We start from the raw sequence: 54953 nt of genomic DNA on the forward strand, positions 1-54953 counted from the left end.
CACATCCGATCTACGGTATCGTTCCGGTTTCGTTCGACCTTAGCGTACGATTTCGGACTGCTCTTGTTCCGACCCCAGTTTGGCAACGCTGTTGCGAACAGATGGTCCCCAGCGTGTGGCGATGCGACCGTCTTTCACCCAGGCCTGTGCCCTGCCTTGAACGAGCAGTAGGACCTGTGCTGCCACATCGCGATCGAGATTGGCGAGCGGCCTGGCCCCTTGCGGTGAAGCAATACCGGCGCCCCGATTGTTCATGTCCGACAACGCCATTTCAAGGAACTGGCGCTGCAGTTTCGAAAGAGATTCTGCTGTTTTTGCACGCAACTCGTCGCGTCGCTTGGTGTCGAGTTCCTCGCGGAAAGCAACCAGGGCCGGTCGACGTGGTCGCTGCCCGGATTGCATGCGAGCCCAATAGCCTCGAGGTGGCTTTGGGACCTGCAGCTTGGTGCAGAGTTTGCCGATCGCCACGTCCGAAAGGCCAAGTTCCTTAGCGATCTCGCTGGTCGGTTTCTCCCATACGAGAGCAAAGAGTTCTTCTCTGGACAGTTTCCGCCGTGGCATCTTCAGGCATCTTTTTCATGCGAGCGCCTTCACCAAGGCGACACCTGTGGTTTGGAGCGGGACATTTCGGATAGGCCGCCGCGATCTCATTGGCGGCCGAGCCTAGCCGTTGGGCTTCGGCCTTGCCTTCCCCTTCATGCGCACCGTGACAATCTTCGGGCTGTCGCCACTTCTCTCCACGTCGATGATGCCGGAAGCCTCGACGAGGTCGGTGAGGCGGGCAAAGCCGTAGTTGCGTGCATCGAAGTCTGGCGATTGTTTCGCCAAATGGGCGCCGACCCGCGCCAGATTGGCACGGCCGTCTTCATCGGCCGACGCGGTCACAGCGTTTTCGAGCATCTTCAATGCGGCAGCGTCAAGCTTCGGTTTTGCCGGCGCCTTGGCGGGGGATGCCTTGGCCTCCTTCGCTTTCGATACAGCGGCCGGTTGCGGATCGTGGCGCGGCGCCTCCGGCTCGACCGAGTTGGCGTTAAGCACGTCGAAATAGACGAACTTGTCGCAAGCAGTAATGAAGGGGCGCGGGGTTTTGCGTTCGCCGAAGCCGTAGACGGTCACGCCCTGTTCGCGGATACGCGACGCTAGCCTTGCGAAATCGCTATCGCTGGAAACGATGCAAAATGCAGAAAAGCGGCCGGTATAGAGCAGATCCATCGCGTCGATGATCATCGCGCCGTCCGTGGCATTCTTTCCCGTCGTGTAGGCAAATTGCTGGACCGGTTGAATGGAGTGCTCCAGCAGGCACTCCTTCCAGCCGTTGAGGTTGGGCTTGGTCCAGTCTCCATAGATGCGCTTGACACTGGCGGTGCCATAGGTGGCGATCTCGGCCAGGAGCCCACTGACAATTTTCGGGGAGGCGTTGTCACCGTCGATGAGGAGAGCCAATGTGTCGGATGTGCCGGTCATCTGTCGCGCCTTTGTTCCAGACAATCTTTGTGCCTTAATCCAGCACACTACTCCAGCCGACTTGAGAACCGTTTTAGAGATTTTTTAGTCGGCAGATTGCCGTTCTTTTCGCATCGAAAACGGGAGTATCTCAATGAGCTTGAACACCATTGGTTGCTCGGTGGGCCAACAGTTCGATTCCCATCAAGGCGAAGATGTTATTTTTCGGTGGCCAATTCGCTGAAATTCTTGATGCTGACTGAGGCGTCGGGGAACTTTGCTGTGATCTCCAGCGTCCCGCCAAGAGCTTCGATGTAGCGTCGCAGGTTGCTGACATAAATATCGGCACGCTGCTCCAGCTTTGCGACAGCCGGCTGCTTCACGTGGAGTGCGCGTGCTACATCCTGCTGGGTCTTTTCACGCGCTTGACGTAGCTCATGCAACGCCATTTCCTCGAGAATTGCCTTGGTTGCTTCATCATTGCGGGCGCGACGTTCAGGCGCCATACTCTTGCGCAGGTCGTTAAAGGAGCGATGTCCAGTCATATCAACCCTTCCTTCCCGATCTCGATCAGGTAATTGTCATATAGGCGATCAGCGACCGGAATCATGATTTCGTAAAAGCGGTCGTCGCCGGTTTTATTTCCACCGACCAGCAAAATAGCGGTGCGACGCGGATCGAAAGCGTAGAATACCCGGTAGGGTTCACCGCCGCTCTGAATCCGCAATTCCCGCATATGTTCGTGCCTGGAGCCTTCGATGCCGGATGAGTACGGGAAGGGGAGTTGTGGTCCTTTGGCTTAGAGAAGCCCGACCACCCTTACAATATCGTCCTGAATGGCTTCGACCAACGTCGCGTACCACTCACCAAACTCATCGGTATATTCAACGCTCCAACTCATCGATACTCCAAATGTATTCCATCTGTGGAATATTTCAAGCGATATTCCGTAGATGGAATAACTCGACCGCTGTCCACTGGCAAGTGGCGACGATACCAGGGTGCAAGCGGCTGCGATCTCAATTGATTCCAGCGAGTTTGTTATCTGTACCCGCTTGGGAACTAGATGGATTCTCGATGCGGCTTCCACAAGTCGGCCGACTACCAGGCAAAAAAATAGGGCCACCGGAAAACCGAGGCCCTTGAAGTGTGAAGGTTAAAACCTCCAGAGGGGAACAGCTGATGCGATGGCACTGGGAGGAGGGCCGTCGCGTGCATCAGCTATGGGCTTTATGCCTAGAATATATGCGATGCGCAAACAAAAATTGCGCAATGCACCTATGCGCAAACCGACGGGACAATCGAGCGCCCGGAAGTTCGCGGTTTCACGTCTCATGGAACCCGTCTCCACCAGTCGTGTCGACCCCAAACTGATGTCCGGAGTGGAAGGAACCAAGCAGCGAAAACGTCGGGGGCAGCGAGGACCGCATCACCACGATCATTGTCGGTCGGAGGCGGGGCCCATAGGAGGCGTCCCATTCCCGCTCTTGATGGATGGCTTCCTGGTCCGGCCCCGGATCTCCGTCGATCAACCCGCTGACGGGGTCCGTGAGCCAAGCTGCGGCCGCTGCGGCTGCGCCTTCGCGGTGATCGCGACCGGTTCCGGACACTGACGGGAGCCATCGAGCGGGAATGGCCCGCTCCAAAGATGGAGCCCTCAGATGAACACCGATCTTTCCCTTGCGCAGAACCACGCCTTCCAGCTTTCCCGCACCCTGATGGTTCCAGTTACGCTCTTTCGGCGCGGCGACGAGTTCGGCGTTCTGCCGAGCGACGAACTCGATGACGAAGGCGATCTGGAGATCGTGCATGAATATGTTCCGGGTGGGTCTCATTGAGACCCTTTCCTGTCTCAGGTGCCGCTTGCGAGCGGCAGGCCGCAAGGGAAGCTTCGCCACGGCTGGCCTTTTGGCATCAGCGCCGAGCTGCAGTTCTGCATGTTGCCAGCCGCGCCCTTGCCTCCTTTGCTCTTCGCGGACAGCCGAATGCCGTCCCGCAAACTGCGGGAACACGAGAATCAAGGAGAAAGGCGGACGCAAGAGCGCCGGCAAAAGAATGGAAAAAAGAAGACTGGAAGATCTGCGAGACCGCGTCCCATGCGCTGTCCTCCTGGAGCAGGCGGGATTCGCAGTCGATGTGAAGGAGAGCACCCGCCGGGCGCTCAAATATCGGCGCAACACGGAGATCGTCATCGTCATTCATGAGGGTAGGGGTTGGTTCGATCCCCTGTCCGATATGAAGGGCGACGTGTTCAGCCTTGCGGAGCATTTGGAGGGCATATCCTTTGTCGAAGCCCTGGACCAGGTTGCGGCATTGGTCGGGATCGTCGCAGACGAACCCCGCTGGACCCGACCCGTCCGAAACCGCGCTCCCGCTGACGTTGCTCCGGAGCGCTGGGCAAAGCGCCGCATACCGTGGCGAGGGTCGATGACCTGGCGGTATCTTCGGGACCAGCGCTGCCTGCCTGAGTCTGTCATCCGCGCCGCTGTCCAGGCCGACCTGCTTCGGGAAGGTCCGCACGGCAGCATGTGGGCAGCGCATCTTGATGATCGTGGGCTCGTCACCGGTTGGGAAGAACGCGGCCCCGACTGGCGCGGGTTTTCGAAGGGAGGTTCGAAGGTCCTCTTTCGGCTCGGAGCCGCTGACGCCCTGCGTCTCTGCGTCACCGAGGCCGCGATCGATGCCATGAGCCTTGCCGCGTTCGAGGGTTTGCGGGAGGGCAGTGTCTATCTCAGCACCGGCGGAGGGTGGTCACCGACGACGGATGCCGCGATGCGCAGGCTGGCCGCCCGTCCCGGCGCTCATCTGGTCGCTGCGACGGATGCAAACGGCCAGGGCGAGGCCTTTGCCGGCCGACTGCGCGACATCGCCGATGAAGCCGGCTGCGACTGGTTGCGCCTGACACCGCCAGCCGACGACTGGAATGATGCGCTACGCGCCCGAGAAGCGGAAAAGAAGCAAAGGGAAAATGTGGGGACACGGGGCCTGCCGCATGCCCGCCGGTCGCGTCAAGGGTGAAGCTTCGCCCGGCTCCGCCGGCCCTTGACCCGCCCGGACGGAGAGGCGGCCTGAGGGGAGGGGTCAGGAAGGGCTGAAGAGAAGATGGCGACCACGAGGATCCGCCGCGCTCCAGTCCGGACGAGGCTGAAGGAGCCTGATCATGACCCTTTCCACCATCCGCAAAGTCTTCGAAGGTGTCGCCGATCGTCGGCAGATGTTCCGCATGTTCGACCGTCATGCGCAGCGCCCGAACCGATGGCAGGGCGACGACAGCGCCCCCTACTGCGGCGAATGGTTCGAAATCCATGAACGCGAGCACAACTACATGTCCGAGATCCTGCCACCGCTCTGGATGCGCGGCGACATGTTCGCCATGCGCGAATTTCTGACGGGATCGATCACCAGCATCTTTTTCACCCTGTCAGTCGACGGGCACGTCCGCCACTTCCATGGCTATTGCGACCTGGCTGACAAAGGCTCGTCCGAGCGCCTGCGCAGCGCCATCGTCGAGCGCGAAACCCGCCCCGTCCGGGCGATGACGCGCGGCGAGCGTCTTGAACATATCTGGTCGAGCACGGCGGATGACTATCGCGGCTATGCCGGAGAGCGCTGGCCTTTGAGCGATCGCGGCAAGCGCACGGTCCTGCTCTATGGCGGCAAGGAGGGCACGTTTCTGAAGCGGCTCGATCAGCTCACGGATGCCGAGATTTCCGCCAAACTGCCGGTGCATCTTCGCTATCTGCCCGACGCGATCGCAGCATGAGTGGAGGAGGCAATGTTCACCTTTTCCCTGACGGATGTCCGCATCGTCATGATGCGCGGACGGATCGACGCCTATCTCAACGGCGGTTTCCGCAATCCCCACTATGGGCTTTATCCCGGCCGCGATGAACAGCCAGGTGTCTGGCTGGTTGGCGACGCGGGCGTGTACATCATGTCCAATGGCAAGCTTGCCGAGGGACAGCGTCCATGCGTCGTCTATGCCGAGGAGTGCGATCCGAAGACCAACCCGGACTACTGGCACTACAAGCGCCGGCATTTCGGGGGCGATGACGGCGTGGAGTTCCTAGAAGGCGGCATGCTCGTGAAGCTGATCGCGACAAGTCCCGGCTGCACGCATCTGCAGATCGCCATGGGCGACACATCCATGTCCATCACGCCGATCCGCCACTGATACCGGCCTCACGGCCAAGCTTCCGTCCATGTTGCGATCATCGCTCTTGCCGGTATTCCCGGCGAGACGATGGCGCACGCTTCCTTTCAAGGAGAACAGTCCATGTCCAACGATCCCTTTACCCTCGACATGTTCGGCAGCAGCGCGCTGTCATCCGGGCTTGGTCTCGGTGTTACCGCCTTTGGCAGCTTTGCGCTGGAGCCTGCCAACGATGACGATCCTGATCCCACCCCGCCGGCGCCCGCACCGGCCTTAACTGCTTCCCGAAAGCCTGCTGCGCGCAAACAGGGCGACCGCACGAACTTCTATCTCGATGATGGCGAGGATCGCGGTCTTGCTGCCAGCTGGAAGGAGAGGGCGCAGATGAATGTCGCCGCCATTCTGACCGCCAACGAGATCGAGCGAAACAGGGTTCCCGCCACGCGCGAGCATCAGCAACGGTTGATCCGCTTTAGCGGATTTGGTGCATCGGAACTGGCGAACGGCATGTTCCGCCGACCGGGCGAGGTCGAATTTCGGGCGGGCTGGGACGATCTGGGTTCGGCACTCGAAAGCGCGGTGTCCGAGACTGATTATTCAAGCCTCGCGCGCTGCACCCAGTATGCGCACTTCACGCCCGAGTTCATCATCCGGGCCATCTGGTCGGGACTGAAGCGCATGGGCTGGCGCGGCGGACGTGTGCTGGAGCCGGGGATCGGTACGGGCCTGTTTCCCGCGCTGATGCCGGAAGTCTTTCGGGATAAGAGCTATGTCACCGGTGTCGAACTCGATCCGGTCACCGCGCGGATCGTCAGGCTCCTTCAGCCGAAGGCGCGGATCATCGAAGGCGATTTTGCCCGAACGGATCTTTCGGCGATTTACGATCTGGCCATAGGCAATCCGCCCTTCTCGGACCGCACCGTGCGCTCGGACCGGCAATACCGTTCGCTTGGGCTGCGCCTGCACGACTACTTTATTGCCCGCTCGATCGACCTCCTCAAGCCCGGCGCTCTTGCCGCCTTCGTCACCAGTTCCGGCACGATGGACAAGGCCGATACGTCGGCGCGCGAACATATGGCAAAGTCGGCCGACCTCATCGCTGCCATCCGTCTGCCCGAAGGCAGCTTCCGCCGGGACGCCGGCACGGACGTTGTCGTCGATCTGCTGTTTTTCCGCAAACGCAAGGCCGGCGAACCGGAGGGCGACCAGAGCTGGATCGATGTCGATGAGGTCCGTGCTGCAACGGCAGACGAAGGCGATATCCGCATCAATCGCTGGTTTGCACGTCATCCTGACTTCGTGCTTGGCGACCACGCGCTGACCTCCGGCCCCTTCGGCGAAACATACACATGCCGTCCCCGTTCTGACGTCGATCTCGAAACCGCGCTGAACGCCGCCATCTCCCTCTTCCCGGAAGATCTATTTGACGGCGTACCGACAGAAATCGACATCGATCTGGAAGACGAGCTTGGAGAGATGGTCGATCTGCCCCCAGAAGGTTCGAAGGTCCGCGAGGGCAGCTTCTTCATCGACACCAGACACGGCCTAATGCAGATGATCGATGGCGCGCCAGTCGAAATCAAGGTTCGCAAGGGACGATCAGGCGAAGGCCGACCAGCCGAACGGATGTCGGAAAAGCATGTCCGGATCATCAAGAAATTGATCCCGGTCCGCGACGCGGTGCGCGCGGTTCTGAAAGCACAGGAACAGGACCGGCCATGGCGCGACAGCCAGGTACGTTTGCGCATCGCCTGGTCGACCTTCGTGCGCGACTTCGGGCCGATCAACCACACGACGGTGTCGATATCGGAAGATGCCGGGACCGGCGAGGTGAGGGAAACACACCGCCGCCCGAACCTGCAGCCTTTTCTCGATGACCCTGATTGCTGGCTGGTTGCCTCGATCGAGGATTACGATCTAGAAACCGACACGGCCCGTCCCGGCCCGATCTTTTCGGAGCGGGTGATCTCGCCGCCGGCCGCACCTGTCATCACCAGTGCGGCGGATGCGCTGGCCGTTGTCCTCAACGAGCGCGGCCGTGTCGATATCGATCATATCGCCGAACTGCTGCATCGTGACACGGACACCGTGATTACCGATCTCGGCGATGCCATCTTCCGCGATCCGATCGATGGCTCCTGGCAGACATCGGACGCCTATCTCTCCGGCCCGGTTCGCACCAGGCTCGCTGTGGCTGAGGCGGCCGCCGAACTCGATCCAGCGTTCCAGCGCAATGTCCGCGCGTTGCAGGAGGTACAGCCCGCCGATCTGCGTCCCTCGGATATCACCGCCCGCCTCGGTGCACCTTGGATCCCGGCTTCTGACGTCGTCGCCTTTGTTCGCGAGATGATGGGAACGGAGATCCGCATCCATCATCTGCCGGAACTGGGCTCCTGGACTGTCGAGGCACGGCAGCTCGGCTACAGTGGCGCGGGTACGTCCGAATGGGGCACCAGCCGCCGTCATGCCGGCGAACTGCTCTCCGACGCCCTGAACAGCCGCGTGCCGCAGATCTTCGACACAATCAGGGATGCCGATGGCGAGCGACGGGTGCTGAATGTCATTGATACCGAAGCTGCCCGCGACAAACTGCAGAAGATCAAGCAATCGTTCCAGGAGTGGGTCTGGACCGACCCGGATCGGGCCGACCGGCTGGCGCGCGATTACAACGACCGCTTCAACAATATCGCGCCACGAGCCTTCGACGGCTCTCATCTGCAACTTCCGGGCGCCTCAGGTGCCTTTACTTTGTACGGGCACCAGAAACGCGGGATCTGGCGGATTATCTCGGCGGGTTCGACCTATCTCGCCCATGCGGTCGGCGCCGGCAAGACCATGACGATGGCTGCGGCCATCATGGAGCAGAAGCGGCTTGGACTGATCGCCAAGGCGATGCTCGTCGTTCCCGGCCATTGCCTGGCGCAGGCGGCACGTGAGTTTCTCGCGCTCTATCCCGCCGCCAACATTCTCGTTGCCGACGAAACGAACTTCACCAAAGACAAACGCGCCCGTTTCCTCAGCCGCGCCGCCACCGCCACCTGGGATGCGATCATCATCACGCATTCGGCATTCAGGTTCATAGGCGTGCCCTCGGCCTTCGAGCAACAGATGATCCACGACGAGCTGCAGCTCTATGAGGATCTTGTGGCGAAGGTCGAAAGTGATGACCGGGTGTCGCGCAAGCGGCTTGAGCGGCTGAAGGAGGGATTGCAGGAACGGCTGGAAGCGCTTGCTACCCGCAAGGACGATCTCCTGACCATCTCGGAAATCGGGGTCGACCAGATCGTTATTGATGAGGCGCAGGAGTTCCGCAAGCTTTCCTTTGCCACCAACATGAGCACCTTGAAGGGCATCGATCCAAACGGGTCCCAGAAGGCGTGGGACCTTTATGTGAAGTCCCGCTATATCGAGACGAAGAATCCAGGTCGCGCGCTGGTTCTGGCCTCCGGCACGCCGATCACCAATACGCTCGGCGAGATGTTCTCGATCCAGCGGCTGCTGGGCCACGAGGCCCTGCGCGAGCGCGCTTTGCATGAGTTCGACGCCTGGGCCTCGAACTTCGGTGACGAGAAGACGGAGCTCGAACTTCAGCCGTCGGGCAAATACAAACCGGTCAGCCGCTTCTCGTCCTTCGTCAATGTGCCGGAACTGATCGCCATGTTTCGCGCCTTTGCCGATGTGGTGATGCCGGAGGATTTGAGGCAATACGTCAGGGTGCCTGAGATCGCGACGGGCAAGCGGCAGATACTCACCGCCGCGCCGACGCCGGCGTTCAAAACCTACCAGCGGATCCTTGAAACACGCATCAAGGCGATCGAGCAGCGCGAGGGGCCGGCGCAGCCCGGAGACGACATTCTGCTGTCGGTCATCACCGATGGCCGCCATGCGGCAATCGACCTTCGTCTGGTGATGCCCGCGATGGATGACGAGCCGGACAACAAGCTCAATATTCTCGTACGCAACGCCTACCGGATCTGGAAAGAGACGTCGCAGAACGAGTATGTTCGTCCCGATGGCAAGCCCTATGATCTGCCGGGTGCGGCACAGATGATCTTCTCGGATCTCGGCACGATCAATGTCGAGAAGAGCAGAGGGTTTTCCGCCTATCGATGGATCCGCGACGAGCTGATCCGCATGGGCGTTCCGGCTTCGGAAATCGCCTTTATGCAGGACTTCAAAAAGACGGAGGCCAAGCAGCGGCTATTTGGGGATGTTCGCGCCGGAAAGGTCCGTTTTCTGATCGGATCGTCGGAAACCATGGGCACCGGCGTCAATGCGCAGCTTCGCCTGAAAGCGCTCCACCATCTCGACGTGCCGTGGCTACCCTCGCAGATCGAGCAGCGGGAGGGGCGCATCGTCCGTCAGGGCAACCAGCACGACGAGGTCGAGATCTACGCCTATGCCACGCAAGGCTCGCTCGACGCCACCATGTGGCAGAACAACGAACGCAAGGCGCGGTTTATCGCGGCGGCGCTTTCAGGCGATACGTCGATCCGTCGGCTGGAGGACCTGAACGAAGGTCAGGCCAATCAGTTCGCCATGGCCAAGGCGATTGCCTCTGGTGATGAGCGCCTGATGCAGAAGGCGGGGCTGGAGGCTGACATTGCCCGGCTGGAACGGCTGCGTGCCGCCCATGACGACGATCTCTTCGCTGTGCGCCGGCAGATCCGCGACGCCGAGCGCGAGATCGAAACCGCCAGCCGGCGCCTTGGCGAGATCGCGTTGGATATCGAGCGGCTTGTGCCGACCGCAGGCGATGCCTTTGCGATCGACGTGACGGGCGAGACCTATACGGAGCGCAAAGATGCGGGGAGGGCGCTGATGAAGGAAATCCTCACCCTCGTCCAGCTGCAGAGCCAGGGGGAAACCGTCATCGCCACGATCGGTGGCTTCGATCTCGTCTACGATGGTGAGACATTCGGGCGCGGTGAGAATTACCAGTACCAGACGCTGCTTCAGCGCACCGGCGCCGACTACGAGATCGAGTTGCCAGTGACTGTCACGCCGCTTGGCGCTATCTCGCGGCTCGAGCACGCACTGGCAGGCTTCGACGAGGAGCGGGAGCGCTATCGCCAGCGGCTGGAGGAATATCGCCGCAGGTTGGCCTCGTACCAGTCACGGCAGGGAGGCACTTTTGCATTCACGGATGAACTGACAGAGAAGCGCCGGGCGTTGCGGGAGGTTGAGGAGGCGCTTGCGAAATCGGCCCGTGAAGATGCAGAGACGGGCGAGCTCGCCGGATAGCGGATCACTTCCGTGATGAAATGACGGCCCCCTGCGGCAAAAAACACTGCAATGAGACAAACCGGGACTACGACACGGTTTGTCGCCGGGATGGCTGTAGAAGCTTCCCAAATGCCACGTTTCCGCTAAAAAGCGTGTCATGATTAAATCCGAGCTTGTTGATCTCCTCGCCGCGAGAAACCCATACCTGCATCGTCGCGATGCGGAGAATGCCGTCGACGCCGTCCTCGATGAAATCACCGGTACTCTCGAAAGGGGAGAGCGCGTTGAGATCAGGGGTTTCGGCACCTTTGTCGTGCGGCATCGCCCTTCACGTTCGGGTCGAAATCCCCTCAACGGCAGGGCCGTATTCGTCGAGGAGAAATGGGTGCCGTTCTTTCGTGCCGGCAAGGAGATCAAGGATCGTCTGAACACGGCAGAAAAGCCGGGCGACAAGGAGTGAACTTTGATCGAATATTCGAAACACGTGTTCTGTGAAGCCCTTCCCGAGGACGTTCGTGAGACGGTCGAAATGATGGCGCTGGAATTTCTGCCCGAAACCTGGCCCGTCCGGTTTGTCGCGCTGCTGTCGATGCTGGAGGACATGGCAAGCAAGGTCGAAAAGGTGCACCGGCCCTATGTGGTCAACAACTGGGTGGCCATCGTCAGCGGTCTGCTCGAACACCTGCCACGTGATCTGGCGTCGCCGGAGTGCCTTGCCCTGATGCGTCACAGTGTGCTTGACCGTTTCCGACAAAGCGCCATTCGACAATCGCCGGACGTGGAGCGGCAGAACGAATTCCTGCTCCGCGAATACCCGCAATGGTCGATCGCCGAAGACCTGCTCCGCGATTATGAAATGTGGGCAGCGAAACAATCGCAGATAAAGCCCAACTAGCAGGGAGAAAGATATGCCGACAGGCAAGGTCAGGTGGTTCAATGCCACCAAACGGTTTGGCTTCATTGCGCCGGAAGATGGAGGTCCGGACATCTTTCTCCATCTGAGCAGCATCACCGACCCTGCGTGTCCCACGCTTCAGCCCGGATTGCGGCTTCATTACGTTATCGGGGAAAAGGGTGGCAAGGTCACGGCGAAAGACGTGCGCCCCGCGCCGGTTGAAAAGGCGGTGCACCATCCGCCCGTCACACCGCATCACGGCGAGGAGGCGTTCAGCGATGCGTTTGAGCGTGAGTGGGGCCTGCGGCGGGGATGACCCAGGTCTGAAGCGCACTCCGCCAGTCGCGAGTGATCTTCAAAAGTCCTGATTTGCAACGTTGCGCGAATGACTGGCATAAACGGGTTCAGTCGGGAATTGGGCATGGAGGTAGAGCGCGTGGGTGTCGAAATAGCAGTCAGAGACGCGACGCCAGATGATCGGGAAGCAATAATCTCGCTCCATGTTCGGGTCAGCCAACGGGCATATGCGGGCATGCTCCCGGCAGATTATCTGGCGGATATAATGCCTGATGAAAAAGCTCGCCTCTGGGAGAAGCGCCTTTCGGGGGGCGTAGACCCTGAGAGATTGCGTGTGACCCTGGCGCATTTTGACACGGAACTGGCGGGCTTTTCGTGCTTCCTGTTTGATCAGGAAACGCAGTTCGGAACATATCTCCATAATCTGTATGTCGATCATGCATATCAGGGAAAAGGCATCGCTCGCAGCCTGCTGGTGGCCGGTATTCAGCGGTTTTCACCGCAACAGAGAAACCGGCCCGTTCATCTGCTGACGCTGGCCGATAATCATACGGCGCGCCGGTTCTATGAGAAATTAAATGGCCGGATAATAGAGGAAAAACGGAGCGTGATGGCCAGCAACCCGGAGGTGCTTTTCGTCCGATACCAGTGGCGCAGTGCTCACGAGCTGGACGCCAGAAACTTCAATCCGGTGCGGTATTCCTGAAGTCCTGGCGATGCAAAAGTCAGCTCATAAAGTTCGAGCAAAGGCTTTACGACGGACCACGAAAGACAGGATCATGCGTTTATTCCAGTTTCGTTTGGCCCTGAGAAAGTCAGTCCACCGCGTCTATGGCTGCGCAGTTCGGAGGACCTGAAAATACTCTTTCAAACCCCTTCATCGCAAAAAGCGCTGAGGCCAGGACTGCCGTGAACAATGCGATTGCCAGCAGGTGTTTTCCTCGGGGAAATTTTGATGCAGGTCGCAGAACGTCCCTCCTCTACGCCAGGCAACCGAGCTGCTAGAAATCGTTTTTGGCTTCGCCATTGGCTTTGTCGAGCATCTGGTTCTGCATTTTTTGAGCGCCGAAAAGATCCATGGAGAGGTATCTGCTCCCTGCGCCGCACTTGGCTTCAATAGACACGGTTTCATCCAGCTTGCGCTCGCTAAAGCCGTTCTTCTTTTCTAGGGGCCGATCGATCCACTCACCAGCGTACTCAATACCTACCCCGTACTTTTGCTGAGCTGCGCTTTTGAATGCCGGGCAATCAGCCTGAGTGATGTTCGGACGGTAGAAAACTCTCGTAACCTTCTCACCGTCCGGCCACGCCGTAAACATGATGCTGATTTTGTCGGAGTCTCTGCGGTAGGTGATTTCCTTGACCGCGCCTTTTGCACTGCCGAAGTCAATTTTGTTGCGCCGGAGCGCGACCTGTTCATCGAATGTCGGTCCACGCAGCTCCTCATCTTTGGAGAAGCCTTTTTCCGTGAGAGCACGGGTAACAGCCTCTGGCCCATCTCCGACCCGAACTCCGAAGACATCAAATTTTATGACCTGAGCAGCAGCGGGGCCAGTCAGCGAAACCAGCACTGCACCACAAAGAAATCCTAGCTTCATCAGGCGATATCTCCTTAGTTTGTTAACCCAGTGTACCCAACCTCTACTAATCTGTGCAACCTTGCCGGCGTTTAGCACCTGTATTCTCCGCATAGGATCTGAATTGAAGCCGACCCGATCGGGATGCCGGGGGATGGCCTTGCCCGTTTCAAAGGAAAGTTGCTAGCGGGAATAACGGAAGAAGAAAGAAAAAAACCCTTCTCGCACACCGGCCGTCTCGCCGCCGCTGTCGCTCAACCGCTCCCTCCTCAACCCTGCCCCTCGTTCTCGCAAGGCTTCGCCCCGCTCGCCCTGACGGGCAGGGCCGCTCGGGCGCAGTTGCGTCGGTCCGTCCGATCCGCGGTCCGGAAGATGTCTTCGCAAATAAGTGAAGGCAGGAAGGGGCGCGATCCGCCCCGAAACCCGGAAGGAGCAAAACCCATGCAGATCCTCAAACTCGATCCCCGTGCACTGAAGAACAATCCCGACGACGCCCGTCGGTCGAAATCCTCGACCCAGGCCGACGCGCTGCTGCTGGCGACGGTCAAGGCCGTTGGCATTATCCAGCCGCCGATCGTCGCGCCAGAAACCGATGGCGGAAACGGTTACATCATTCAGGCAGGCCACCGCCGTGTCGCCCAGGCGATTGCTGCGGGCCTTGAGGAAATCGACATCATTATCGTCGATGCCGCAGACGACAATGGCGCCATGCGCTCGATGATCGAAAACGTGGCCCGCGAGCCCCTTAACCCCGTTGACCAGTGGCGGGGCATCGAACGGCTTGTCGCTCTCGGCTGGACCGAGGAAGCGATCGGCGTGGCGCTCACCCTGCCGGTCCGCCAGATCCGCAAACTCCGGCTTCTGGCCAACGTTCTGCCGGCCATGCTCGACCATATGGCGCTGGGCGACATGCCGAACGAACAGCAGCTCCGCACCATCGCGTCCGCCTCGCTGGACGAGCAGAAGCAGGTCTGGAAGGCCAACAAGCCGAAAAAGGCCGAGCGTGCCGACTGGTACGACATCTCGCGAGCGCTTTCGAAGACGCGGATGTTCGCCAGGGATGCGAGCTTCGGCGACGACCTCGCAGCCGCCTATGGCATCGAATGGGTCGAGGACCTGTTCGCGCCGGCCGATCAGGACAGCCGCTATACCACCAATGTCGAGGCTTTCCTCGGCGCCCAGCAGGAATGGATGACGAACAACCTTCCGAAGAAAGGCGCGATTGTCGAGGTCAACACCTGGGGTCAGCCGGAACTGCCGAAGAAGGCCGAGCGCATCTACGGCAAGCCGTCGAAGTCCGATCATGTCGCCATGTATCTCGACCGCGACGGCAAAGTGCAGTCCGTTGCCTTCCGCATGCCCGAAGACAAAAAGAAGGGCAAGAGTGGCGCTCCCGCCGGGAACGATGCGGCAGGATCAGTCGATGATTCGATCATCGACGCACCGAAGCTTCGCCCGGACGTCACCCTGAAGGGCCAGGACATGATCGGCGATTTCCGCACCGATGCCCTGCACGAGGCGCTCGGTCGCGCGCCGATCGAGGACGACATGCTGATGGCGCTGCTCGTCCTTGCCTTCGCGGGACAGAACGTCCGCGTCGATTCCGGAGCCAGCGACAGCGTTTACGGGCCGAAGCGCTTCCGGCGTCATGCCGCCCGGCTGCTCTCCGAAGATGGCAAGCTCGCCTTCGACATGGAGACGGTGCGTGTCGCTGCCCGCTCTATGCTGATCGACGTGCTGTCATGCCGGCGCGGCATGTCGAACAGCGGCTTGGTTTCGCGTATCGCCGGAGACGCCATCGGTGCCGACAGCTTCCTGCCAAACATGGGCTCGGAAGATTTTCTGTTGTGCCTGTCGCGGCAGGCGCTCGAGGCGGCTGCGAAGGAAGCGAACGTGCTACCCCGCCAGAAAGTACGGGAGACCCGTGCGGCTCTGGTCGAACACTTCAGCCAGGAACGCTTCATCCACGCTTCCGCGCTCTTTGCACCCGACCGGCAGGACGTCGTCGATCTGATCAAACACGGCGAGGCTGTGGACGATGAGGAAGAGGCCGAAACCGAGACGGCGGACGTCGAGGAGCAGCAGATGGAGGAAGAGGGTGCCGGTTCCTTCGAGGATGAGGACGATCTCCCCGGTACATTCGATGAAGAATCCGAAGCCGACGAGCCGGACGAGGAACAGGACGCTTACGGGATCGCGGCGGAATAGCCGATTCCATTTTTTCTCCGAATGAAGTCCCGCCGCCGATGGTCTCTATCGGCGGCGGTTTCGTTTCCAATACCCCTCAAAATTCAGGGAGAATTTGCATGTCCGCCCATCTCGCATTTCTGTCGCCGATCGGCTCTATCCTTAAATGGTCCGACGGCACACCTCGTCCGCCTGAACGGCATCGAAAAAAACTGTTCGTCTGGAAGGCCAGCAACAGCTCCGGCCGGCTGATCCGCAAGCAGGACGAGCGCGCTGCCGGCAACATCATTCTGCCAGCAAACATCACGCTGCATGAAGGTGACTATGGCGGCGGCGGTGTCATCACCATTCGCATCCACCGCACGTTCTCGCTGGAAACTGAATTGACGTTCAGCCTTGTCGAGCGTCCGGTTATCGGCAGTTGCCGTGTGTTCGACCGTGCCGGCGATCATGCCGAACTCGTGCATCTGGCGGCCAGTCGTGAGGCTGCCGACGATTGGTTGTCCGGACACGGTTACCCGTCCGCTGTCCTTGAGGAGGTGACGGCTGACGAGATTGCAGCCGAAGTCGTCGAAGGGAGGGTCGCAGCATGAAGGATCCCACTCCTGAAGCGATCGGTCCGTCCACCCCGCGGATCGTCAAAGTCGGGAAGACTAACAGCCAAAGATGGCGTCGATGGTGGAGGAAACGGTCAAGGCTCTTTCTGTCCTTTATTTGATCACTCGCCAGTAATGCGGTGTGGCATTCACCCAGCGGCGTCTGCCGAACGACCGCGAGAAAAGTCCAGTCAAAAACTTCTCTTTTGACTCAGGTATTTAGAGCCAAACCGATAAATGACCTGAATATATGCATTCACAAATTGTATAAACTGTGATTTTCTCGCTTCTGCGCGCAAAATGCCATTTCCAAGTGTATCGCCTGAGTTTGAAATCTCTCAACACGGAGAAATACTATGGTTCGCGTAAAGTTTATGCCGCTCACCCGTATTGCTTTTGCCTTAGCCACATCGCTGGCTTTCGCCACCCCGTCAGCAGCGCAGACGAATGGTTCCCCGAACCCCTTGATCGCTGACAAGTCGATCCAATGGGAAAAGAATCAGTTCCTTTCGACATTGGACGAGCAAAAAGAATACGCTTTCCTCGATGTGAATGACCAATTTCTCATCAAATCAGTCCCACAGGATAATATGACGACGGTGCGACTAGCGGTGCTAGATGGAACGCGCTCAGAATACGCCTCCTGCGGAACGATAGGGAAAAAATGGGAAGAGGGACTGCCAGGAACGTCATGGCTTATGATCTCATATTCCAAGCCGAATCCGACCGGCCACCGCGAGTTCACGGTTCAACGGACATTGGACCTCTACGGAACCCTTCGGACATATCGTTTTCAGACGGATGGAAAACGGGAGATCAGTCTCGATGAGGGGATAACCTTAAGCCTAAGCAACAACATTCTTACCTACACCCAGATCGGCGGTCCTATAGGTTTCTCCGGCGAAATATCAGCGCTGAGGGTAAAATACGGCCTGACTGACGACTATCGTGACCTGAATTTGACGACCGAGTTGGGCAAGAAAATGTGGCTCGTCGATACGCAAAATGATGGCGGCGTGATTTCCTATAGCGTCAACAACCTGAAACAACTGCCTCACGTGCCGGGAACTCAATTGGCAATACCGAGAGAGAAAATGATTGCGTCACCTTTGAAGGGACCCGGCATTTTGGGCACTTCGGGATCGTTGGTCCACAATGTGGCGGAGCGCTCAGATGATTCGTCTGACGTTGATGTTCAACGGGAAGACGAAGACATGCCGAGAGCGATGGCATTGTGCCCGCAAGGCCAACCCTGCCACTGGTCTATTAATTGTGGCATGACCGTCGATTGCTTTTGTGTTCCCAGTGGTGGGCCATATGGAAACGTTTGCTTGTTTTGAGTGCTGAATTGCAGGAGCGAACCGTGCAAGCTACCCGTCTTCTGCCGAAGGATCAGGCTCCGCCGCTAAGAGTAAGTGGCCCCGCAGCCATTCCGACAAAATTCGATCGATTGAGCTTCGTAGTTTTGTGGAATCTTGACTGCGGCGGATGCCTTCCTATCGTCCAGGAACTCGCTGAGATCGGTGCTGAACATAACGTGCCGTGTTATGGCGTAGCGGTGATGGTACGGGATTCGAAGGTTTGCGCTTTGGCTATCGAGCAAGGAGCGTCAAAGGCGATGCTCGCCTTGGAACAATCCGGCTCGCTGAATTCAGCACTATTCCGCGGGTCAGTCACGAGGATGTGGCTGGAGGCGAGTGGACAAGGCAGCCTGCCCGCGGGCTTTGTGATCGACAGCTCGAACTCGATTATCTGGATGGGAGACCCGAACGATCTAAAAGCGGATCTTCCATCCATCTTCGACGGACGTTGGAATGTCGATGCCGCGCGGGAACGATGGGCGTCACGGGTGGCGACCAGCGATGTCCGCAAGCTCCAGTTAGGCAGAGATGTGTTTGACAGACTTGCCTTCGGAGACTTTAACGAGGCGCTTGAAATCATCAAAATTGTGGAACGTGAGTTGCCATCAGTCTCGGATGAAACTGATTTTTGTATTTTCAAACTGACGGCATTGATCGGATTGGACCACGATACCGCAACAGAATTCTACGAGGATTGTTCGGCACAGCTTATCGGAAACGTCCAAGCTCAGGCCGGGTTGGCGAGTTGCATTTTCGCCCGGATGCCATTCAATAAAAAAGTTCTCTCCATTGCGATTTCGCGACTGAAGGCCACAGAGGCCATTTTGCAAAAAAACACCAATGGCCGTCTCGAAACGGATTATCTTCACATCACGCTCAGTTTGATGCTGGCAGACGCGCATAAACGGTATGGTTCGAATGAAGCGGAGGATTACTTCGACCGCGCGTTGGTTATGTCGCAGACTGAAAAGGTCCCGGAGCGCGTACGTCTGAGGATCGCGAATGAAATAGAGAGAATTCGGAATATCAATGTTTGATGTTTGGGCTTATTATCCGAACCAAAAGTCAAACTGTTTTTTGAGCACGTAAATTCGACGCGAAAACTTTATTCAAGCCGGTGGCGCGCGCAAGAAGATCCGCAACTACTTGCCGGACGCATGGGAGGCGATCTTCAGCCGGGTTCTCGCTCCCGGTGAATCGATGGAAAAGGATCGCCGGGCCTTCGAGCAGCAACATGCCAACGACTGGATCGTGATCTCCGCCCGTCGCTCGGACGATCACCCCGGTATGACTGAGGTCATCGCCACGCGTGTTGGCAGGCGCGATCCCAGTGTCCGGGAGCGCCGCTTTCTGGTGCTGCCCGTAGATTATCAGCCTGGCGTTCGGCTTCGTCATCGACGAGGCCCGGCATGCGGCTTACGAAGGCCCATCGAGCTTCGCGTCACGGACGGGGAGGGTTGCGGCATGACCTCGCTCGACCATCATGTGGCATTGCGGCGCATGGAAGATGCCTGCCGGCAGACGCGGCATCAGATCGACATGATCGAACGTCAGATCATCCGCAAGATGACCGCCCTGATACCGTCGCTCGGCCGGCGCAAGCCCGGGTATCGCCGCGGCAGGCCGCCTGAGCGGCACGCGTTCCTCAATCGCTATCGTACCAGTCTTGCTGCCATCACCGCCGAGCGCCAGCCGGAGATCGATGCACTTTCGCGAAAGCTCGCGCGGCACGAGGCGGCGATCGCGTCATTGCGTGCCCGAGCACCTCTGCCCGGCAGCGTTGGTCAAACGGGTGCGCCAGCCGACGGTGATGTCCGGCGCTTGTGATGAGTGGGCAAGCTGCGGCAAGGAAGGGTGGGGCGGTTGGGCCTGGCACAGGCATTTCCTGGTTTCCTCTCCTCTTCGGCATCCGGGATCTGTCCCCGTGGCCGTTCTGTCCTTCGGTTTCGTGGCGGTCTGCACCAGCGCCCGTTCGGTTCAAGGCCGCTGTCGCGCCGCGGGGCGGCCGGTCATGCCGCTCTCGACAAAGCAGGCACGCGGGCTTCGCAAGGGCTTGGGCAGCCCTGCTTGACCGCACGCCTGCTTCGCTCGATCTGGCCTGCCCGGACCCTGATCCGCCCGGATTGCGCCGGTTCCTTTCGACCGCACCGAAGGACAGAACGGCCAGGGGGCCGACGCTTCGGCGAAGCAAAAAGGGAGACCCATCATGGCAAAGTCCGCAACCCAGTCCCGTCAATCAACCCGCCCATCCGCCCGCGTCGTGCCGCTGCGCAAAGGCACCACCCTCGAAATGGTCCGCCTCACATGCCCCGACGAAACCCAGGCGCTCCGGATCGCCGAGAGCTTCGGGACCGCCATTCTTGACAGCGACGGCATCCGTGATATGCACGAGCGCCTGATCGTCGAGACCGCCACCGCTCTTTCCGAGGGGCTTGGCGAGCGGGCAATGCAGATCCATCTGCAGCGCATCGTCGGCGCCTATGTCGGATCGGCCCATGGCGCCGGCCAGTTCTACTCCCGCGCCGTCACCGAAGCGCGTGACGCCACCGCCAAGAGCGCTGCGGATGCCCGCGACGAGGATCTCGACGGTCCGGTCGGCTATGACAGCGCCGCGCAGCGCAAGCGCGAGTTCGCAGCCGACATGGGTATTCAGGCCCATGCGCTCAGAATGGCGGCCGTCGGCGCTGTCGCTGCCTATCAGCAAGTGGTCGGCGAAACCTGGAAGCCCTTCGACCGGCCGGTCGAGAATCCCGGCCAGACGCTCGACCGCAAGGCGGCCGCAGCCCAGATGTCGGCCTTCGAATAACAATCTCAGGGCGGGGCTTCGGCCCCGCCAATCCTTCACGTTGACGGGGTGTCCTGTTCTCGTCAGCACTGCATGCTTATATGCGAGGGGACCGATTTCGAAAGGACATCCATGGAGAACACCTCAGCCCCGAAAACCAGACCCTGGTCGAAGTCACAGGGACCCGTGCTGGCCAATGCCGTGGATCTCAGAAAGGCTGCAGCGATCAATGCGCTTCTTTCCGCGCCCGCGCCTGTTCTTCCTGTAAAAGAGGGCGATGCCATCCTTCCGTTCGTCATCGGCATATTCGAGACGTTCCGCGCCGCTTTGCAACAGGATGTCCCGGCCGTGCACCTGCGCCGGGCGATTGCCGCCTATGCGCGCTCGAAGAACTATCTGCTGGCAAGCGCTCAGCCGGACGCCATGCGTCATGATGCAACCGGTACGCCTGTCAGCCCGGTCGATGAAGCGGACCGCCTGTCGGCGCAGCTGCGCGTCGAGGAAATCCGCCGGGAGAGACAGGCGTCGGCAGAGCTTGCGCGGACCGAAGAGGTTGCAACCGGTCCAAGCCCCGACAAGTAGTTTCAAAGTCGGGGAAACTTTCCATTCGATCATGCGCATATCAGAATACGGTCTTGCAACGGATGTAGCCGGCGCGTCATTCTGCAACCCCCACAGGCGCAAGGAGGCAGATAATTGAGTGATGCAGGGAAAGCCCCGAACACGATCGACGTTGAAGTCGGCGCCCGTATCAGGCTGAAGCGGAAGCTTATAGGTATGTCCCAGCAGTCATTGGCGGGCAAGCTTGGCGTGACCTTCCAGCAGGTCCAGAAATACGAGAAGGGCGCCAATCGCGTTGGCGCCAGCCGCCTCAGCCAGATCGCGACAGCGCTGGATGTTCCGATGTCCTATTTCTTCGACGGAAACCAGGGTGAGCGGCAAGATGACGATAATCCCAATATCTCCCGCGAGACCGATGAGGTCGCGCTGTTCCTGTCTTCGACGGAAGGCTTCAATCTCAACCGTGCCTTCATGCAGATCCCTTCGGCTGCCGTGCGGCAGAAAATTGTCCTGCTCGTGAAGTCCGTCGCCCGCGCCGAAGAAGAGGCGCAACAATAGATCTCATCGCAGCCCGTCCCGCCTCCGGTCCTGCCGGGGTGAGGGTTTCGCGCAAGGGCTTCCGCCCTCCTTCACGTTCGTTGCGGCGCGTTCCGCGTGCGCTCATCCCTGATCTCCCCGGCTTTTGGACCGCCGTGACGGGGTCGCGATGGTCGCGACCTCCGAAAACGGAGGTTGAAGGATATGAAAAGAAAAGAGCCGGGTGAACGCGCCGATCTCTATGCGCGGATCACGGACAGGATTGTCGCTGACCTGGAAAAAGGCGTGCGTCCATGGATGAAGCCATGGTCGGCCGCAAACACGACCGGACGGATCAGCCGGCCGCTGCGCCACAATGGCGAAGCCTATAGCGGCCTCAACGTGCTGCTGTTGTGGTCGGAGAGCACGGCGAGGGGTTATGTCTCGCCGACATGGATGACGTTCAAGCAGGCCTTGCAGCTGAACGGCGCTGTTCGCAAAGGCGAGACCGGAACGACGGTTATCTATGCAAGTCGCTTCACCAAGTCGGAATCCGATGGCAATGGCGGCGAGGTGGAGCGCGATATTCCGTTTCTGAAATCGTACACGGTGTTCAACGTGGCGCAAATCGACGGCCTGCCTGACCACTATCATGGCGCACCCGAACCGGTCCTGAGCTCGTTCAAGCGCATCGGTCATGCCGACGCGTTCTTCCGCAATACCGGCGCGGTCATCCGGCATGGCGGTAATCAGGCCTTCTATTCGCCGGGCAGCGATATCATCCAGATGCCGCCGATCGAGAGCTTCAGTGATCCTGCGGCATACGTTGGAACCCTCAGTCACGAAAGTTGCCACTGGACGGCGCATCCCGCCCGGGTCAGTCGCGATCTCAGCCGATACGCGAAGGACAAAACCGAACGCGCCCGGGAAGAATTGGTCGCGGAGCTCGGCAGTTGCTTCTTGTGCGCCGATCTCGGGATCGTGCCCGAACTTGAGCCACGTCCTGAGCATGCAAGCTACCTTGCATCTTGGTTAGGTCTACTCGCCAACGACAAGCGGGCGATCTTCCAGGCAGCTGCGCATGCGCAGCGTGCTGTCAATTATCTGCACAGCTTGCAGCCGGTGGCAGCTGAACACAGGGAGGCAGCCTAGGGGACGCGAATTCTCCCTCCTGGTTGCTGATCCTCGCCTGCTCGGCCACGAAACGCGATGGCCTGATATACATGCCCAGCGTTACGATGGTCCGCCATGGCGGACCCTTCGTGCAGTCGATCCTCGAAGGAAGAAGGCGCATGTTGTCTTTCTCTCCGCCCATCTCGGTTTCCGGGCCGCAGACATGACGATCGAGAGGTAAGATGCCCGCATGACGGCAGCAATGGCAACCGCAATGCAGCGCGCCGATCTCGGAACACACTGGCTGCGACCGACGTCTCGTGCCCGCGTCATGCCCTTCGGCGAACATCCCGGACGGCACATCGCATCGCTCACCGAACCTCGAAAATTCGGCTTTTGCGATGTCGCGCTCGTCGGGGGGCAGCTCTATCTCGACGTCATGCGGTACTTTGCCGATTTGTTTCGCAAAGGAGCAATGTCGACGGTGCCCGGATCATGGAGATCAGTGGATCCGTCGGCTTCATCCGGCGCGACCTGCGCTGCCAAACGAAGTTGGCAACAGAACAAGGCGCCAATGGCGGTCTACTGGAAAGCCGTTGCTCTACGCCACTCCTATCGGCTTGCGCGGCTGACAGGAGCTTCGGTGGTCGGACGTGTCCCGTTCCGTGGCGGAGGTCGGCAATCGGGCCGCCGGACATTACACCCCCCGTTCTGATCGGAGGTAAAACGGTCAAGGCCGTCTTGTCCCTTCGGCGAGCTGCTGCCGGCAGAAATCCGGCGCAGGCGCTGGCACGGGACACGAATGGGGAGAGCGGACAGTGCGTCGGTGAAGTCCACCGGTCCAGTCGCTTCAAACGCCAGAGCGAGAGGAGGCGGGAAATCCGACGTCCCGGTAAAAAGCATCGCCAGGCGGAAGCGCCAGAATGCGGCCGATCCCGAAAGTCCGTGCCAACGACAGCGTCTGTTCGAAGCGGGGACCGCCAAGATCCAGCGCCCTGCAAGGTTCCTCCGCCCTGGACACCGCTGCACCCATGCAGACCTCGATGGGACTGGTGTGACCGTAAGACGCCTGCGGCTCGACCGGCTGACCGCAACGGCCGGCCCTGGCTATTTTCCGCCGCCCGGCAGGCCGGGCTTTGCATCGCGAAGCAAAATAGCCCGGGCCGGCCGCCCTCCACTGCGTTCCGGCCCCTGAATGGTGCGGTGCCGATCGCTCCCGGTCCTTACACCGTCATCGAGGCAGCGATGGGCGCAGCCCGATCACACGAAAGGAACAAAGTCATGGCAGTCATCGGCGAATTCTCCACCAACGGCAATTCCATCGTCGGCAACGTTCGCACTCTTACGGTCGCAATGAAGGCACGCCTCAATCCCATCGAGCGCGTGTCCCGCGACGCCCCGGACTTCCGCGTCACCTCCGGCGCTGCCGAAGTGGGAGCTGGCTGGAACTCGGTCTCGGCCAACGGCGAGCCCTACATCTCCCTCAAGCTCGACGATCCGAGTTTCAACGCCCCGATCAACGCCGCTCTGTGGCCGGCCGAAAAGGAAGGCGACTACGTCCTCGTCTGGTCCCGCCCGAACCGCGAGGCCGCATGACCGGGATCCCCGAATGGCCCCGCCTCAGGGCGGGGTTGTTCACCCAAAAACAACAAAGCCGGCCCCGGGCAGTGCGCACGGATCCGGCTTTGCCCTTGTCATGAGGATAGCTCAGGCGTTGAGTGCGTCCTTCACTGCCTTGCCCGGCGCAAACGTCAGCTTCTTCGCAGCCGCGATCTTGATCGTCGCGCCGGTCGCCGGGTTGCGGCCTTCGCGCTCCGGGGTTTCCTTGAGCTTGAATTTGCCAAAGCTTGGAATGGACGTTTCCGCGCCGGCAAGCGCCGCCTCGGTGATCTGCCGGAACACGCTCTCCACAATCGCCTTGGCCTGCGCCTTGCTCAGGTTCTGCTCGGATGCGATCTTGTCCGCGATTTCAATGGTCGTGGTCATAATATAGTAGCTCCTCGTGTTTACCCCATCCGTTATGAGGTTGAAGATGCGGCGACGATAGAGGCGATATACCGCATCCGCCCGAAAAGACGCGAAAACCACAGGAAATATGCGGTCTCCAGGCGTTTCTGACATCTAACGCGATCCCGCCATGCCCGGTGGTACAATGCCGGCGAACACGTCCGTCTCTCCCAATACGGTGAAGATGCAAGCGGGCATCGAACCCGCCTGCATCTTGCCGGTACCATACGGAAAGGTGGGGGGTCTGCTCAGATCGTCCCATTGTGCCGTTCGGAAATGACAGCCTCAAGGACTCATGGTTCCCCCAATTTTCAGCCCCGTCCCGCCGGGCCGGGTCAGAAAATCGGCTCCCCCACACGCCGGCTCCGCCGGTCGCTGCGCGATCCTTGACCCCGCCATCCCCTCACGCCGCTGGTCCTTGTCTTTCACAAACGTCAAGGAGACGACGATGACCTATGCCCTTGAAATCCAGGTTGCCGAACTGCGCGCCGAGCTTGTCAACGCAGTCGACCGCAGCGAGCGCCGCCAGATCCAGGCCGAGCTCGAACTCGCTCAGGCCGAACTGGCCGCCGCGCTTGCCGAACAGGATGGCAGCCATTCCTCGGAGCCTCCGTTCTGACGGAGGCTTTTGCCGCTGTTCCTGGCCAAGCCCGCCGGATCGACCGGCGGCCAAGGCCGAAGCTTCGCTTCGGCTGCGAGCACATCGATCGTCGCAGCCTGCTCTCGTCCGGAAGGATCCGGGAGGTTGTCGCGTCCTTCCTTTCGATCCCCTGTCATCGGCATCGGGGATGTTGCAGCCTCGTCGTCGCACCGCAACCTGCCGCCGTCGGCAGGTCCTTTGCATTCGCTACCGCCCTTTCGGGTGCAGCACTCCTTTCCGGGCCGCGGTCTATCCCCGCAAATACACGTTATCGAAAGGAGTAAACATCATGCGCCAACTCTCCCAATTCCTCACATTCACCGGGCGACGGCTCCGCGCACTCGGCAAAGTCGCCGGCCACCTCTTCCGCAAAGGAAAGCTCGGTCTCAAGGTCGCGATCAAGATCCCGTTTTTCGTCGAGATCGAGATCGCCTTCGAGACCGATTGGGGCTGGGGCCGATAAGACGCCTGTCGGGGTCCTCGCGAGCGGGCCTCGTTCCGCCTGCCGCGCAGCCGGGCGGTAGCCGCGTGTGCGCTTCTGGCGGACGAGATCGAGAAACAGCTGCACGGCTTCCTCTTCACGCAGGAAGATATGGGCCTTCGACTGGCCGTGCGCACCGATGCGTCCCCAGCGGCGGGTCAGCCGGGTTTCTCCAAACAAGGTCGCCGAAATATCCATGGCATAGTAACGCGCCATGTTCATCGAGGCGTCCTTGCGTTCGATATAAAGCTGATAGGGCTGCGTAATCATGCCGGGAGGATCGTCGATCACTGAACGCAGGTCCAACGAGAGATTTGAATCGGTCATGCCCGACCGATTCATTTGCGTGATGTGTTGGCAATCCCCGAACAGATGATCGGGCGAGCCGGCCTTGCCGGGCGGCTCTACTCGCGCCCTGGGGCGCTCACGGAGCCCGCAAGCGGTCTCCGCGCGGCCGCGTGACGATCCTCTCGCGGTGTGGCACCGCCGCGGCATCGCAACCGTTGCGGCGCGGAGATGGTGGAGGACCGGCTGGCCGCCGGAAATGGTCACGCCCGCTGCCGCGGGCGTGGTTCTCTCTATCTCTATGACGCCGCATTCTACGATCCCCTTCTCCCGCCTCAAGGACATCGCGGTTCCCCCAATTTTGTCGCCGGCCGCTGACGCGTCCGTCGACAAAATCGGCTCCCCCGCTCGCTCGCCGCCGCTGGCGGTCGCGATCCGCGATCCTTGACCCGGTCGGCGGCGCTCTGTGGCTCTCTTTCGTCATAGACACGAAAGGATACGATCATGACCAGAGTTTACAGCGGCTGCGTGGAGCCGGGTGGTTTCGACCTTGATGACGATCTCGAAATTATCGCATGCCCCGAATGCGCCGGGGAAGCATTTGAACGCTACTGGGAGGCCTGCGAAGCCGGTTCGATAAACCAGTATCATACGATCAGATGCACCGAATGCGGTCACGAAGAGGGTGATCTTCCCGACTATGGCGACGACCACGATTTCGACTTCGCCCTCGATGAGGAGCTTGACGAGATCATCGCTAATTTCGGCTATTGACCTCGCATCAAGGGCTTCCGCTCTCACCGGGCGGGAGCCCCTTTTTCATGGACGCTCGCCATGCCGCCCGCTCACGGTTCCCCGGAAAGCATGGCGTTGGTGGTGGACAGGAAAGGGCCGGCTGGTCGCCGGAAAACGAACGCGGCCCCTGATCGTGGCCGCGGGCTATCTTCTCTCTCTGACCTCCCATTGTGCACCCGACACTCCGGCGTCAAGGACAGCGCGGCCCCTCCAATTTTCTGGCACCGCCCTCAAGGGCGGTGCCAGAAAATCGGCTCCTCCGCTCGCCGCTGCGGGCGGTCGCGTGCCGCGATCCCTGACCCCTCGCGTCTACGGTGCGGTCACCTTCCGTCAGAAAACGAAAGGAGACTTCTCATGACACAGCGCAAGATCAGATACATCGACGGCGGAAGCCCGGAATACTGGCGGCAGCGGACCGAGGGGTTCAGTCTCATTCACGAAGCAGAACGAGCACTGGTCCGTGTCAAAAACGCCCCGCAATACATCGCCGGCAACTGGGACGAAGACTACGGCGACTACGAACCGCTCGAAAATCTCGGACCCTACGACGACATGGATGAGGCGATCCGAGCCATTGAGGCCAATGAGACGGCCGTCGACATTCTCGTTGCCCAGTGCCGGACCCATTTCGGCGACTGGCCTGTTGCAGCCGTGATCCGAGAACTGGGTGCCTGACTGAATTGCAGACGAGAGGCGTAGCCCGCCTCTCGTCTTTTCCGCATGGTCCGGACCGCTTGCCGGCATCGAGCCTGCGTGCGGTCTTGAGGGGAGAGACTTGCCGCCTCTCCCCTCAAACACCCCTCTCCTTGTGGTGCGGGGCAAGCCCCGCCCGGCCTCTCTGGCCGGTAGATGGACGCTGCCGCGACTTCCCCAAACAATACGGAGCGGATGATCGTCCTGCGCTGCGCCCTCCATGCTTCGGGCATCCGCTCCAGCCGATCATCCGCTCCTGCGGTGTGCTCGCCGCCCTGTCGTTCGCATGTCATCGATGCCCGCTTCCTGCGGCCGCGGGCATCCCGACTGCTCGCGACGGGCGGCTCGCTTCAGCATTTCTCACTACCATGTCCGACCCACGCGCTATTCCTCCTCCGCGGATCACGGGTGGTACACCTGTGATCGCTGTTGCATCGTCTGACGACTCGCAACAGCATTGGCGGGTCGGGCACGTGGGTCGGACATGGTAGTGAGAAATGGCAGGATAGGCTATTGGTATACCAATAGCCGTTTCGCCCGGGGGGCGATCGTCGCCAGAGCGACCGACGATCTCCGTGATCTTCAAATTTTTTGGGGAGCTGGGCACGGATAATTGCCGCGAGCGAGCGATGTCTATCCGGAAGGGGGAGGCGGTTGGGCTCGGTCTGAGGGTCTAGGAGCGCTTCCGTCCGGCGAGAGATACACCGGGATTTCAGTGGTCAGACGACTACGCTACTCGATTGAGCGGACCGGTGAACTGGCTAACGGGCATATCGGTGTCTAGGCGTACGCATGAACGCGTGGTGCTCCGATTGAATGTATCGGTGAATGAGTGGATCTGTTTTTGTACTATTGGGTGACACGGCGGATCAGCAAAGGTGCAGATCGGCGAATTTGCTCCACACCGACTAGGTGAAGCGGCGAATGGATGAATGGGTGAAGCAGTGGATGCGTGAACAGGCGAATGTGTGCATCTCCGATTGAGTGCATCGGTAGATCGGTGGATGAGTGTATCGGTGTTTACGCCATGCGGTAAATCTGCGGATCAGCAAACAAGCAACGCGGTGAAACGGTGCGTCACCGATTGGGTGAATAGATGCCTTCGCCAAAAGGGTTTTGTGTCACCGTGCAAACCCGCGAATTCGCTCGGTGACGGCAGGGCGAAGTAGTCCTGCACCTCAAGGAGGGTCTGCAGGTCCGGCTTTTCGCTCAACACGAAGCTCCGTGCGGCCGTCGGATAGCCGGCGGCTGAAGCGTTTCCCGACCTTGACTGTAAGATTAACCGGGATCTGGGTGGACTGCCCCCGACTATATGCCCGGGGTGCTGTCGCTATGTTTCCAAGGGACCCCAAGTTTGTTCAGAGCCTGGAGTGCAGCACCGTGAAACCCGTTTGAACTGGAGACCATGACACGCCCCGACAGACGTGACCGCACCGCCCTGGCATAGACACCATAGCCCAAGCGCATGAGAGCGCCATCCTTCACCAATGCTCTCAGAGCCCGAAGAACCTGATCGTCGCCGCTCAGGTCAGCAAAATCGCGGGGAACGAAGACGTCTGTCTTCTTGGTCCTGCTTATCCTTGTCCTGATCCGCTGCTTCAATGTTTGATCCATGATCGGCTTCCCGTCACAAAAACCCGGCGCTTGGCAACCTGTTCCCGTTACGCGATTGGCAGGCCACACCCCATCAATGCAGCGACGGCGCGGACGTTCCGGCGCCGTCGCCTTGCCATCCCAGCTTCAGACAATCCTACAATGTCTGCCCGCATGCAGAAAGTCAGCTTGCCACCCCAACTTCTATATCGGGGCACGAAGCGGTTCTTTCGACACGTACGCTGCTGGCTGAACAGGTCGGCGACCGAAGATGCCTCGATCGGATTGCTTTGGGTGTCGGTCCACAAACCTCACTTCCCATCTTGAGCGCTTCGCCTATGACTGCTACAAACTTGTATCGGAGTACAAGTCTGATCGCATAACCTCACAGCGTTATCGAGGACATTTTCTCTCTTGTTGCAAGGCGCAGGGTGTCGGTTCTGAGCTGATATCTGCAAGTCTTTCCAGCAAAATAGCAAGACGGGTTTCACACTGACAAGCCACCGATCTCTACTGACGAAGGAATGGTACCGGGTGCCGGTCAGCATAGACTGCCCGCACTGCGGTGCGGAGACGCGGACCGCAGGCATCGTGGCCGGCCCATCCAGCCTGGTGAGCATTGCAGGGTTATCGGCAGACAGTGATGTCAATCAAGCGTGGACGCGGTTTGGTGCGTTCGCATTCGTCGAGTCGCTTGGCGGTCGCACCGAAAATATCACACGCTTCCTCCTTGGTCGTTTCCACAACACGTTCTCCTTCAGGAACGATCAGTTGGTTCAAGTCTGCGAGCACTGCGAGGAATGTCTCGCGCCAAAAATTATCCGTTCGGGCGTCATGAACGGCTTTGTGCGCCTCGGACAACGGCGGTTCCTGGTCAACGAACGTTTGCTTCTGTTCTCGTCTGCGGTCACGCTCACGGAGTTTAATGGCGGAACCTCGATCGAGGAATGCGACCTTCCTCTTCCGGACTACGCGATGATGCTCACCTGCGACACGGAAACGCAAGCCGGCGAAACCGGTATCGTCGAATTGTGGCACAGCATTGCGCGCAACGACTATGCGATTATCGTCAAAAGCCATGATGGACGTGAGCTGTTTCGCGATGGCCTCAATGATGACCTCAAAGAGGTAACCACGACCATTGGAACACTCGGACTGGTCCTGACCCAACTGCATCTGGCGCAGCCTTCGTCACCCTATTGCGGGATCGCCCGGGACCTTTTTCTCGAAGCCCTCGAACATGCCGGATATAGGCAGCAAATCTAGGAGGTAAGCCGTGCGAATCATGAAAGCGCTGTTTTGGCCGTTCGCCTTGATATTTCCATTGGCCGCATGCGGGCAGCACGCCCAGTCGCCCCGGATGATGCCGCCAGCACCGTATGCCAATCTTGGTCTCTCCGCTTGCCGACACTATCCAGGCAATATCGTCGAGTGCCAACTGGATTATGGTACGCAGTTCGGGCGCCATCGTCTCGGGCCGGTGCAGCAGGTCTCACGTGAACTCGCGACGAACCTTGATGGCTCTCGCTATCAGATTTCCACTTGCTGGCCGGTATCGAGAATCCAACGGGAACTGCCGAATTTCACATGCCGAATCTATAACGGGGCCTCAGGAGCGGATGCAGGTTCAGTGCTGGTCAAAGGGGGAACCGCTGTTCGCTTGGCTCGAATCCTGGGTGATCGGGATCAGATCGTGTATCGCTGGAAGCCGGATCGCTGGTCGCGGTTACAGGATTGATTTCTTTAGATGTTTATTAACGGGCCAATGACCTTTGGGATAAAACTTGTACTCCAGTTATATTTTTCAGTTGATTTCTGGCACGGATTGCAGTCCATAACTTGTATTGAAGTGCAAGTAATGGACTGGTTCGAATGGATGACAGCCTGCTTTCTTCCGTGAATAGACCGCGACTCAGAGTGTCACGCAGTGCAGTCTGGCCTGCGGTGACGTCTGTGCTCCTGGCCACAAGTTTTTTCGCAACGTCCGCCGAGAGCGAGCCGCTTAAGATCGGCGAGAACCATGAGCGCACCGATTGGTCGTTCCACTTTGCGGCTAAAACCTCAGGACAGCCCGGTGCTCTGCCAGCACCCGCCGCGGAACACGACCAACAACCACCGCCAAGCATCGATCTCACCAGTTTCAACGAACGTTTTTCGGGGCAGGCCAATACCAACGCAATCCCGGAAAATCTTTCATTCATTGCGGAAGCAACGGTCGAATCGGAAGATAGAGTTCCAGAGCTACCGGGAGAAGCGGCCCGCAGAGCAAGTACACGGCGCGACCGCGCCGTGTTCTCGCCCATCAGTATCTTCTCGTTTGACGCGGGCACCGTCCATCGGTCTGCCAATCCAGCCGTCGAACCCCGCACTCCTGACGATCGGACAGTGGCGCAAGCCCGTCCTGATCTGCTTTCCGGCGTGCCCGAAGACTACGCGGCACTGGCAATGGAAATCGCGGCTGAGGAGGAGGTCGATCCGAACTGGGTGCTGTCGATCATGCGCGCGGAAAACGCTCGTTTCGACCCCGACCTGGTTAGTTCGGCCGGCGCCGTCGGTCTGATGCAGGTGATGCCGAAGATCGGTGAGGCCTTTGGCGCTCATGACCTCACCGACCCCGAGCTGAACATCCGTGCGGGCACTCGTTTCCTTCGTGCGCTCGTCGACAACTATAGCAACCCGGTGCTGATCGCCTCCGCATATAATGCCGGCGAACCCCGCGTCGATGCGCAGCAATCCCTGCCACTGATCCGTGAAACCGCGGATTATGTGACGCGTGTCGTCGGCTACTACACTGGCAAGCCGGCAAGCTCCCAGGCTCCGGCGCCTGGTCCGGCATCTGTCTCTCAATCCAATCAGCACCGCCGCTCAGGCCCGGCCGACCGGGCAAGGTCGCCGATGCTTGTCTTCTCAGCTGCAAGCCCGCCCGCGTTGGACAGCCGCCTTCTGCAGCCATTGGAAGCGGTGCAACTGGGCGGCCCAGTCAAAATCGTCAAGGAAGAGGTACTTCAATGAACATGATGGCCATGGCAATTCGTATTGGCAGCGTTACCTGCCGCTCCCTCGTCAAGCGTAAGTGGGTCGGCCATGCCACCATGGTGTTGCTTGCGGCCTCGGTCCTTCTTGTCAGTCAATACGAGCCGGCGGCAGCGCAAAGCCTCGATGCCCTGGAAAATGCCGCCGACAGGCTCGTACAGTTCTTTACCGGACCTTTTGGCCGTTCGGTTGGAGCGATCGCCTTCATCGGCATGTTCCTGGCTGCCGCCTTTGGCTTCTGGTCCTGGGGAGCGCTTCTGCGGGTCGGTGGGAGCCTCGCCGGCATGTTCGCCGCCGCTGAGCTTGTAGATTTCCTAGCTGGCGCCGGATCTTGATCATGACGAACTCCGCCAGCAACACTCGGGGTGGCGACGACTATATCGAATCCAATCCCGTCATCCTTGCCCTCACGCGCCCGCCGACAGTGATGGGGATCCCGTACACCTATTTCCTGGCGGAATGCTTCGTCTCGCTGATGGTGTTCATGGTGCTCGGGTCTATCCTTTGGTTTCCCGTGTCGTTCGTGATCCTGCATGGCATTCTCTATGTGCTCACGGTCAAGCTCGACCTCTGGTTCTTTGACATTCTCGGGTGCCTCAGCATGTGCGGCGTCAATCCCCTTGGCCGCAGGCTCGGCGGCGGTATCCGAACCTACGGAGCTTGACCGATGAGCACGATGGCAAGATCGTTGAAGGGAAGCCTGTCGAAAGGCTGGGAGATCTTTGCTGATCGCAGTATCTCGACCCATGTTCCCTTCTATGTTCCGATCGAAAACGGCATTATCCGGCTGAAGAACGATTGCCTGGTATCGACCCAGCGCCTCACAGGCTTCTCGTTTGAAACGGCAGATGTCGAAATGATCAACATGCTGCAGCGGCAGCGCAACTCGGCATTTCGCGCCATTTCCTCAATCGGCAATTTCGCGCTTTATACCCATGTTGTCAGGCGCAAGGTGGCACCGTCATTGCCAGCAACCTTTACCGACCCCTTCATCCGGCGTCTGGATGATGTCTATCAGGCAAGCATCTCAATGAACGAGATGTTCGTCAACGACACCTACATCTCGCTCGTCGTGCGTCCGCTGTTCAAACAAGGCTCCGCGCTTTCCCGCATCGTAGGCATCGGCGGCGATGTCCTGCGCAAGGAACAGTTTCGCTCAATGCGTGACAAACTGGTCGAGGCGACAAAAGCGCTCGAAAAATCGCTCATCGCCTACGGTCCCAAAGTCCTGCGCGACGTGCAGCGGGTCGAGGTTGACCTTGGCAACGGCAAGACGATCTATCGCGACTTCTCCGAAAGCATGGAGGTCGATGCGGGTACCCCAAGAATCTGGTTCTCGGAACAATGCGAATTCTTCTCTACACTGCTGAATGGCGGTCGTGTCCGGCCAATCCGGCTTGGCAAACTTCCCATCGATGCGATTCTGCCGGCACGTCGCACATCAATCGGCAACCGGACGATTCATCTTCAGGGCGATACGCAGGGCGATGACCGCTACGCCGCAATGGTGTCTTTGAAGGAATATCCGCCCGAGACGGGCGCCGGCATGCTCGACTACGTTCTCAAGCTCCCCTTCGAGATGGTACTCACCCAGTCCATGTCCTTCATTAACGACATGGCCGCGAGAAGTCGGATCGAACGACTCGACCGGCAACTGTCGAAGGCAGACGAGGGCGGCTCCAGCGTTCAGGCCAGTCTAGATATCGCGCGTGATGAACTTGCGAGGAAGCGCGTTGCCTTCGCCGAGCATCATCTCACCGTCATGCCGGTGGCAAGATCAGCGGCCCAGCTTGACGATGCGGTCGCCCTGATCGGCAACGAGCTTGGAGCACTCGGTGCTTCCTATGTCCGCGAGGATCTGAACGCGGAGCCGGCCTATTGGGCGCAACTTCCCGGAAATCAGGCTTATATTGCCCGTCGGGCCGTGATTTCCACTCTCAATTGTGCGGGCCTGAGCAGCTTTCACGCCTATCCCTATGGCAAGCCGGACGGCAATCATTGGGGGCCGGCGATCACCATTTTCGAGACGACGTCAGGAACGCCGTTCTTCTTCAATTTCCACCAGGGCGATGTCGGGCACACGACGGTGTTCGGACCGACGGGCTCCGGCAAAACCGTCATCATGGCATTCCTGATCCTGCAGGCTTACCGCGTCAGCCCGCGTCTGAAGACCATCGTTTTCGACAAGGATCGCGGTCTTGACATCATGGTTCGCGGGGCGGGCGGAACCTACATGACGCTCGAACCCGGCGAGCCATCCGGTTGGAACCCCCTGCTCCTCGACGACACCGAAGAGAACCGCGTTTTCCTCTATCGGCTCTTAAGCTTCATGCTGAGGCCGCCTCAGGAAGGCGAAAGCCTGTCGCCGCAGGAAGAGACTATCATTCGCACCGCGATCAAGTCGGTCCTCAAGACGAAGGACCGATCCTATCGCCGCCTGTCGTCACTTCGCGCCCTGCTTGCCGGAAGCGAGCGGACCGAGGGAAGCCTGATTGCACGGCTCGACAAGTGGGTTGATCACGGGCCGTACGCCTGGCTCTTCGATAATGCCGACGACAATCTCGATATTTCGCGGCCAATGATCGGGTTTGACATGACGTCGATCCTCGACGATCCGCCCGTGCGCACAGCAGCACTCCTCTACATGTTCCACCGGCTGGACGAGGTTTACGACGGCAAGGCACCAATCATCAACCTTATGGACGAAGCCTGGAAGCTGCTCGATGACGACGAGTTCAAGCGCACCATGAAGGACTATTTCAAGACCATCCGGAAACGGAACGGTCTCGTCATCTTCGGCACGCAGTCAGCCGACGACGTGGTGCAATCCAGTGTCAGCCGGACGATCATCGAGCAGACGTCGACCAACATCTTCTTCGCCAATCCGAAGGCCGACGAAAACTCTTACATGGACCATTTCGGCCTCTCGAAGGCCGAGTTCGACTGGGTCAAGAACGGTGATCCGGCCTCGCGCTTCATGCTGATCAAGCACGCGAAGAGCAGTGTGATCGCGCGTGTCGATATGTCCCACATGCCGGAGTTCATCAAGGTCCTGTCGGGCCGTGAGGAGACAGTCCGGGAGGTTGAGATGCTGCTCGACGAATATGGCGACGATCCAAAGAACTGGCTGTCAAAATTCTGCGACTGGGAGGGGGATGCGTCCGATGACCAACGCAAGACGTCCTGAACTGGCAACCGTCAGCGCCATCGTCATGTCCACCCTGTTCACGCCGGCGCCCGGCTTCGCGCAGGTGCCGGTGATCGACAACGCCCGCCGCAACATCCAGCAGGCGACGGAGAACTGGTACAAGACCTATCAGACGGATACGCGAGCGTTGAAAGGTGCGTCGGGCGGAACGACGGACAGCGTCGCGCCCGGACAAGGCTCCGGCGCACCGGCGGATTGCTCGGCCGAGGGCATGGCCGGTGACAGTTTGCCGGCCGGCCCGTCGAAGCGTACGCATAGCCAGCAGGAAGTGGCTCGTATGGTGGCGGACGAAGCAATCCGCCAGGGAGTCGATCCCAATTTTGCGCTGGCGGTCGCCGAGCAGGAGTCACGCTTCCGCCAATCGGCGCGCTCGCCCGTTGGCGCGACCGGCGTCATGCAACTGATGCCGGGGACTGCAGCGGGACTTGGTGTCAATCCTTACGACCTGCGCGACAACATCCGCGGCGGTGTCAGATACATCAAGCAACTGCAGGGAATGTTCGGCAATCGCTATGACCTGATCGCAGCAGGATACAATGCCGGGCCTTATCGCCAGTCGTTGCAGAACGGTCGGATACCCAACATTCCCGAGACCCAGGATTACGTCAAAAAGGTCTCGGCCTACTACAGCCGGAACAAGGCCGAGAACGGCGACCGGACCTCGTCGGGCGACGGCATCGAAACGGAAACCGTCAGTGACATCAGTGGATGCGGGGAGCAGCTGAAAAAGGCGGTCGACCGTAACACCGAGGCGCAGGTTGAACGCGGTTCAGTCTGGAACGAGCTCCTGGGAAAATCGCTGGCGGCAAACCAGCAGTATCTCCAGCGTCTGCAAGCCGGGCTGCAGTCTTCTTCGGCAGCCTTGCGCGGCTCAGGAGGCGGCAACGCCAGGGACCATGATGGTTCCCTCGTGATGGCTGAAGTCCAATGCCCCTCGACAATCATCGACACTGGCAGCACTCGATGCTTTGCCGTGCCGTCGACCGCCACCACAGATCAGATTCAGCGTTGGCTAGAGGACCTACAGGAGCAGGCACGCGCCAGTGGCGATGTCGCGACCTTCTCGGTGCTGGAGGATCCGGCGCTTGGGCTGGTGACAGTCGTCGACGCTCGACCGACCGCAAACTGAACAGGAAGAGAGAGGACAGGCAGATGAGAAAATTCGTTATGGCCGCAGCATTCTGCATCACCACCACATCGCACGCCTTTGCGCAGGTGCCGGTCAAGGACGCGGCCAATATCGCGATAAGCGAAAAGATCGAAGAGCTTTCGAAGCAGATCCAGGGCGACACGTCCATCGTCAAGGACAACACGATAAAGACGCTTCAGGCGATCACTGGCGACCGATCGCAGGATGCCAGCCAGTTTGCCAAGCTTGCGACCGGCAATGGTTTCAGCATGGGCCAGGCGCCGGATTTCAACAGCATCCTGTCCGGAAACGAAGCGTTGTTCGGCGGCATCAGCGGTGAATTCCAAAACGCCGCCGCCAAGCTGATCAATGGACTCAATCTGGTGAAAATGGTCGTTGATACCGTCAAGGGAGGCGAGCTGTCGGGCGCCAACCAGGCCTATTCGCAGGGCATCAATGCGCTGACGACATTGACGGCACTCACCGACGCAATGAACAGCGCCACCAAGGACCGGCAGAATGCCTTCATGCAGGCGACGGAGCAGGTCGGCACCGCGCAGGACCTGAAGGGCGCACTCGAACAGAACACGCAGATGGTGCTCCAGGGCAACCAGACAGCCAATGAGGCCGTCGGCTCGCTCAACAATCAGGTGATGTTGCTGAACCAGCAGTATAAGGCGGCCCTTGCCACCTCATCCCAGAACCTCAAGACCTTCGCAACACTTCCCGACAGCGTGATGCGCTCCGGTGCCAATGGCGAAGAGGGGGCATCGGTCCGGGATCAGCTGCAGGCATTCGAGGAGGAGAACTATTGAGGTTCGACCCGTTGCTGCTCCTGGCCGTCGCCACCTTGTCGGGATGCGGCGGCAAGTTCGAACAGCTGGCCAAATGCTCAGCTGACGAAAACCCCGTGCCGGCGCTCGGCTACGAGGCGCGGGAAGAACCGGCGCCGCCGCAACAGGCCCTTGCGGATTTCGTCAGAAGCGATTGCGGTCCGATGCGACCCGTCAATTTCTTCCAGGGGGAGTAATGGATCCGGTCAGCTACGCGGTTAATTTTTATGGCGACGCACTCGGATACTTCAACAAGATCAACGAGGCGTCCCTTGAGAAAGCGTGGGGTCTGTTCGCCGAAAATGGCAATCTGGTCTCATCCATCCTTGCGCTGTTTCTGATCCTCTATTTCCTCTGGGGTGCGCTCGGCCTGTCGAGCGTCTCATTGCAGGACATGGCGATCACGGCCTCGAAACTCGCGCTTGCCTATGCGCTGGTGATGTCCTGGGCCACCTTCTTCGACAATATCGGTCAATTCATTTTGACGTCACCTCAGGATCTTGGCGCGGCCATTTCGTCTGCCATGGGTGGGCAATCCGCTGGCTCAGATCTTGCCAGCCAAGTCGCCAGCATGTCGCGCAAGGTCTACGACTTCGCCATGCAGCTCTTCAATTCCTACGAATCTGGATGGCTACCGAACGTCACCGGTGCGGTGGTGGTCTTCATCGTACTGGTCTTCGGCCTGCTTCCGATGCTGCTGATCCTGACTGGCGTGACGCTGTTCGCGAAAATGATCACTGCCGTCATGCTTGCGATCGGTCCAATCGCCATTCTCTCCTATTTCTTCGGCATCACGCGTTTCGTGTTCGATGCGTGGGTGAGGGGCATCGCCTATGGCATGTTCATGCTGCTCTTCACTTATGTCATGGCCGGGCTGTCGTTCGGCTTTCTGATCGGGATGATGGACACGATCAGTGGCGACATGGCGACGAAAGAAAACGCGCTCGCGATCGTGCTGGCCATGGTGCTCTATCTGGCCCTGATCTCCTATTTCATTTTCCAGGTTCCTGATTTTGCAAGGACGTTCGCCTACGGCATCGCACCGTCAGTACCGGACGGCGGTGGTGTCAACACGACATATGAAGCGGCTCGCGCGCGCCTCTCCGCGAGCGGTTCGAGAAGCGGACAGGCCGCAGCGATGGCTCTTGGCATGCTCGCCGGGCCTAAAGGCGCGGTCACCGCGGCTGCGCTCGCCGGCCGCGGCGGGATGGCAGGCGCTGGCGCTCTCGGCCGGATGCTGACCATGCGCCGGCGCAGCGGCGAGTGAGGCAAAACATGCACTGGTCGAATTCAGAATTTCCATGCGCAAGCCGCTTCTGCCGATGACGCGGCTTAAAGAGATTAACGACGATTTTGTTTTGGGGATAGAACTTGGCATTGTTCAGAAGGCAATTGCAATCCGCGCCGGCCGATCAGGTTGCCGGTCCGCAGGACATTTACGACCAACACCTTTCCTGGGGTGAGAAGAATCGCTCCCTTCGCACCCTGATCGGTCTGATCCTGCTGGTGTTCGCCGTAGCCGGCTGGGCAGTCGCGGGTGTGCTTTCATTTTCAGTTGCTCAACTCTTTCCCTTGGTGCGCACCGAGGTTGTGCCGCTGATCGTGGACAGGAACACGGGCTACATGGAGACGGTAACCACGCTCGAAAAGGATCGCTCGAGCGTATCGGAAAACCAGGCTGTCCGAGCCGCCTTTGCAGGCAACTATGTGATCCGCCGCGAAACTTACGATCCCCGCTATCTGTCCGACAATTTCGACATGGTTGCCCTCTGGTCGGAACCGGGTTCGCAAGCCTTCAAGGACTACGAGGCCTGGATGAACCCCTCCAATCCGAGAGGGCCGGTCAAGATGCTCGGTGCAACCGGCGAAATCCGCCCGGAAATCCTCTCGGTCAATCCCCTCAATCCCTCGACCATGGCTGTTCGCTTCGAGACAAGAGAACGTCGCCGTGGTGGCGAAGTTGTCACCCGCTGGTCGGCGACCATACGCTACCGGCAGATCAACCTGCCCGCCAGCAACCGGGTCCGTCTCTACAATCCTCTCGGCTTTGTCGTGACCGAATATGCAAGGGTTCCCGAGACCATGCCGTCAGGGATCACGCCATGATGAGGCGGACGGTTGCAATGTCTCTGTTCATGCTGCTGGGCCCACTGGTCGCGCATGCCGAGCTCGTTGCCAGGCCGGGTCGGCTCGATCCGAGAATCCGGTCGCTTCCCTATTCGGCCGAGCAGGTCTTCCTCGTGACGGGCACCTACGGGCTGGTGACGACGATCCTCTTCGGTCCGGATGAGGATATAACGCAGGTCGTTGCCGGCGATACCGTCTCCTGGCAGATACTTACCTCGGCTGACCGCCGCTCGCTCACCCTGAAACCGATGGAGAAGGATGCGGCCACCAATCTGTCGGTGGTCACGACGAAGCGGACCTATTCCTTCGACCTGCGTGTCAACGATACCAAGGCGATGCAGAACCAGACCTTCAAATTGCGGTTCACCTATCCTGAGGACGCCGGACTGAAGGGAACGGCGGAGCTCTGGAAGCAGGCGCAGGATGCCCAGCGCAATCCCAACATCAAGAACATCCGTCGCGACAAGGTCAATTACGACTACGGCTTCAAGGGAAGCGACGGAGCCAAGCCGCTCTGGGTCTTTGACGATGGATTGAAGACCTTCATGAAATTCACCGGCGACGTTCCGGCGATCTTCATCGTTGACGGCAAGCGGCGCGAAAGCCTCGTAAACTACCGCCGCGAGGCCGACTACATCGTCATCGACAAGGTCTCGCGGCAGTGGACACTGCGCTTTGGTACTGAAGCCGAGACCTGCCTGTTCAATCTCCGGACTGCCCCTGCCGATATTCCTGCGCCGATCGAGGGCGTGGTATCGCCGAAGCGAATTGGCAGCGGAACATTCAGCCAGCAATCGCAATCAAGATAGGAGGGGCACCATGTCGGATCCCAATTACCAATCCATCGACACCGACACGTCCATTGGCGGACAGGTCAGGCGCGGTGGCATAGGCCTCATGCGCCCGTTTGCCGTCTTTGCCGGTATTGCCGGCCTTGGTGTGGTCCTCTATTTCCTTCTGGCGGGCGGGGAAGAAGAGCCACCGATTGACACGACACCCCGTGAGGAATTCCGGCCCGTCCAGACACCAAGAAATGAAGGCTTCAGAACACCGTCACCGCCGCCGCTGCCCACGGTCGAGGTCCCGGAAGCACCTCCGCCGCCTCCGCCACCACCGGCCCCGCGCGTGCCGGCTGCAGCCCCAATCGTGCCCCCTGCCGAGATCGATTGCTCCCGAGGCAAAAATCCCGACGACCCCAAATGCATCGAGCTGGAGCGGAAGGCCAAACTGCTCGAGCGTATCCGCTCATCTGCGATGGTCTTTGATCAATCTGACCAGACCAGGAGGGCTGCGGCGGCGTCCGGTGAACCAGCGGGCCTGTTCGGGGCGAACGGCAACGCTGGTGCATCAAACGCCGCCAACGGAGATGCCGGCGGTGCTGTCGATGGCGATCGTGCCTTCGTGAAGGCGATCGGCGGACAGGGTGTGGAGGTATCGGTCGCCACCGAGAACCGCCGTACCGATGCCTGGATTCCGCAGGGCACGATGATCCGAGGAACGCTGGAGACAGCCATCAATTCCGATCTCGCCGGCATGGCGAAGGGAATTGTGCGTGAGGATGTCTATTCCTTCGACGGCCGACGGATTCTCATTCCCGCCGGCTCCGCGCTGATTGGTGATTACAAGTCCGGGGTCCAGAGGGGGCAGGAACGGATCCTGATTGTCTGGACGCGGATGATCCGCGGCGACGGGGTCTCAGTGCAGCTCGGCTCTTATGGTACAGACCGTCTTGGGCGATCGGGTATGACCGGTGTCGTAGACAGAAAGAATTGGGAGCGGTTCGGGCCGCCGGCACTGATGACGCTGATCGGCGGCGCGACGCAGTACATCGCGCAACTCGGCAAGCGGGATGATCGCGACATTACCATCGTCAACGACAATGGCAGCGTCACACGCATTCCACAGGACAATGGCGAGACATCTCAGGACCGCGCCCGCGCGATTGCCGCGGAGACCATCGCCTCGGGCATCCAGCAAACAGCAGCGACGGCGTTTGAGGATTCCCGCAACATCCGCCCAACCATCCACATTCCCCAGGGCTCGGATATCACCGTCTTCGTGACACGCGACCTCGATTTTGCCGGCCTCTATCCCGACCCGGTACGCGAAGAGTTCGAGCGACTGCGCAAGGTGAGATACGGCAAATGAATGCGCGCCCCCAGATTTCCGCCGAACAACACTTTCTGACCGAGGCGCTCGAGCCGATCCGGCCGTTCCTCGACGATCCCACCGTGGTCGAAATCTCCTGCCAGCGCAGTAACGAAGTCTGGCTGGAAAAAATTGGTCATCTGCAGATGGTGCGCTACGAGATCGCCGGACTGGATCAGGATGTCATCCGCCACATGGCGTCTCGCGCTGCCTCCTTCACAAAGCAGACCATCAATGCCGAAAATCCACTTCTGTCAGCGACACTGACGGGTGGCGAGCGTGTTCAGTTTGTCTTGAGCCCGACCTCGGCAACCGGTCACGCCTTCTCGATCCGCAAGCAGTTCATCCGACGATTCGACCTCAACGACTACGAGAAGGCGGGCGCCTTCCGCTTCACCAAGGTAACCGGCGACGACTACATCGATGATGTCGATGTTGAACTCTCGCTACTGTTGCGGACAGGTAAGGCGCGGGCGTTCCTGGAACTGGCGGCGGCCAACCATCGCAGCATGCTGATATCGGGTGGTACATCCACCGGGAAAACAACATTCCTTAACACCATGCTGACGGCAATCCCGAACCACGAGCGCTTCATCCTCATGCAGGACACGGCCGAACTGGAGCCACGTCAGGAAAACGTTGTTTCTTTGCTGGTCTCGAAGGGTGGACAAGGGGAGGCCAGGGTAACGATGGGCGACCTGCTGGCCACTGCGCTGCGGCTGAGGCCCGACCGCATCTTCATGGGTGAGTTGCGCGGCGACGAGGCGTTCGACTTTCTGAACGCCATCAACACCGGTCACCCCGGTTCGATGTCGACGATCCACGCCAACTCGCCGCACCATGCCTTCAATAGACTGTCGACGCTGGTGCTCAACAGCAATGTCCGCATGGAGCGCGAAGACATCATCCGCTACATCCGCTCGATCATCCCGATCGTGGTCCAGTTGAAGAAGAGCGATGCCGCCGGCGGTCGCGGCGTCAGCGAGATCTATTTTGCCGACGAGGTTGATGAACATGGCCAGCGGATACGCGGACGGAGAGATTGATCGCCCGAAATGGTCGGGTCTTCAAAAGCTGTCTTTTTTCACATTGCCCGTCACGCTTTTGGGCGTCGTGGTGATTTGGCTCGCCTTCTTCACTTTGATCTACGACGCCTATGTGGTCTCGTCCGGATCAACCTCGTATTTCGACTATATAGGCGAGGTGCGCATCACCGAGGCCGCCCGCTACACCTGGTCGATCATCCATACCCGCAATACGGTCGGATTATCGCTTCTGGCATTCACGCTTGCATCACCGTTTCTGTTCTTCCTGATATGCATATGGATGCTCAAGGGAGGCAGGGCTCTTTCCCGCAAGATTCTCTACCTCCTGCATGTGCGGTCGATGTTCAGCCTGATCGCGCTCACAGTGATGATCTTCGCCGCCGCCTGGGCTGGTGCTTTTATCTATGGCTTTGCCTTTTATCTCGTTGCCACGAAGGCTGGCGAACATGCCGATATCGCCAGTTACTACGGTAGCCATCTTGCGGCCATGTATCAGGCACCGTTCGGGACAACCGATGCAGCCGGTGGGTACCAGCGGCCATCCCGTCAGACGGTTCAGGCCATGCTGGCGGGGCTTGCCGCCGCCGGCGCGCTTGTGGGGTTTCCGATCGGTGCAGCAATCCAGAAGCGCCAGCGGATGATCATGGGTAAGGCCCGCCTTGCGACTCTCAAGGATGCGGCTGACTTTCGCCTGCGCGACAAGCAGGGGATCGTGCTCGGGCTCAAGCAAGGGCTGCTTTTGCGCAATGACGGCGACCAGCATGTGATGCTGATCGGCTCACCTGGACAGGGAAAGTCGCGCGGCTTCGTCATCCCCTCTATGATGAGTTTCGAAGGTTCTCAGGTCGTGCTCGATATGAGCGGTGAACTGTTCGAGGAGACTTCCGGCTACCTGAAGGACAAGGGCTTTGAGACTTTCCTGCTGGCGCCGGGATCGAAGTTCACCGACGGCTATAACCCACTCGACCTTATCAGTACGGATCCGCACCAGCGCATCACCGACCTCCAGAAGTTGACTCAGATGCTGTTGCCGGAGCGACTGCGCTCGGATTCCTCCGACTTTTGGGAGGAAAGCGCCCGAATTCTGCTCACCGCCATGCTTGGCTTCGTGCTCGAATGCCCCGACACCCGCAAGTCGCTCAGCGAGCTCTATCGCATCCTCAACTCGATGTCGGATGAGCGCAAGGCAATCATCCAGCTATTGGAAAAGTACGAGCCGGTTCTCTCCGACCAGACCCGTATGCAGCTGACCAAGTTCGCCGGTCGTCATGAAAAGCTGGGCGAGGGGATCGCGGCCGAAATCGTCGCCAAACTCAATTTCCTGCAGAACCCGCTGGTGGAGGCGCTCACCTCGATTACGACGATCCCGATCGACATGATCAGAAAGCGGAAGATGGTGATCTATATCCAGGCCGACTGGAATGCCATCCAGATCTATGAGCGGCTGATCTCGATGTTCATTCAGCAGATGGCCGACAAGCTGGTCCAGATGGGGGCGTTGCCCAATGGCGAGCACGAAGTCATGATGATGCTTGACGAGTTCGGCAATGGCGGCCGCATCGACACGGTGTTGACGCTCGCCCCCCTGATACGAAAGAACGGCGTGCGTTTCGTCTTTATTCTTCAGGACGGCGCCCAGCTGGAGCGATTGTACCAGCGGTCCGGACAGAAGATCCTGATGGGGGCATCGACGATCAAGGTCTTCATGAACTTCCAGAATCAGGACGACGCGATGGCGGTCTCACTCGCGGCGGGAAAGACGACGGAATGGGTCGAGCAATCGTCCTATTCCCATCGCCACGGCCGCCGTCAGCGGTCGATTTCAAAGGTGCCGGTCTCTGTCGATCTCCTGCCGGTCAACACGCTGATGATGATGAAGCCGGAAGAGGCTATCCTGCAGGTCACCGGCATGCCGGTGATGCGGATCATGAAACTGGACGCTGGTGGCGATCGGATGTTCGCGAAAGTGCCCAAGTTCAAGACGGTGCCGAAGCCCTGTCTGAAGCCCGTAGAGTGGACGATTGCAGACAGTGACCGTTTCGAATCCCCCATCCCCGTCGCTCCGGATGCAGCCTCCCCGAGCGATCGGGCAGGCGCCAAACCCGGAGCTGACATCGACCTTGCTCCGATCGAGCGCGTCCGCAAGCCTCATGACCTGCGCTTCATCGTCAAGGAAGGCGTTCGTCAGGTTTATATTTCCTCCCTCGATGAACTGCGTCGCCGGCTGGACCTCGATGAAACCCGCGCAGCAGGTGTGGCCGAAGGAGATCATGGCGATGAGCATCAGCAGCCGGCGCGTGGGCCTGCCCATGGTGCGGCCAGCCGGAAAGAGAAGCGCGGTGAGGCAAAAGACCTCCGCGCCAAACCTGCATATGACATTAATCTCGATATCGATGAAGAAAAGCTCGGCCGAAGTGTCTACTCCGGATCTCCGACGAGCGGGAATAATCGTCAGGATGGCGCACCCGTCTCAGCAGGTGCCGCCCGTGATCGGTCATCCGATTCGCCCGTTCTCCAACGCCAGGAAGTAAGACAAGCATTCGGAGACGACCTTCAGGCCTTGAATGAAGTCATCTTCAGGCAGGCTGCGGAAAATGTAGTTGAACCGGAAGAGTTGAATGCGGACGTCGAGCTCCTGATAGACACGCTCTCCGGCAAACTAACCGAGGGCAGTTCGAGAGCCTGGCTACGCGAGTTCGCAGACGCTGCCCGCGACCCTTTGCGCGAAGATAATGGGGAGTCCAACAAAGAGCCGGATGGCGCGTAGTGGGCTGACCTCGAGCGAATCGAAGTTCACAGGACTCGACCAGGACAGGTTGCGGTGCCCGAGCATCAGGAGAACAGAACAACAGCATGGCAAAAATAGAACACCTTTCGAGCCTGCATATTGCCGGTGAGCGTAGCCTCGAACGGATCGTTGCCGCCGCCAAAGCCGAACCTGGTCTCTGGCTGATGGTTAAGGAACGCGAAATGGAGCTGAGAACGATCCGCGCCGAGCTCGAGCGTCTCGGTTCTGACGAGAGCGAGATCGATCATCTGTTTCCGAAAAGGCTGAAGCCAACACTGTCGCACCTAGCGGACGAACTCGTGGTGCGCATGTTCGGACGCTGCCCTCCAGACATGCTGGCGCCGGTTCAGGATGCCCTGCTTGATGCCGCGAAGCGCGAGCTGGATGCGTCACCGTGTTGACAAATTCTTCTGGACCCACGGGGCGCGTCCCTTCAGGAATGTCGAACCTGCTCGATCACCCAATCTTGCAGGCGCTTGGCTGTGGCCTGCGCATTCGCCTCCGCGAGATCCTCGGGAAAGAGGCTGAAAATCGGCCCGAGACGCTTCATGCGGGGAACGGTTTTGTCCTTGGCTTGGCGATATTCTTCGGTTTCCATGCCGAAGGCCTCGACGATCAATGTTGCCGGCCTATGATCCTTGTAGGCTGCTTCCAGGACAAAATCCGGCCGGCAGGCCCCAAGCGGTGTCTCTGACGCAAAGAGGGGTTTTGTAATCGTGACGCGGAGATCAGGAATACCTTCGAAAAGGGATCCCTGAAGCCAGAACAGGAGGTGAGAGACATCTCTCTCGAAACCGGATTCCACCGGAAACAGCGTGTCACCATTGTAGACCGGCTGTGCATAGGCCTGGACAGCTCGCACTGGCCCCTCGTCATCGTCGCCGAAGTCCACGTTCAGGAGGCTGAGGAACGGGCCTCGACGTGCCGGGTCGCCGCGCAGCGGTTGTCGCACTTTTCCGAGCACATCGATTGGTCGCGAGGACGATGCCGGCATGATCGCCTGAGCGGACACAGCTTTGGCAAACAGCAGCATGAAGCCCGTCCGACGAAGCGTACCGGGCCAATCCGGACGTGAGGTTTCGAGCAGTCGTTGCCAGCGGCTGTCGGGCTCCCAGTAATCGGCCGCCCACGTCGAGAGCAGCGCGTTGAGAGACCATGTTCTCAAGACCCGAAGGCCCCTGGCGGCGGCGCGCAGTCTCGAGAGCTGATTTCGAAGTGCCAGATCGGAATCATCCTGCAATGGTGGGATTACGTTCATCCCGGCGTCGTCGAGCAGCCGCCACAGGATGCCACCGAGCCTGGACGGTCTGTCGTTTCGCTCAGTCGACCGGTTGATGTCACGGTCAGCGACGTCGGCAAGACGGTCGGGAATCGCGGGCAATGCATCGATGTAGCTTCGATCGGATTTTCGAACCGGTCGAATGTAGTAACTGCGATCAATGAGCGCCGGCCTGGCGTCCTTATCGACGTGGAACGGGCAAGTGCTTGTATGATTTGGCCGCTCCATTTGTCGGAGAGGGTCCTCGTCCTTGGAGGACAATCGTCGCAACGTGTAGGTATGCTCCTGCCGTATCGGGGCAAGTAGTGGTTGGAACCGACCTGTGAGGCAATCGCATTCGATCCAGCCGTTCATTACCTTGGCTTGCCGGATAACAGCGAGGGCGATTGCCTTCACTGCGTTGGAAGCAGCGTCGCCATACCAGGCGCGAAGTGCCGCGGTCTCTTCCTCGGTAAGCTCTGCCAGACTATGGGCGGGGCCGTTTCTGACAACTATACGCATGAAATTTGCGAACCAGCAGGGTACAGGCCTTCCTCCGGTCCTACGGACCGGGCAGCAACGCTTGCGTGGGCGGATCGTGCCGGTGTAGGAAGCGTAACGAGCTTGTAAACTGCCCAATTTGGACTATGGACAACAATCGGTTTACGCTTGGGCGGTGTGGTTAGCAGTCGATATCGGGTGACGGATGAGCAAAAGAGTTTCGAAGATAGTTCCGATGCGCCGTCGTGGTGCGCCTTGCCATTACCTTGTCGGCATGTCTGTCTGTCGCCGCATAAGCCCGATTGGGGCTGGGGATGGCGGTCAATGCCCCGTCTGAAACGCCAGCCCCCGGTGGAGGCCGTGGACATTTCGACACTTGAAACCTTGTCGTTCCAGGAGAGGCTTGCCATCGGTCTCGAACGGTTGAAGGCCGAGCGCAAGTTGACGAACCGGGAGTTGGCCGAGCAGCTTGGCGTGCATGAGGCGTATATCTCGCAGGTGACGCGCGCGATGCGTGACGTCAAGCTATCGACGCTCGACAAGATGCAGCGTGAGTGGAATGTCGTTATCGAGGATTTGCTCAGGATCACCGAAGCCGACCTCCATCGGATAGCGGTCTGGAAAGCCCGCCGCAAGAAGCAGAAATCCGCCGCGACAGACTCGTGATGTCAAGGTCGCCATAGCGATTATAAGCGAGCGCTAGTGGTTCAGGTTGAACCAGAACCTTTCTTTCACCCCGTCGTCGTTTGGAATATCGAAATAGTAGGGATCCGCGCGGCGCGGGCGCGGAGTGGCGATCTGTTGGATGCAGCTTTCGCCATCTCGGCCGAAATGCCGATTGATCGTCAAACCTGTTGACCTGGTATTGCCATCGAGCTGGCCCGATGCCCGGCAGACATTGACCGTTTCGATGCATTGGTCAGGTTCTCCCCGCCAATGGTTGTCGCCGCCTCGCGACGTGTAACCCGCCGTGGTGCCAGGAGGGCAATCTTCGTAGGTTTCACGGCCAGGCTTTCCCGCCTTCGCCTCATGGCAGATGGGCCAGGAGAAGCCGGGTCTGGACATGGCGGCGATGAGTTTGCGCATTGGTGGAACGCAATAGGGGACACCATGCCAGTTTGGGTTTTTCGATGCGGCGCACAGCAGAACCTGGCATCCCCATTCAGCGTCTTCTGCCTTTGCTGGCACCGCCGACAGCGCGCCTATCAGACTTGCGGTCAAGAACATGATCGCTTTCACGGTCCGTCTCCTTTTGTGACTACTGGATTTGCGCCCATGTGCCGTCGATTTTGGCAAACGACAGGACGCCCGGTTGCGTTGTTCCCGCAAACGAGCCACCGGTCGTGGTGATGATGCCGGTACAGGCGACACCGGGCCCAGCCTGGCGGGGTTTGCATTCAGAAATCCGGATCGTACGACCTGATTTGGCGATCGCGGCACTCGCCTCCTGGTTATTGGGAACATCAACCGTCAGCCTCTGCTCCGCCTCCTCTTTCAGGCGTGTGATTTCCTGTCTTAGTTCCACTGTCTGACCAATCCACACCATTTCATTGATCGCATAGCCGCCACCGGTTCCCACGAGGAGGCCGATTGCAGCAGCGACAGCGGCGTCATTGCGAGAGCTACGCACGGGCGACCTCAATATCCTTCGATACCGAGGCGCTTCAGGATCGCGATCGGGTTGGTTTCGCACTCTGATTTCAAGTCACGATGCTCGGCGCAGGCATAGGCGTATTGGCTAAGGTCGGCCGAGGACAAGTCTGCAAGCCTGTTGCCAACCGCCTTCCACTGCTGCACTTCCGCTGGGTCGCAGCCAGCACCACCCGCACCGCAAAAGTCCGGATCGCGCCGTTCGATTTGTGTTTGTGTGGCGCCGTCCTGCGCTCCGGCGGCGACCGTAGAAACCGCGAGCAAGATTGCGAAAATAGCCGAAGTTTCGAAAGGGCTTTTCATTTAGCCTCCGTGGAGCCAGGGCGGCGATAAGTCCGGCGAGGACCAGATGCCAAAGCCGAGCCCTCTCGCTTTTCTCTCCAAATCGAAATAGGCGAGGACCTGGGGCTCGTCGGGATAGTTGAAGGCGTAGCCGATCCCCTCTGCAATCGCCGTCGCCGCCAGGTTTGTCTCGCCCACAAAACAATGGGCGATCAGGTTCTTGTTGCTGTCGCGACCGATCGGCGCGCAATTAACGTTCTGGCCGAGCGTCCGAAGGATCATCCAGGCGCGCGAGACCTGCCCGACCGGCCATGTCACACCTTCAGTCGTTGCGCTCTGCATCAGCCTGGGGGCTTCATATCCAGCAAGACGGACGAACTGACGGGTCTTGATGAATTCGAATGTCGTGCCATCGACGACCTGAACCCTGCCGTATATCTGACGCGGAACGTCGCTGGGGAAAACCTGCCCCAGCGATCCTGTGGGGGCGAGGGCGAGCAACTTCATCGAGATGGCAGTAACCTTCATCGCGAAACCCCGGCTTGTTGCATCAGCACGGTGACGGGGTGCGGCATGTCGGGATAGGCCCAAAGCCCTGCACGGGCAGTGCGCGCGCTTTCCTCAGCGACCCTGTAGCCAGGAACAATGAGCTGGCCGGTGCTATCGACTGCGGCAAATCCCCATCCTTGCGCGATAAGATAGGTCGCAAAATCATAACGGTGTTCGCCTGCCGTCGTCTGACATGCGACGATCACATTGTTCTGGTCGATCATCTGAATGTTGGTGCAGACGGGCTTTGCGTCTTTGACCAGGGCCTGCATCATGATCACGTTCAGTTCTCCACAGTCGCGCGAAGTCCCTTGAGATACGGTAACGCCGGTCCCGCGCAGACATGCCTGTAGACCAAAGAGCCGATACCGCCGGCCGCCAGAGACCCAGCTATCGCCGGTCTCAAACCGCGCGTGTGTCGGGAAGGGTACGAATGCGGAAGATGGCGCAAGCTCCGCGTCTTTCGTGACAGGAGAGCCAGCCTGCGATGCCTGAACGGGAAAGGCTGGTGCCCAAGGAAGTTGCATCTGCGGGAATTCGTTACCAGCTAGCATCGGCAGAATGACAATTCCTGCGTAGAAGCCGGAAGCTGTGATCGTGGATATAAGCATCAAGGTCCCGATCCGCATCAGTGCATTGTCGGATTGGCGCGGTAGCGCTCACCGTAGGGATGGAAGAAATGGGCGCTGGCCCAGATGCCGGCTTTATTCGCCCGTGCGACGGTTTCCATTTGCGCATATTCCGGAAAGGCCGGGCGGCCAGCACTGTCACGGAAGGCGAAGGCCACTCCCTTGCTGATCAGCACTTCAGAAAGCGATCGCGCGGTTTCTCTATCCATGAAAAAGCATTCCGCATATCGTACCGTCGGACGGCCGGGGCTCCGCCCAAGCTCATGGCAGGGGAGCGCGTTTCCAGCAACTTCCTGTATCTCTGCGATGGTCGCAGTCATCGCGGCGAGCGAGATCATGGCACAGGTCGAGATAATTCCCGCATAATCGAGCGGCTCGGTTGAAAGGCAGCCCTGAACTCCTGCGAGTTTGATAATAGTTCCATCCGCTGCGAGAAACGCATTGCCGCTCAGCGCAGCTTTGGGGGTGACACTCTGGAGATCGAGCCGTGTCGCAATCGAGGACGTATCGAGTGGTATCGGCAGTGCGGGGACCAGGTCACGCCCCTGTACGTAGGCCTGCTGGTAGTAGCTGACGAACTCTTCAGCCGTGTCGGCCCTCACCGACGCGGGCAGCGAGACCAGAGCACCCAAAAGGCTGCAAATGAAGTGGCGAGAAGATCGCCATGCGCCATTCTTCATGTTCGCATCCGTCACCTGTTGACTTTTTTGAACATGCACGAAATTGTACTGTAGTGCAAGTATGGAAAAGCTGCAAAGATTGAGTTATGGTTGTTCAGGTACTCATTTTGCATGTGGGGACAAGAGGATGGCGATGTATCAAAGGGCGCTCATAGCCTTCACACTTCCGTTCCGTGCTGTGTGGTTGATGTTCCAGATTGCGTGCTTTTTGCTGGTGTCAGCCGCATGCATTTTGGTCGCAGCCTTCGTCGGTTACTGGATTGTGTTGACGTTCTCATATGCTTTTCTGCCGCTAGAAACGACGGACAATCTTTGGCAATGGGCAACCGATCTCTATGCCCGATCCCCATGGTTCAAGGCCGCGACAATTACCTCCTTCCTGCTGCTCGTCCTGCCAGTCCTTCGCTTCTGGCCGGGGAGGGATACAATGTCCGAGGCTGCACGTGAGCGCGAACTGATGCGGCTCAATGAGGGGCTAATCGCAGCCCGACAGCAGGAGGAAGCACGGGCAAAGCTTCGTGGCCAGTAAAAGAATGCGCTTCCCTCATGTCATATGGGGAGCGAAGACAATTTGCTGAACCCGATGGGTTTCGATCTTCCGATCGCGAACGCGCGACCGGGCTCGATTGATCGCGACTCCGGCTTTGGCGCAAAAGAGTGAGAAATTTTATGACAGTCAAACCTCTGTCTCTCGCCATTTCGACCTTCAAAGGTGGGGCCGGAAAGTCCACCCTGAACGTCAATCTCGCTGCGGAATTTGCGCAGCAAGGGCACAGAACTCTGCTGATCGATTGCGACGAGCAGGAATCGTCGACGCGCTGGTACAATGTCTCCATGAAGCGAGGACTGTTGCCGACCGACGGGACATTGTTGCACCTGCGCGTGGCGCCCGGTGACAGGTTTTGTGAGCGGCTCGACAAGGCTCCCGAAGCGGACATCCGGATTTACGATGTCGGCGGTTATGTGCATCAGCGCGTGATCGAGGTCTACCACGAGTGCGATGCAATCCTCATTCCCGTCATTCCCGAGCCGACAGCTGCCACATCAGCCATCAAAGTGGCTACGATTTTGACGGAGATCGGGCGGAAGCGGGACAGTGGGCCGATCCCATACGCGGCAATCTGGAACTACGTAGACATGATTGCCCTCAAACACAATCGATCCCTTCCGGAGGTTCACGCCATCCTGACGAGCGGCCGGATTCCGATGGTCGAGACAGTCGTCCGCAAGAGCAATCATTTCAGCGATGTCGGGGCCGGTTATGGCTCCCTCTACTCCAAGCTTGCGGGCATTGCAGACAATCCGTCGTTGACGCCGTCGGCCAAGCGGCGGGCGTCAGAAAGCGTGCTCGATGCAATCGATCTGGTGAAGAGGATCAACAACGAGTTCATCGGACTACTGCAGGCGGAGGCCGCCTAAACGATGTCGAGGGAAAGAACGCCCGCCAGAAACATTCTCGCCCTTGCCCGATCCCGTGAAGAACAGGCCAGGGATGTGGAGGAGACTGCGACCTCGTATATGCCAACGACCATCGACCTCGACACACTCATGCCACCCGGTGAAGCGCAAGGCCAGGAGACCGCACCTTCTGAGACCGATGCGCCCAAAGCCCCCGCGCCAGCCAGGCACGAACGTAAGCAGCGATCGGAGGCGCCGTCGCCCAGCAAAGCGGCTGACGTTTCCGGGAAACGGAAACGGATATCGCTTTATCTCGATGACGACGTGTTGACGAAGATTTTCCGGGTTTCGTTGGAGCGACATGAGCAACTGTCCTCGGCGACGCACAGGCTCATTCTGGAGGCTCTGAAGGCGAGGGGGCTGTAGATCACATGCGACAGCCACCCGTTATGTTCCGTCTGCCTGATCACATCCTGAGGAACGTCGACGCTCTTGCCGAAAGGCTCGACACATCCACCAACATCATCGCCAAGCTGATCGTCACCAGGGAGATCATGCATGTTCCGGCGATGCTCGAAGAGCAAGATCGGCAAATGGCGAATATGCATCAGTTTCTCCGCGAACTTGCCTTTCGCAACGAGGCTGTTCTCGCACAAGAGGTCGGGCACGCCGAGGGTACCAAGTTGATCGCACAGAAGCTGGACGAGGTCTTGGGGGCCATTGACGCCATCCGCGACGCCGCCTGTGTCCGGCCGTCATCTTACATTGTCGAACTTATCAGGAAACACGATGAACGAGGTCTCCAGAAATCGCTCAAAGTCTAGACCGGAAGGCCGGCGACTGCCGAGCTACCTTGATTTGATCGAAGACGATCCGCGCCGACGCGGTGGTGGTGGCAGCGGAAATAGACCGTCAGTCGGCCCAGGCAGGCGGCCCTCGGTCAAGAATGCTGGCGTTGCCTCGGCGATCAGCCGGGCCGCGGGCAACAATGCGGTGGTGGTAAAGGTCCTCTCCTATGGCGCCGGGGCTGGTTCCGCCCGAAACGTGCTTGCCTACCAGAGCAAGGAAGAAAAGGCGCTCGATCAGGACGGCCGCGAAGTCTCGGATCTGAACGAAGCGGTGCGTTCATGGGAGAGGGATTTCGGCAACCGGAAGGGCAGCAGCGACGTGCTGCGTCTGACCTACGAGCTTGAAAATGCCGGTCGGGAAGAAATAGCCCGCGCTCTTGGCTCCCTCGCTGATGACGGTTTCCACCAGCCTGGTGATACTGGCCGGACCTACGCCTTCAGTGTGAGCGACGGGGTGAACGGGCAGACAAGATTGCATTTCGCGCTGGTGATCGCCCACGAAAAGAAGGACAGGTCTGATCGAAGCACCAGCAATCGCATCCCGGGCGAGCTAAATGAAGCCCATGCAATCGACGCACGCCTGGATCAAGCTTTACGGAACGAGGGGATCACACCGATCTCGCGATACCCGGCCGAGTTTTCGTCAGGCCCGAAAGGGCTGACTGCGACGCTGCACGCCATGCAACGCAGGGGTGCGGAGGTAACGCTTTCGACGAGGACCCATGTCGAGGAGCGTCCTGGCAAGAGCGGGCGTTATCTGCGCGGCTCCGAGCGGCGCGAAACAACCACTGCGGATCACAAACAGCTGGCGGCGGAAGGGAAAGTCGTCAGTACCCTTATGCAGACCCGCCAGCCTCGGGATTTCATGCACCTGTTGCTGTCAGGACCGGCAAATGTCGATCGCGATCAACTCATTCATGCCGGGCGTGATTTCTTAAGGGAGCAATTTGCCGGCCACCGCTATGCCTATGCCGTCCACAATCGCAACGATCTTGGCAAGCATCCACACCTGCATGTGATCGTCGCGCTGCGTAACTCCGGTGGCAAGATGCTCAATCCGAACATTCGCGACTTTACCGAATGGCGGCTTCGTTTCGCGGACAAAGCGCGTGAAAGGGGCATCCCGATTGATCGTCAGAAACGCATCGAGCGGGCTGGCCCACCGCCCGTCAAACGCTGGGAATGGGAGATGTTTCGGCGGATGGGAGCCGCGGCCCCGAGTAACGTCGTCGACAAAGTCCTGGCGAAGGTTCGTGATACGCCAACAGCCCCCAGGTTGCAGGATGCGCAAAAGCGGCTCGATCAGAGCCGGCACTCGGTCGCACTTGTCCTCAAGATGTTGGACGGGATAGCCAAGGACCGGTCTGCCCCGAGCACTGCGCGCGACCTTAGCCAGGACCTGTCGATTGGGCTCCAACGTGAATACCGGCGGCTTGAGGCAGCCGTGCAGGCCGGCCGTGATCCAACCAGAGAGAAAGGAGAAGAGCACATGCTGCGATCGACACCGATTAACGCTGCCCAGGCGAAGGCTGCGAAAGAAACGCTCGCAAACACTGCGATCAAACTTGCTGCGAAGATTGCCAACCCATCCGATCGGCTTATCTTCGAACAGGCGACGAAGATCATTGGGAAGGTCGTCGGG

General features: G+C 59.4%; 60 protein-coding genes and 1 pseudogene (1 of these 61 running past the window's edge). 45 read left to right on the forward strand and 16 right to left on the reverse strand.

The features are described from left to right. Positions 1 to 39: 39 nt before the first annotated feature. The 5 genes from V6S97_RS24755 to V6S97_RS24775 form a co-directional block, all read right to left on the reverse strand. Positions 40 to 561, reverse strand: coding sequence for a hypothetical protein (locus tag V6S97_RS24755; RefSeq protein ID WP_334427840.1), 522 nt, complete (start codon positions 559 to 561; stop codon positions 40 to 42). Positions 562 to 663: 102 nt separating this feature from the next. Then, positions 664 to 1464: an NYN domain-containing protein gene (locus V6S97_RS24760; protein ID WP_334427841.1), complete on the reverse strand. Its 801-nt coding sequence runs from the start codon at positions 1462 to 1464 to the stop codon at positions 664 to 666. A 197-nt stretch (positions 1465 to 1661) separates the two neighbouring features. Then, positions 1662 to 1988, reverse strand: a complete 327-nt coding sequence (locus V6S97_RS24765; RefSeq protein WP_013637255.1) for an XRE family transcriptional regulator — start codon at positions 1986 to 1988, stop codon at positions 1662 to 1664. Next, on the reverse strand, positions 1985 to 2179 hold the full coding sequence (locus V6S97_RS24770; protein WP_334427843.1) for a type II toxin-antitoxin system RelE/ParE family toxin: 195 nt from the start codon (positions 2177 to 2179) through the stop codon (positions 1985 to 1987). Before V6S97_RS24770 ends, V6S97_RS24765 begins: the two co-directional genes overlap by 4 nt. 589 nt (positions 2180 to 2768) lie before the next feature. After that, on the reverse strand, positions 2769 to 3254 hold the full coding sequence (locus tag V6S97_RS24775; protein WP_334427932.1) for a hypothetical protein: 486 nt from the start codon (positions 3252 to 3254) through the stop codon (positions 2769 to 2771). Positions 3255 to 3498: 244 nt separating this feature from the next. On the opposite strand from V6S97_RS24775, the gene V6S97_RS24780 reads away from it, so the two are divergent. From V6S97_RS24780 to V6S97_RS24815, 8 genes are all read left to right on the forward strand, one after another. Then, positions 3499 to 4461: a DUF3991 and toprim domain-containing protein gene (locus V6S97_RS24780; protein WP_334427845.1), complete on the forward strand. Its 963-nt coding sequence runs from the start codon at positions 3499 to 3501 to the stop codon at positions 4459 to 4461. A 142-nt stretch (positions 4462 to 4603) separates the two neighbouring features. Then, on the forward strand, positions 4604 to 5206 hold the full coding sequence (locus V6S97_RS24785) for a DUF1419 domain-containing protein (protein ID WP_334427846.1): 603 nt from the start codon (positions 4604 to 4606) through the stop codon (positions 5204 to 5206). A gap of 12 nt (positions 5207 to 5218) precedes the next feature. Beyond that, complete coding sequence (locus V6S97_RS24790; protein ID WP_334427847.1) at positions 5219 to 5617, forward strand: DUF3085 domain-containing protein; 399 nt, start codon at positions 5219 to 5221, stop codon at positions 5615 to 5617. Between the two features lie 102 nt (positions 5618 to 5719). After that, positions 5720 to 10840 (forward strand): DEAD/DEAH box helicase family protein, encoded by a 5121-nt coding sequence (locus tag V6S97_RS24795; protein ID WP_334427848.1) that lies wholly within the window; start codon positions 5720 to 5722, stop codon positions 10838 to 10840. 139 nt (positions 10841 to 10979) lie between these two features. Further along, the gene (locus V6S97_RS24800; RefSeq protein WP_334427849.1) at positions 10980 to 11282 is read left to right on the forward strand and encodes an integration host factor subunit beta; all 303 of its coding nucleotides are present in this window, start codon (positions 10980 to 10982) and stop codon (positions 11280 to 11282) included. 3 nt (positions 11283 to 11285) lie between these two features. Then, a complete protein-coding gene (locus V6S97_RS24805) occupies positions 11286 to 11717 on the forward strand; it encodes a hypothetical protein (RefSeq protein WP_334427851.1) in 432 nt (143 codons plus the stop codon). A 13-nt stretch (positions 11718 to 11730) separates the two neighbouring features. Next, positions 11731 to 12033, forward strand: a complete 303-nt coding sequence (locus tag V6S97_RS24810) for a cold-shock protein (RefSeq protein WP_334427852.1) — start codon at positions 11731 to 11733, stop codon at positions 12031 to 12033. Between the two features lie 105 nt (positions 12034 to 12138). After that, entirely contained in the window at positions 12139 to 12720 is a 582-nt protein-coding gene (locus V6S97_RS24815) for a GNAT family N-acetyltransferase (RefSeq protein ID WP_334427853.1), read from the forward strand. 295 nt (positions 12721 to 13015) lie between these two features. Here the strand turns inward: V6S97_RS24815 and V6S97_RS24820 are convergent, their stop codons facing one another. Beyond that, positions 13016 to 13612, reverse strand: a complete 597-nt coding sequence (locus V6S97_RS24820; RefSeq protein WP_334427854.1) for a hypothetical protein — start codon at positions 13610 to 13612, stop codon at positions 13016 to 13018. A 420-nt stretch (positions 13613 to 14032) separates the two neighbouring features. Between V6S97_RS24820 and V6S97_RS24825 the strand changes: the two genes are divergently transcribed. The 12 genes and pseudogenes from V6S97_RS24825 to V6S97_RS24880 all read left to right on the forward strand — a co-directional run bounded on the left by V6S97_RS24825 (position 14033) and on the right by V6S97_RS24880 (position 24306). After that, complete coding sequence (locus V6S97_RS24825; RefSeq protein WP_334427855.1) at positions 14033 to 15799, forward strand: ParB N-terminal domain-containing protein; 1767 nt, start codon at positions 14033 to 14035, stop codon at positions 15797 to 15799. Positions 15800 to 15897: 98 nt separating this feature from the next. Next, entirely contained in the window at positions 15898 to 16371 is a 474-nt protein-coding gene (locus V6S97_RS24830) for a hypothetical protein (RefSeq protein ID WP_334427856.1), read from the forward strand. 359 nt (positions 16372 to 16730) lie between these two features. Beyond that, the gene (locus V6S97_RS24835; RefSeq protein ID WP_334427857.1) at positions 16731 to 17714 is read left to right on the forward strand and encodes a hypothetical protein; all 984 of its coding nucleotides are present in this window, start codon (positions 16731 to 16733) and stop codon (positions 17712 to 17714) included. Positions 17715 to 17737: 23 nt separating this feature from the next. Beyond that, positions 17738 to 18772 carry a hypothetical protein gene (locus tag V6S97_RS24840; RefSeq protein ID WP_334427858.1) on the forward strand — a complete coding sequence of 345 codons (1035 nt, stop codon included), beginning with the start codon at positions 17738 to 17740 and terminating at the stop codon, positions 18770 to 18772. Positions 18773 to 18857: 85 nt separating this feature from the next. Continuing rightward, positions 18858 to 19203: pseudogene (locus tag V6S97_RS24845) on the forward strand (DUF7007 domain-containing protein); the annotation flags it as partial. Next, positions 19200 to 19562: a hypothetical protein gene (locus V6S97_RS24850; RefSeq protein ID WP_334427859.1), complete on the forward strand. Its 363-nt coding sequence runs from the start codon at positions 19200 to 19202 to the stop codon at positions 19560 to 19562. The pseudogene V6S97_RS24845 and the gene V6S97_RS24850, both read left to right, overlap by 4 nt. A gap of 379 nt (positions 19563 to 19941) precedes the next feature. Continuing rightward, positions 19942 to 20541: a hypothetical protein gene (locus V6S97_RS24855; protein WP_334427860.1), complete on the forward strand. Its 600-nt coding sequence runs from the start codon at positions 19942 to 19944 to the stop codon at positions 20539 to 20541. A gap of 111 nt (positions 20542 to 20652) precedes the next feature. Beyond that, positions 20653 to 21102: a ProQ/FINO family protein gene (locus V6S97_RS24860; RefSeq protein WP_334427861.1), complete on the forward strand. Its 450-nt coding sequence runs from the start codon at positions 20653 to 20655 to the stop codon at positions 21100 to 21102. A 114-nt stretch (positions 21103 to 21216) separates the two neighbouring features. Next, entirely contained in the window at positions 21217 to 21639 is a 423-nt protein-coding gene (locus V6S97_RS24865; RefSeq protein WP_137006530.1) for a helix-turn-helix domain-containing protein, read from the forward strand. 183 nt (positions 21640 to 21822) lie between these two features. Then, positions 21823 to 22749: an ArdC family protein gene (locus V6S97_RS24870; RefSeq protein ID WP_334427862.1), complete on the forward strand. Its 927-nt coding sequence runs from the start codon at positions 21823 to 21825 to the stop codon at positions 22747 to 22749. Between the two features lie 211 nt (positions 22750 to 22960). After that, positions 22961 to 23425, forward strand: a complete 465-nt coding sequence (locus tag V6S97_RS24875; RefSeq protein WP_334427863.1) for a hypothetical protein — start codon at positions 22961 to 22963, stop codon at positions 23423 to 23425. A 566-nt stretch (positions 23426 to 23991) separates the two neighbouring features. Then, positions 23992 to 24306: a DUF736 domain-containing protein gene (locus V6S97_RS24880; RefSeq protein ID WP_045024413.1), complete on the forward strand. Its 315-nt coding sequence runs from the start codon at positions 23992 to 23994 to the stop codon at positions 24304 to 24306. A 111-nt stretch (positions 24307 to 24417) separates the two neighbouring features. On the opposite strand, the gene V6S97_RS24885 is transcribed toward V6S97_RS24880, so the two are convergent. Next, positions 24418 to 24696 carry an HU family DNA-binding protein gene (locus tag V6S97_RS24885; RefSeq protein WP_334427864.1) on the reverse strand — a complete coding sequence of 93 codons (279 nt, stop codon included), beginning with the start codon at positions 24694 to 24696 and terminating at the stop codon, positions 24418 to 24420. A 469-nt stretch (positions 24697 to 25165) separates the two neighbouring features. On the opposite strand from V6S97_RS24885, the gene V6S97_RS24890 reads away from it, so the two are divergent. Further along, positions 25166 to 25336: a hypothetical protein gene (locus tag V6S97_RS24890; RefSeq protein ID WP_334427865.1), complete on the forward strand. Its 171-nt coding sequence runs from the start codon at positions 25166 to 25168 to the stop codon at positions 25334 to 25336. Between the two features lie 289 nt (positions 25337 to 25625). Here V6S97_RS24890 and V6S97_RS29235 read toward each other — a convergent pair whose 3' ends face one another. Further along, entirely contained in the window at positions 25626 to 26165 is a 540-nt protein-coding gene (locus tag V6S97_RS29235; protein ID WP_442886105.1) for a WGR domain-containing protein, read from the reverse strand. 462 nt (positions 26166 to 26627) lie between these two features. Here V6S97_RS29235 and V6S97_RS24900 point away from each other — a divergent pair, with 462 nt between their 5' ends. After that, the gene (locus V6S97_RS24900; RefSeq protein ID WP_334427866.1) at positions 26628 to 26897 is read left to right on the forward strand and encodes a hypothetical protein; all 270 of its coding nucleotides are present in this window, start codon (positions 26628 to 26630) and stop codon (positions 26895 to 26897) included. A 375-nt stretch (positions 26898 to 27272) separates the two neighbouring features. Beyond that, a complete protein-coding gene (locus tag V6S97_RS24905; protein ID WP_334427867.1) occupies positions 27273 to 27593 on the forward strand; it encodes a hypothetical protein in 321 nt (106 codons plus the stop codon). Between the two features lie 1326 nt (positions 27594 to 28919). Here the strand turns inward: V6S97_RS24905 and V6S97_RS29240 are convergent. Next, entirely contained in the window at positions 28920 to 29225 is a 306-nt protein-coding gene (locus tag V6S97_RS29240; RefSeq protein ID WP_442886107.1) for a DUF6088 family protein, read from the reverse strand. Positions 29226 to 29738: 513 nt separating this feature from the next. On the opposite strand from V6S97_RS29240, the gene V6S97_RS24910 reads away from it, so the two are divergent. The 16 genes from V6S97_RS24910 (at position 29739) to V6S97_RS24985 (ending at position 45917) form a co-directional block, all read left to right on the forward strand. Continuing rightward, positions 29739 to 30470: a hypothetical protein gene (locus tag V6S97_RS24910; RefSeq protein ID WP_334427868.1), complete on the forward strand. Its 732-nt coding sequence runs from the start codon at positions 29739 to 29741 to the stop codon at positions 30468 to 30470. Positions 30471 to 30480: 10 nt separating this feature from the next. Then, positions 30481 to 30942 (forward strand): hypothetical protein, encoded by a 462-nt coding sequence (locus tag V6S97_RS24915; protein WP_334427869.1) that lies wholly within the window; start codon positions 30481 to 30483, stop codon positions 30940 to 30942. Positions 30943 to 31157: 215 nt separating this feature from the next. Then, positions 31158 to 32216: a lytic transglycosylase domain-containing protein gene (locus tag V6S97_RS24920; protein ID WP_334427870.1), complete on the forward strand. Its 1059-nt coding sequence runs from the start codon at positions 31158 to 31160 to the stop codon at positions 32214 to 32216. Beyond that, a complete protein-coding gene (locus V6S97_RS24925) occupies positions 32213 to 32572 on the forward strand; it encodes a TrbC/VirB2 family protein (RefSeq protein ID WP_137006517.1) in 360 nt (119 codons plus the stop codon). The genes V6S97_RS24920 and V6S97_RS24925 overlap by 4 nt, the downstream gene beginning before the upstream one ends. Before the next feature lie 2 nt (positions 32573 to 32574). After that, the gene (locus V6S97_RS24930) at positions 32575 to 32901 is read left to right on the forward strand and encodes a VirB3 family type IV secretion system protein (protein ID WP_334427871.1); all 327 of its coding nucleotides are present in this window, start codon (positions 32575 to 32577) and stop codon (positions 32899 to 32901) included. A 3-nt stretch (positions 32902 to 32904) separates the two neighbouring features. Then, positions 32905 to 35424 carry a VirB4 family type IV secretion/conjugal transfer ATPase gene (locus V6S97_RS24935; protein ID WP_334427872.1) on the forward strand — a complete coding sequence of 840 codons (2520 nt, stop codon included), beginning with the start codon at positions 32905 to 32907 and terminating at the stop codon, positions 35422 to 35424. After that, complete coding sequence (locus V6S97_RS24940; protein WP_334427873.1) at positions 35402 to 36574, forward strand: lytic transglycosylase domain-containing protein; 1173 nt, start codon at positions 35402 to 35404, stop codon at positions 36572 to 36574. The genes V6S97_RS24935 and V6S97_RS24940 overlap by 23 nt, the downstream gene beginning before the upstream one ends. Before the next feature lie 23 nt (positions 36575 to 36597). Further along, entirely contained in the window at positions 36598 to 37389 is a 792-nt protein-coding gene (locus V6S97_RS24945) for a conjugal transfer protein (protein ID WP_334427874.1), read from the forward strand. Further along, positions 37386 to 37604, forward strand: a complete 219-nt coding sequence (locus V6S97_RS24950) for a hypothetical protein (RefSeq protein ID WP_137006512.1) — start codon at positions 37386 to 37388, stop codon at positions 37602 to 37604. The genes V6S97_RS24945 and V6S97_RS24950 overlap by 4 nt, the downstream gene beginning before the upstream one ends. Then, the gene (locus V6S97_RS24955) at positions 37604 to 38674 is read left to right on the forward strand and encodes a type IV secretion system protein (RefSeq protein ID WP_334427875.1); all 1071 of its coding nucleotides are present in this window, start codon (positions 37604 to 37606) and stop codon (positions 38672 to 38674) included. Before V6S97_RS24950 ends, V6S97_RS24955 begins: the two co-directional genes overlap by 1 nt. Positions 38675 to 38778: 104 nt before the next feature. Then, positions 38779 to 39513 (forward strand): virB8 family protein, encoded by a 735-nt coding sequence (locus tag V6S97_RS24960; protein WP_137006510.1) that lies wholly within the window; start codon positions 38779 to 38781, stop codon positions 39511 to 39513. Positions 39514 to 39530: 17 nt separating this feature from the next. Continuing rightward, positions 39531 to 40343: a TrbG/VirB9 family P-type conjugative transfer protein gene (locus tag V6S97_RS24965; protein WP_334427876.1), complete on the forward strand. Its 813-nt coding sequence runs from the start codon at positions 39531 to 39533 to the stop codon at positions 40341 to 40343. Between the two features lie 10 nt (positions 40344 to 40353). After that, positions 40354 to 41682, forward strand: a complete 1329-nt coding sequence (gene virB10 / locus V6S97_RS24970) for a type IV secretion system protein VirB10 (protein WP_334427877.1) — start codon at positions 40354 to 40356, stop codon at positions 41680 to 41682. Next, the gene (gene virB11 / locus V6S97_RS24975) at positions 41679 to 42728 is read left to right on the forward strand and encodes a P-type DNA transfer ATPase VirB11 (RefSeq protein WP_334427878.1); all 1050 of its coding nucleotides are present in this window, start codon (positions 41679 to 41681) and stop codon (positions 42726 to 42728) included. The genes virB10 and virB11 overlap by 4 nt, the downstream gene beginning before the upstream one ends. Further along, positions 42697 to 45495 (forward strand): type IV secretory system conjugative DNA transfer family protein, encoded by a 2799-nt coding sequence (locus V6S97_RS24980; RefSeq protein ID WP_334427879.1) that lies wholly within the window; start codon positions 42697 to 42699, stop codon positions 45493 to 45495. The genes virB11 and V6S97_RS24980 overlap by 32 nt, the downstream gene beginning before the upstream one ends. A gap of 86 nt (positions 45496 to 45581) precedes the next feature. After that, entirely contained in the window at positions 45582 to 45917 is a 336-nt protein-coding gene (locus V6S97_RS24985) for a hypothetical protein (protein ID WP_334427881.1), read from the forward strand. A gap of 32 nt (positions 45918 to 45949) precedes the next feature. Here the strand turns inward: V6S97_RS24985 and V6S97_RS24990 are convergent, their stop codons facing one another. Further along, complete coding sequence (locus V6S97_RS24990) at positions 45950 to 47296, reverse strand: hypothetical protein (protein WP_334427882.1); 1347 nt, start codon at positions 47294 to 47296, stop codon at positions 45950 to 45952. 303 nt (positions 47297 to 47599) lie between these two features. Here V6S97_RS24990 and V6S97_RS24995 point away from each other — a divergent pair, with 303 nt between their 5' ends. Continuing rightward, complete coding sequence (locus V6S97_RS24995) at positions 47600 to 47941, forward strand: helix-turn-helix domain-containing protein (protein ID WP_137006506.1); 342 nt, start codon at positions 47600 to 47602, stop codon at positions 47939 to 47941. 33 nt (positions 47942 to 47974) lie between these two features. Here V6S97_RS24995 and V6S97_RS25000 read toward each other — a convergent pair whose 3' ends face one another. The 6 genes from V6S97_RS25000 to V6S97_RS25025 are packed head-to-tail and all read right to left on the reverse strand — an operon-like array spanning position 47975 to position 51065. After that, positions 47975 to 48502 (reverse strand): hypothetical protein, encoded by a 528-nt coding sequence (locus V6S97_RS25000; RefSeq protein ID WP_442886108.1) that lies wholly within the window; start codon positions 48500 to 48502, stop codon positions 47975 to 47977. A 31-nt stretch (positions 48503 to 48533) separates the two neighbouring features. Further along, positions 48534 to 48905, reverse strand: a complete 372-nt coding sequence (locus V6S97_RS25005) for a hypothetical protein (RefSeq protein ID WP_334427884.1) — start codon at positions 48903 to 48905, stop codon at positions 48534 to 48536. Between the two features lie 8 nt (positions 48906 to 48913). Then, positions 48914 to 49228, reverse strand: coding sequence for a hypothetical protein (locus V6S97_RS25010; protein ID WP_334427886.1), 315 nt, complete (start codon positions 49226 to 49228; stop codon positions 48914 to 48916). Beyond that, entirely contained in the window at positions 49229 to 49735 is a 507-nt protein-coding gene (locus tag V6S97_RS25015) for a thermonuclease family protein (RefSeq protein ID WP_334427887.1), read from the reverse strand. After that, on the reverse strand, positions 49732 to 50367 hold the full coding sequence (locus V6S97_RS25020; RefSeq protein ID WP_334427888.1) for a thermonuclease family protein: 636 nt from the start codon (positions 50365 to 50367) through the stop codon (positions 49732 to 49734). Before V6S97_RS25020 ends, V6S97_RS25015 begins: the two co-directional genes overlap by 4 nt. A gap of 17 nt (positions 50368 to 50384) precedes the next feature. Beyond that, complete coding sequence (locus V6S97_RS25025) at positions 50385 to 51065, reverse strand: nuclease (protein ID WP_334427889.1); 681 nt, start codon at positions 51063 to 51065, stop codon at positions 50385 to 50387. Positions 51066 to 51192: 127 nt separating this feature from the next. Between V6S97_RS25025 and V6S97_RS25030 the strand changes: the two genes are divergently transcribed. The 5 genes from V6S97_RS25030 to V6S97_RS25050 all read left to right on the forward strand — a co-directional run. Next, positions 51193 to 51594 carry a hypothetical protein gene (locus V6S97_RS25030; protein ID WP_334427890.1) on the forward strand — a complete coding sequence of 134 codons (402 nt, stop codon included), beginning with the start codon at positions 51193 to 51195 and terminating at the stop codon, positions 51592 to 51594. Positions 51595 to 51734: 140 nt separating this feature from the next. Further along, a complete protein-coding gene (locus V6S97_RS25035; RefSeq protein WP_334427891.1) occupies positions 51735 to 52484 on the forward strand; it encodes a ParA family protein in 750 nt (249 codons plus the stop codon). Positions 52485 to 52487: 3 nt separating this feature from the next. Further along, positions 52488 to 52889, forward strand: a complete 402-nt coding sequence (locus V6S97_RS25040; RefSeq protein ID WP_334427892.1) for a hypothetical protein — start codon at positions 52488 to 52490, stop codon at positions 52887 to 52889. A gap of 5 nt (positions 52890 to 52894) precedes the next feature. Further along, positions 52895 to 53287 carry a hypothetical protein gene (locus tag V6S97_RS25045; protein WP_137006497.1) on the forward strand — a complete coding sequence of 131 codons (393 nt, stop codon included), beginning with the start codon at positions 52895 to 52897 and terminating at the stop codon, positions 53285 to 53287. Beyond that, positions 53253 to 54953, forward strand: partial view of a relaxase/mobilization nuclease domain-containing protein gene (locus tag V6S97_RS25050; RefSeq protein WP_334427893.1) — the 5' portion only. Its footprint extends 315 nt past the window's final position; the window shows 1701 of its 2016 coding nt (coding positions 1-1701); the start codon lies at positions 53253 to 53255; the stop codon falls past the right edge of the window. The genes V6S97_RS25045 and V6S97_RS25050 overlap by 35 nt, the downstream gene beginning before the upstream one ends.

This window comes from Agrobacterium sp. CCNWLW155 (assembly GCF_036888815.1).
GTDB lineage: Bacteria > Pseudomonadota > Alphaproteobacteria > Rhizobiales > Rhizobiaceae > Agrobacterium > Agrobacterium radiobacter.

What these genes read in the sequence shown, in the direction of transcription:
- V6S97_RS24755 (WP_334427840.1), bottom strand. Translation starts at nt 561, where the DNA reads ATGCCACGGCGGAAACTGTCCAGAGAAGAACTCTTTGCTCTCGTATGG.
- V6S97_RS24760 (WP_334427841.1), bottom strand. Translation starts at nt 1,464, where the DNA reads ATGACCGGCACATCCGACACATTGGCTCTCCTCATCGACGGTGACAAC.
- V6S97_RS24765 (WP_013637255.1), bottom strand. Translation starts at nt 1,988, where the DNA reads ATGACTGGACATCGCTCCTTTAACGACCTGCGCAAGAGTATGGCGCCT.
- V6S97_RS24770 (WP_334427843.1), bottom strand. Translation starts at nt 2,179, where the DNA reads ATGCGGGAATTGCGGATTCAGAGCGGCGGTGAACCCTACCGGGTATTC.
- V6S97_RS24775 (WP_334427932.1), bottom strand. Translation starts at nt 3,254, where the DNA reads ATGCACGATCTCCAGATCGCCTTCGTCATCGAGTTCGTCGCTCGGCAG.
- V6S97_RS24780 (WP_334427845.1), top strand. Translation starts at nt 3,499, where the DNA reads ATGGAAAAAAGAAGACTGGAAGATCTGCGAGACCGCGTCCCATGCGCT.
- V6S97_RS24785 (WP_334427846.1), top strand. Translation starts at nt 4,604, where the DNA reads ATGACCCTTTCCACCATCCGCAAAGTCTTCGAAGGTGTCGCCGATCGT.
- V6S97_RS24790 (WP_334427847.1), top strand. Translation starts at nt 5,219, where the DNA reads ATGTTCACCTTTTCCCTGACGGATGTCCGCATCGTCATGATGCGCGGA.
- V6S97_RS24795 (WP_334427848.1), top strand. Translation starts at nt 5,720, where the DNA reads ATGTCCAACGATCCCTTTACCCTCGACATGTTCGGCAGCAGCGCGCTG.
- V6S97_RS24800 (WP_334427849.1), top strand. Translation starts at nt 10,980, where the DNA reads ATGATTAAATCCGAGCTTGTTGATCTCCTCGCCGCGAGAAACCCATAC.
- V6S97_RS24810 (WP_334427852.1), top strand. Translation starts at nt 11,731, where the DNA reads ATGCCGACAGGCAAGGTCAGGTGGTTCAATGCCACCAAACGGTTTGGC.
- V6S97_RS24815 (WP_334427853.1), top strand. Translation starts at nt 12,139, where the DNA reads ATGGAGGTAGAGCGCGTGGGTGTCGAAATAGCAGTCAGAGACGCGACG.
- V6S97_RS24820 (WP_334427854.1), bottom strand. Translation starts at nt 13,612, where the DNA reads ATGAAGCTAGGATTTCTTTGTGGTGCAGTGCTGGTTTCGCTGACTGGC.
- V6S97_RS24825 (WP_334427855.1), top strand. Translation starts at nt 14,033, where the DNA reads ATGCAGATCCTCAAACTCGATCCCCGTGCACTGAAGAACAATCCCGAC.
- V6S97_RS24830 (WP_334427856.1), top strand. Translation starts at nt 15,898, where the DNA reads ATGTCCGCCCATCTCGCATTTCTGTCGCCGATCGGCTCTATCCTTAAA.
- V6S97_RS24835 (WP_334427857.1), top strand. Translation starts at nt 16,731, where the DNA reads ATGGTTCGCGTAAAGTTTATGCCGCTCACCCGTATTGCTTTTGCCTTA.
- V6S97_RS24850 (WP_334427859.1), top strand. Translation starts at nt 19,200, where the DNA reads ATGACCTCGCTCGACCATCATGTGGCATTGCGGCGCATGGAAGATGCC.
- V6S97_RS24855 (WP_334427860.1), top strand. Translation starts at nt 19,942, where the DNA reads ATGGCAAAGTCCGCAACCCAGTCCCGTCAATCAACCCGCCCATCCGCC.
- V6S97_RS24860 (WP_334427861.1), top strand. Translation starts at nt 20,653, where the DNA reads ATGGAGAACACCTCAGCCCCGAAAACCAGACCCTGGTCGAAGTCACAG.
- V6S97_RS24870 (WP_334427862.1), top strand. Translation starts at nt 21,823, where the DNA reads ATGAAAAGAAAAGAGCCGGGTGAACGCGCCGATCTCTATGCGCGGATC.
- V6S97_RS24875 (WP_334427863.1), top strand. Translation starts at nt 22,961, where the DNA reads ATGACGGCAGCAATGGCAACCGCAATGCAGCGCGCCGATCTCGGAACA.
- V6S97_RS24880 (WP_045024413.1), top strand. Translation starts at nt 23,992, where the DNA reads ATGGCAGTCATCGGCGAATTCTCCACCAACGGCAATTCCATCGTCGGC.
- V6S97_RS24885 (WP_334427864.1), bottom strand. Translation starts at nt 24,696, where the DNA reads ATGACCACGACCATTGAAATCGCGGACAAGATCGCATCCGAGCAGAAC.
- V6S97_RS24890 (WP_334427865.1), top strand. Translation starts at nt 25,166, where the DNA reads ATGACCTATGCCCTTGAAATCCAGGTTGCCGAACTGCGCGCCGAGCTT.
- V6S97_RS29235 (WP_442886105.1), bottom strand. Translation starts at nt 26,165, where the DNA reads ATGACCGATTCAAATCTCTCGTTGGACCTGCGTTCAGTGATCGACGAT.
- V6S97_RS24900 (WP_334427866.1), top strand. Translation starts at nt 26,628, where the DNA reads ATGACCAGAGTTTACAGCGGCTGCGTGGAGCCGGGTGGTTTCGACCTT.
- V6S97_RS24905 (WP_334427867.1), top strand. Translation starts at nt 27,273, where the DNA reads ATGACACAGCGCAAGATCAGATACATCGACGGCGGAAGCCCGGAATAC.
- V6S97_RS29240 (WP_442886107.1), bottom strand. Translation starts at nt 29,225, where the DNA reads ATGGATCAAACATTGAAGCAGCGGATCAGGACAAGGATAAGCAGGACC.
- V6S97_RS24925 (WP_137006517.1), top strand. Translation starts at nt 32,213, where the DNA reads ATGAACATGATGGCCATGGCAATTCGTATTGGCAGCGTTACCTGCCGC.
- V6S97_RS24930 (WP_334427871.1), top strand. Translation starts at nt 32,575, where the DNA reads ATGACGAACTCCGCCAGCAACACTCGGGGTGGCGACGACTATATCGAA.
- V6S97_RS24935 (WP_334427872.1), top strand. Translation starts at nt 32,905, where the DNA reads ATGAGCACGATGGCAAGATCGTTGAAGGGAAGCCTGTCGAAAGGCTGG.
- V6S97_RS24940 (WP_334427873.1), top strand. Translation starts at nt 35,402, where the DNA reads ATGACCAACGCAAGACGTCCTGAACTGGCAACCGTCAGCGCCATCGTC.
- V6S97_RS24945 (WP_334427874.1), top strand. Translation starts at nt 36,598, where the DNA reads ATGAGAAAATTCGTTATGGCCGCAGCATTCTGCATCACCACCACATCG.
- V6S97_RS24955 (WP_334427875.1), top strand. Translation starts at nt 37,604, where the DNA reads ATGGATCCGGTCAGCTACGCGGTTAATTTTTATGGCGACGCACTCGGA.
- V6S97_RS24965 (WP_334427876.1), top strand. Translation starts at nt 39,531, where the DNA reads ATGTCTCTGTTCATGCTGCTGGGCCCACTGGTCGCGCATGCCGAGCTC.
- virB10 (WP_334427877.1), top strand. Translation starts at nt 40,354, where the DNA reads ATGTCGGATCCCAATTACCAATCCATCGACACCGACACGTCCATTGGC.
- virB11 (WP_334427878.1), top strand. Translation starts at nt 41,679, where the DNA reads ATGAATGCGCGCCCCCAGATTTCCGCCGAACAACACTTTCTGACCGAG.
- V6S97_RS24980 (WP_334427879.1), top strand. Translation starts at nt 42,697, where the DNA reads ATGGCCAGCGGATACGCGGACGGAGAGATTGATCGCCCGAAATGGTCG.
- V6S97_RS24985 (WP_334427881.1), top strand. Translation starts at nt 45,582, where the DNA reads ATGGCAAAAATAGAACACCTTTCGAGCCTGCATATTGCCGGTGAGCGT.
- V6S97_RS24990 (WP_334427882.1), bottom strand. Translation starts at nt 47,296, where the DNA reads ATGCGTATAGTTGTCAGAAACGGCCCCGCCCATAGTCTGGCAGAGCTT.
- V6S97_RS24995 (WP_137006506.1), top strand. Translation starts at nt 47,600, where the DNA reads ATGCCCCGTCTGAAACGCCAGCCCCCGGTGGAGGCCGTGGACATTTCG.
- V6S97_RS25000 (WP_442886108.1), bottom strand. Translation starts at nt 48,502, where the DNA reads ATGTTCTTGACCGCAAGTCTGATAGGCGCGCTGTCGGCGGTGCCAGCA.
- V6S97_RS25010 (WP_334427886.1), bottom strand. Translation starts at nt 49,228, where the DNA reads ATGAAAAGCCCTTTCGAAACTTCGGCTATTTTCGCAATCTTGCTCGCG.
- V6S97_RS25015 (WP_334427887.1), bottom strand. Translation starts at nt 49,735, where the DNA reads ATGAAGGTTACTGCCATCTCGATGAAGTTGCTCGCCCTCGCCCCCACA.
- V6S97_RS25020 (WP_334427888.1), bottom strand. Translation starts at nt 50,367, where the DNA reads ATGCTTATATCCACGATCACAGCTTCCGGCTTCTACGCAGGAATTGTC.
- V6S97_RS25025 (WP_334427889.1), bottom strand. Translation starts at nt 51,065, where the DNA reads ATGAAGAATGGCGCATGGCGATCTTCTCGCCACTTCATTTGCAGCCTT.
- V6S97_RS25030 (WP_334427890.1), top strand. Translation starts at nt 51,193, where the DNA reads ATGGCGATGTATCAAAGGGCGCTCATAGCCTTCACACTTCCGTTCCGT.
- V6S97_RS25035 (WP_334427891.1), top strand. Translation starts at nt 51,735, where the DNA reads ATGACAGTCAAACCTCTGTCTCTCGCCATTTCGACCTTCAAAGGTGGG.
- V6S97_RS25040 (WP_334427892.1), top strand. Translation starts at nt 52,488, where the DNA reads ATGTCGAGGGAAAGAACGCCCGCCAGAAACATTCTCGCCCTTGCCCGA.
- V6S97_RS25045 (WP_137006497.1), top strand. Translation starts at nt 52,895, where the DNA reads ATGCGACAGCCACCCGTTATGTTCCGTCTGCCTGATCACATCCTGAGG.